Genomic DNA, 55,142 nt, shown 5'->3' on the forward strand with positions numbered 1-55,142 from the left:
CTGGGCCGAATTAAACGTCGAATCAGTCGAACCAGTCGCTGATTTCGACTCCGCTCAATCAGCTAGGTTTCCTCCCTGGCAGACAGTTGAGGGTTGAGCAGAGTCGAAACCCGTCTACGAAATAATTGTGCCTGCCCACTTATCAATGTCTTAAAACCCTATAAACACCGTGTCTTAAGACAACACCCAATCCATCATTTCATCGTTGATTTCTATTGTCATAGCCTCAAATTAGTCATTGAGGTAAAGGGAGATAGCCATTTCGTTGAAATGGCTCAAGCCTATGACGAGAGGAGAACTCTAATATCAGAAAGCTATGGTTTACAAGTTCTCCGGTTTACCAACCAGCAGGTTCTCCATGACTTTGAGGCAGTTTATATGGAAATCGAAGCTTTGAGTGATGTCCAAGCCTGAGTATCGTCGTCCATCACCGCTGCCTCAACTCGAAAAGTTAATGCCCTCAATCGGAGGCAGTAGATATGGCCTTAGTCAACTTTCAAGAAGCTCAAACTTACCTTGAATTCTTACCACTCCTGCACGACTTGCCCAAACAGCCCTTTTTCATCGTTTACGATCAGGTGCTGACCGGGGGAGTGGTGAAAAAGTCCACAGCGATCATCAATACCTGTTGGTCGCTCTTCAACTCATCCACGCTATCCGGGCCGCCGCGCCCGCTCAACTGGTTAGGGGCTAGGTATGGGTCCTGAACCAGCCTAGGGACTTTTCTCTTGCCGCCGCACCTTGACATAAACGTCGCTCGATTGCCCAGAGCGTCAAGGTTTCAAGCGGTCAGGTTGTATGCCGCAAGGTAGCTGACGGAGCTTCACTAAATAAGCATCTATATTCGTGGGCAAAGTGCCCCAGACTATAAAACCCCCAGGCATGGGCAATATTAGCGACAGTTGCATGCTCAGGATCGGCAGCCAACAGGGCTTGGCGCACCCCGTTGAGGCGCTGCTGCTTGAGGTAGGCCATCGGCCCCATGCCAAAAATATCTTGAAAGCCGTAGATGAGCGATCGCCGACTGGCATGTACCGCGATACTCAACTCAGCCAAAGTCATCGGGCGATGGAGGTTGGCGATCATGTAGTCTTGCGCCTGGGCAACGATTTCGGCTCGCCGTAGGGGCCTTGGGGCTTGCTGGGGTTGACTCAGCGCATTACACAACAGGGGCAGCAAATCTCCTTGAATCAATCGCAGCAGATCCGGAGACTGCAGTATCTGGGGATGATGATCCATCAAGAAAATTACTTGCCTGAGATAACTGCTGTAGGCGTCTATATGGGTAGGCCATGCGGTGACAATATTTTGTCGGAAGAAAGCATCGTCAAGCTCATGATGTCCCAATTGGTTAGCGAACAATTGCAACAGCGATTTATTCACTTCCACCAACACCACCGACAAACCGGCAGCCGAGCTGACCAGGTTGGCCTCTCGCTGGGGGTCAAACCCGAAGAGACAGTTCGTGTTTAACGGTGTCCCATGGGCAAAGTGAGAAGAGTCCTGTTGGTGAAGCACCAGCCCAAACGCCAATGAGTCTCGCGGTTTCTCCCCAACAATTTCGACCGTGCAGTTAGTGACTAGCCGCCCAATCGAGAGCCCCTCTAGTTGCAGCCTAGAGACCACACCTTGAAAAGGTTTGGGGTGCAATTGCCGAAATTGTGCTCCCCATTTGCGAAACATTGAGCTACAGAGGTCAGCATCTCGGAAGCACTGGGTTTGCAGGGGGGGACTTGGTGTAATTGAAGACATTGCACGCCGACCAAAGAATAATGCGAAAGCGACTAACTTTCTGTGCGCTGATTAGAGCCCGCCAATTTCTCGATCGGACATCACAATATATTAAGACCTTACACCTTTAAAACTTGCACTTTTCACACAGTTGCCATCTTATTGCTGACGACAACCAAGCATAGCTTCAGAAAGTTGCACTTTCGGGATCTAAACACCTTATTTGTTAACACCCGGTTAATCCATTCCACCACCGCCAAAGCGTTTAAAAAAAGCATGCTGAACTGTCAAGCCTCATGGCTAGGGGCTTTACAGCGATTCATCAGTCATTAGGAAAAATAGTGCGCAGCGGTTGTTTGGCGTCAGAAAACAGCCTGAAATAAGACAACTCTTGTAGCGAAATATGGACGACAAGAATGCCTTGCCAAACAATATCTATGCTATGTTTCTAGGGCTCTTGTCCTACCAAATTGCGTTGTTACCTGCGTCTCAAAGTTCTATGTTGCATTCTCTACGTTGTCCGAATCAGCTTCGGACTTGGTTTAAAAAAACGATCGCGATCGCGATCACAGTCACGTTCCTCTTCGTGGGCAACGTGCCCTGGGGCCGCGCTGCGATCGCGGCCAGCTATTCATCCTATGGGCAGGCCAAAGCGGCCACGGCCTCAACCGATAAACCCAACATCGTTGTCATTTGGGGTGACGACATCGGCCAGAGCGATGTCAGCGCTTACACCAAAGGGCTTATGGGCTTCCGCACCCCCAACATCGATCGCGTGGCCGATGAGGGCATGCTATTTACCGACTACTACGCCGAACAAAGCTGCACCGCTGGCCGTTCGGCCTTTATCACCGGCCAAAGCGTTTTTCGTACGGGGTTGAGCAAAGTCGGCTTGCCAGGGGCAGACTTAGGCCTCAGAGCCGAAGATCCGACGATTGCGGAACTGTTGAAAGAGCAGGGCTACGCCACGGCGCAGTTTGGCAAAAATCACCTGGGTGATAAAGATGAGTTTTTGCCGACCAACCATGGTTTTGATGAGTTTTACGGCAACCTCTATCACCTGAATGCGGAAGAAGAGCCGGAACTGCCGGATTATCCCGACCCCGAAGAATTTCCCAACTTTGCCAAAAACTTTGGCCCCCGGGGTGTGATTCATAGCTTTGCCGATGGCCGCATCGAAGATACTGGCCCGCTGACCAAAAAGCGGATGGAAACCATTGATGACGACATCGCCGATCGCGCCGCTGCATATGTCAAACAGCAGGCCGCAACGGACGAGCCCTTCTTCTTGTGGACGAACTTTACCCACATGCACTTCCGCACCCACCCCAAACCTGAAAGTGTGGGGCAGTCGGGGCGTTGGCAGTCGCCTTACCACGACACCATGATCGATCATGACAAAAACGTGGGTCAGGTGTTGGATGCCCTTGACGAGGCGGGCATTACGGACAACACCATCGTCATTTACAGCACCGACAACGGACCGCACATGAATACCTGGCCCGATGCCGCCATGACCCCCTTTCGGGGCGAAAAGGATACGGGTTGGGAAGGCGCTTTCCGCGTGCCCTTTATGGTGCGTTGGCCGGGGCACATTGAAGCCGGCAGCGTGTCTAACGACTTTATGTCACACCTGGACTGGCTACCGACCTTTTTGGCCGCCGCCGGTGCTCCGGATGTGAAAGAGCAATTGCTGACCGGCTATAAAGCTAACGGCAAGCGGTTTAAGGTGCATTTAGACGGCTATAACTGGCTGCCCTACCTCACGGGGGAAACCACCGAAGCGCCTCGTGATGAGTATTTCTATTTCTCGGATGACGGTGACCTGTTGGCAATGCGCTATGACAACTGGAAGGTGCATTTTGCGCAGCAACGGGAAGCGGGCACTCTAGCGCTGTGGGGTGAGCCGTTTGTCGCCACGCGCATCCCCTGGTTGTACAACCTCCGCACGGATCCTTATGAGAAGGCCACCATTACCTCCAATACCTATTGGGATTGGTATGTGGATCATGTGTACCTATTGCTGCCAGCACAGAAGTTTGTGGGTCAGTTTTTGGCCACGTTCAAAGACTATCCACCGCGTCAAAAGGCGGCCAGCTTCACGATTGACGATGCCCTAGAGCAGCTACAGAAGTCGCCTAGTAGCTAGCGCATCCAGCCGGTGGTCGGCGATCGCACTCGCGTTAATTAAGCGGTGCGATCGCCAACTATTTCATGCCGCGAGTCATGGCGATAAATCTAGGTTTCAAGAGCCCCTTAATCAAGGCAGCGGAAACCTCTGGCCGTCGCTCTAAAGTGGAGCATTTAACCACAGACTAATGACTGAAATCATCGCTGTGTTAGCAAATCTGGCGACGTTGATCTTTGTGATCAGCAGCATGTTGGCGCTGGGATTGAGCCTGACGGTCAAGCTGATTCTGGCTCCCCTCGCCAATGTCAACCTGGTGGCGCGAGCCCTGGGCGTCAATTTTGTGCTGGTGCCGCTGGTGGCTTTTGGGTTGAAAACGGTCATACCGCTAGAGCCGTCTTTGGGTATTGGTTTAATGTTGCTGGCCACGGCTGCTGGCGCGCCCTTTTTGCCGAAACTGGCGCAGGCAGCCAAGGCCGATGTCGCCTTTAGCGTGGGGCTGATGGTGCTGCTGATGGTCGTTACCGTCGTGTATGTGCCAGTGGTGTTGCCGCTATTGCTGCCAGGAGTTTCGGTCAATCCTCTGGAGATTGCCCGATCACTCATTATTTTGATGTTGTTGCCGTTGGCAATCGGCCTCGTGATCAAAGCTCGCTATGCCGAGATCGCCAGCTCTCTGCAACCCCATATGGCTCAAGCTTCGACAGTCAGCTTGCTCGCGGTGTTGGTGTTAATGCTGGTGCTGAACTTTGACACCATGGTTGGGGCGATCGGTAGCGGGGCCATGATTGTCGCCATTCTATTTATCTTGATTTCACTGGCCCTCGGCTACTGGTTGGGGCCCACGGCAGGCACTCGACCGGTGCTGGGGCTGGGCACTGCACAGCGCAATATTGCGGCCGCCATGGTGGTGGCTACGGGCAACTTTGGCGACGATCCCAATGTCTTGACCATGATTTTAGTCGGGGCGGTGTTAATGCTCGTGATTCTGATGCCGCTGGCCGGGGAGCTGGGCCGACGTGCTTAGAAGCAACAGATTGCTGGCGATCGCGCCTAAATAAATATTGTTTTTCCGAGTTCATTTAGACCCTTGAGTTCCAGGCATGTCGGTTGCTGTGATGTCAGCCCAAAACCCTTCGGCGCATTGATCTTAAAGACCGTCTGGGCAGTTAACTCAAGAACTCCAAGGATAAAATATGGTTGATATGTCTGACTTACCCCCGCAACCAACCCCTTACTCAGTACCGAGTAAAATTACGGCGCTGTCGATATTGGGGCTCGGCGTTTTTTCGAGTGCCGCGATCGCGACAGAGCCCACCGCTAAGGTTCACTGGTCGCTATCTGATGGCCCAGAGTTGGCAGCACAGCACACTTCACAGTCTGTTTTCCATCCGGCAACTGGGGCCACGGAGCGCTTCGAAAAAGCGACATTGCCAGAATTCGCCCGTCCGATTCCCCATCAACCGGGTATTGCGCAGAACTCACCCATCAGAACCGTTGCGGCTGATGTCGATGCTCCGGTAGCAAGCGTCAAGCTACGGGTTCCTGTGGGAACAATGTCTTCGATTAATCAGCCAGTTAGCCTCGCCAGCCTGAACCAAGCGCCGCCTAGCATGTCGGCCAATCTAGTGACTGATGCCGCCTCGATGCCAAATTATCGTCCGGTGTCAGAGTCAGTTGGCCTGGGTGGCGAAGGTGACTTTGACCAGCGGGCCATGGGGCTAGCCGGGATTGAACAGCTAGAGCCCATGGCTAGCCCGCTGACTGACGAGACTTTGCCATCCCCAGACGCCAACCCAGTAGAAGCGCCGGTGAGTCTCAATGGTGATGTCGACGAATTTGGGGATAACAGCCCATGGCGCTTTGAAATCAGACCGTTTGTGGAGTTGCCCTTTAGAGTGCAGGGCGATTTTGGCTTTGATACCGAAATCGATTTTGACGGCAATGATGGGGACAACGATGATGGAGACGACAGTGGTGGCATCGATTTGTCGTTCGATTCTGGCTTTGAGCTGGAAGACTTGTTTGCGCTCGGGGGGGAAGCCGAGGTCTGGTACAACAATTTCGGAGTGCTGTTAGGGGGCTACTACGCCGACTTGGGGTCACGGGTGCTAGTGGGGGTCAGTGCCGAAGACCGGGCGATCGCCACTTCGGTCCGTCTGAGAACTTCTTATGTGAGAGCCCAGGCTGCCTTGGCTTGGCGCATTGGTCGGTTTGCCTTAGCCCCTGAGCCAGCCGACTCCCAACCGCAGGATGAAGTCTTTCCAGCCGTGAATGTTGATCTAATCGGGGGCGCAGAATACATCGACTTTGACATTGAGGCTGATTTCAACAACCTACCGGACGTCACGCTAGGGCCAGATTGGCTCGCCCCCGCTGTACGCTTGCGAGCCGAATGGCTCTTTAACAGCCGTACGAAACTCATTACCGCTGGCGAAATTGGTGGCTTTGGTGTGGGGAACAGTCCTGATTTGCTCTATAAAATCTCGGTGGGCTTGGATTGGCGCATCTTTCCCAATTTCTCCATTCGTCCGGCCTATCGTCTGACTGACTACAACTGGCAGCGAGAAGGACGCTTCGCCGACAGTGAACTAGATTTGCGAACTCAGGGCTTGTTTCTAGGGCTGTCCTACGTTTTTGATTAGGCTCATTTCTTGGTTCGATGGCTTGGACGCAGAATTGTGGCCGCGCGATCGCCACATCATTCCACATCTATTTTTTTGACCTATTAGGAGACCAACCATGATGAAACGACGAGCGGCCCGCAACGGTGGCCTCCTGCAAGGGGGCAACGTGGGCGCTACACCTCAACCTCCAGTGGCGGACTTAGCCGGGAACGATCGCCGCGCCGCCTTGCAAAATTTGCAGCAGTCGGCGGCTCAACGTATTGGCACCCGCTTCAAGATGCGGGAACGGTTGTTTAGCTTTGGCGATGACTTTTTCATCACGAATGAGCGCAACGAAAAAGTCGTTAAAGTCGATGGCAAACTCCTGCGGGTGCGGCAAACTCTAATCTTTGAAGACATGCAGGGCCGTGAGCTTTACACCATCAAAGCCAAGTTGATCGATATTCGCGAAACGATGGTGATTAAGCGGCCCAATGGCGATCGCGCGGCGGTCGTTCACAACGCCCTCATTACGCCCCTCCGCGATCGCTGGCAAATCAACATCCCCGGTGGCGAGGATTTGATCGCCCAGGGCAATATCCTGCAACACGAATACTCGATTCGGAAAAAAGGCGAGCGGCGGCCAATCGCCGTGATTTCCAAAAAATGGTTTCGGATCCGAGACACCTATGGCGTCGAGCTAGAGAGCGCCTTTGATGCCCCGTTGGTGTTGGCCATTACGGTCACGATTGACCTGATGGCCCATGCCTAAAGCCACCGCCTCATCATTTGTTACTGACTTTCAACGGAAGCTTGCGACATGAATATTGGACCGTTACAACTGGCCGCGATCGCCTTTGATAACCCCACCTTCAAAGGCGAGATCTTGGCAGAACTGGATGCCGTGCGCGGGCGGGGCGTCATTCGCCTGATTGACTTGCTCTTTATCTATCGGGACGCCACGGGCGATGTCACCGTCATGACCGACACCGACGTCGAGGCCGCCGACCTGGCTGACTATGGCGAGGTGCTCAGTCCGCTACTGGGCCTGGGCGATAGTCGCGCCGCTGAGATGAACGGCACCTCGGTGGATCATGGGTATGGCCTCTCGTTAGATGAGATTCGCGGCGTGGTGGCGCAAATGCCGCCGGACTCCGCCTTGGCGCTCGTGCTGTTTGAACATCGCTGGGCGGGGGGGTTAGCCGCTGCTGTCCGCGAGGCCGGGGGACAGCTGCTGGCCCAGGGCATTCTCACCCGCGAGGCCGTGCTCATGGTGGGAAGTGAACTGGCGGCGATCGCCGAAGCCGAGCAGGTCATCGCCACCACCGAAGCCCTGAAAGGCGCGGCTGTGCTCGACGCCCTGGCCTTTACCGAAGCAGCAGCCGAAGCCGAAGCGTTGATGGCCGACGAGTTGGCGACCTCGGCCATGGCGGCGGAAACGCTCCGCACGTTGATCGCGGCAGGCGTGGTGGACGACACCGAAATCGAAACAGCCATCCTGGCCCTGGTCGCCGGGGGGCTACTCGCGCCAGACCTGGTTGCCGATGCTCTAGATCAGGCCGATAGCATCATGGCCGCGATTGAAGAAACGATCGCCGCCCAAGCGAGGGCCGAGACTTAGGGAGCGTCATCCATGCAGTGCAGACATCTTGCCGGCGCGGCTTTTCCGCGCCCGCACTCTCCAACTCCCGGAACGACCGTCAGCGTGCCAAATGGCCTGTTCGTATCTTGTTAAGGATTGAAAGTATGAGTAAAAGCCGTCACCAGATTGCTCCCGCTATCACGGCGGATGCCAGGTCGACCCGGGTACTCAGCCGCTGGAGTCGGCCCAAGCAGCCCTCACGACCGGTCATCATTGTGGGGGTAGCCGCGATGCTCGTGGCCATGATGGCGACTACCGCCTTGGCCGAGATCGCGGATGTTCCGATGTTGGTGCAAGACGGCGTCACCCCACTACGGCCTAACATGTGGGTGATCGCGGAAGAAGTCGCCCAAGAAAATTTTGCCGAGCAGTTTGGCAGCTTCAATCTCTTTATTATTTTCTTTGTGACCTTGGGGCCGCTCAAAGTGATTCCGACCTTTCTCCAGGTGACTTGCCAGGCCGACCGAACCCTCAAGCGACAACTGGCCTGGCGCAGCACCGCCATGGCCAGCTTTATGGCGTTGGTCGTCGTCCTGATCGGGCAAAACCTGCTGCGGATTTGGCAAATTCAATTACCGGCGTTGATGATTGCCGGGGGCATTTTGCTCTCCCTGGTGGCCCTCCGGCTGATTTTGGCCCAATACGCCGTGGGCGAATCGGCTACGACCGCCTACGATACGCCGGGGCTGCATTTAGCCATGACGCCGCTGGCCTTTCCGGCCATTTTGCCCCCCTTCGGCATCGCAATCGCCCTGATGTTGATGGTGCTCTCCACCAATCTGGGGTTCAGCCCGACCACCCTGATTCTGCTGTTGCTGTTAGTAATGGCCCTGAATTTGGTCTCCATGCTCGCCGCGGTTCCCATCATTAAATTCGTGCGGCCGGTGACGCTCAGAATCCTGGGATTTTCCTTGGGGGTCATGCAGTTTGCCTTGGGCATTCAATTTATTCTGTTTGCCTTGGAGCTTGAGATCCTGGTGCTGAAACTGTTGCTCCGGGGGCAATAGAGTTACGACGCTCAAATCACCGGCAATATTCGTGTCTTTTGAGAACAGAGAGATCATGACCGACCCGACTGCTCCTGGTACTGCCAGCATCATGCCCAGAATTGCCCAGGTCATTAAGTTAACCCGTTTAATTAGCGTCTTGGCCGTGTTGTCTTCCTTACTCGGTTCACTCGTGATGTTTTGGATTGGCACAACCAACACCCTCCAGGCCGTCTTATTGGTGCTAGGCATGGAAGAGCCAGTTCTAGAAGGGAGCCGGATTGATCCGACGGAACTCGCGACGATTGAACTTTTAGAATGCCTGGATGATTTCCTGGTGGGGTTGGCGTTTTTATACTTTGCCTACGGCATCTACTCCCTATTTATTCAACTCGGATACAAAACGCCCGATGAGCCTTCCTGGCTGCGGGTCAGTAGTATCGGTACGCTCAAAAAAACCTTGCTGGAACTGTTGGTGGTGCTGTTGACGGTGATTTTTGTAAAAGGTCTGCTAGAGCGCCTGTCATTCCGGAGCCTGGAATGGACTTATTTGGTCATTCCCCTCTCAATTTTGGCGATCGCTGCTAGCACGCGTCTGCTGCGATTTGACAGCGAGGAATCGGTCTCAGCTACGGAGGAGGAAGCGAGATGACAAGTACAGCTTCCCCCATCTCCTTTGAAGAACGCCTGGATACCTCGCCCATTACCCGCACCATGTGGTGGCTCTGGCTGCTGTCAGCGGGACTGATCGCCCTGGATGGCTTTGACTTTTTTATCATTGGGGTGGCGATTCCGCTCCTGCGGCAGGATTTTGGACTGGAGGCGGCGGCGATTGGGGCGGTGGCGACGGCAGCGATCGCGGGGTCCCTCGTCGGTTCCCTCACGTTGGGGCCAATCACCGACCGGGTAGGACGACAGCTGATGCTGATCGTCGACGTGGCGATTTTTGTCATTGCCACCACTGGCACCGCTCTGGCCTGGGATGCCACGTCGCTGATTGCCTTCCGCTTTTTGGTCGGCGTCGGTATCGGGGCTGATTACCCCATCAGCGTGTCTTACATCACGGAGAATGTGCCCGCTCGGTTTCGCGGTCGCATGGTGATTGGGGCCTTTACATTTCAGGCCGTCGGCGCGCTCCTCGGTGCCTTGACCGGGGTCGTTACCCTGTCGATCTTTAAAGTGCTCTATCCCGATACCGACCAGTTCGCCATTCAATATGCCTGGCGATGGATGCTCGGGGTGGGGGTCTTGCTGGCGGTGGCGGTGGCGATCGTCCGGCTCAGTTTCAGTCTCGAAAGCCCCCGCTATTACATCAGTCGAGGCGAATATACCGAAGCCGCCACCGCCGCCACGCAACTGCTCGAAGCCCCCATCTCGATCACCCCAGAGCTAGAACCCCCCATCGCCACGGAGCGTCCCACCTTTGGCGAATTATTGAATGCCCAGCATCGTCGCAGTACGCTGTTGGCCTCGGTACCCTGGTTTTTGCAAGACATTGCCACCTACGGGGTGGGCATCTTTACCCCCGCCATCATCGGTCTGTTGGCCTTTGCGAGCGAGCCCGATTTCCTCAGGCGAGAAATCGACTCGGCGACCGGATCGGCAATCGTTGATCTGTTCCTGATTCTGGGATTCATCGGGGCACTGCTCCTGGTTGAAAAACTGGGCCGCATTCGGCTCCAAATCATTGGCTTTGTGGGCATGGCGGTGGGGTTAGGGATTCTCGCCTCCTCGAGTCTGCTCCCGCCAGGCAGTCGGGGCGAAATTGGGCTAGTGCTCAGCGGCTTTCTGATATTCAACTTATTGATGAATGCGGGGCCGAATGCCACCACCTTTTTGCTGTCGGGGGAGGTGTTTCCCACGTCGCTCCGCGCAACGGGGGCGGGGTTTGCCGCTGCTTTTGCGAAGGCGGGGGCGGTACTTGGGACTTTCGGGTTACCGATTTTGCGGCAATCTTTGGGGGTGCCGTGGCTATTAATTGCACTTTCGGGATGTTGTTTGGTCGCGGCGTTGCTTACCTTTGTCTTACGGATTGAAACCACCGGGCGATCGCTGGAAACCGTCCAAGCGTTAGCGGCAGCACTGGAAACCGGTACCGGATCGACGTAGAACGCAAGAACATTTGTAATTTATGGACAAGACGACCAGATGGCGTGGTTAATACATATTGAGGAGTTTTTCTTTGTCCTAGCCGAGGTGGGCCAGGTCTTGCTAGAGGCGATCGCCATTCTCTGCATATTTATTGGCATTTTGACCACGGCTCAATTGGTCATCAAGCTCCTGCGGCGTCGCCAAGGTGTCCCGTTTCCCTTCCTGCAAGTGCGCCTCAGATTTGGCCTCTGGCTGGCGATGGCATTGGAATTTCAGCTCGGGGCCGATGTTCTCACGACCACCATTTCTCCGGGGCGTGAAGAACTGACTCGGCTCGCCGTGATTGCGGTGATTCGGACCTTTTTAAACTACTTCCTGAATAAAGAAATGGAGACCCAAGTAGAACTGCGAGAGCAGGCTCGAAAGCATAATTATCAAAGTTTGTTAGCGAATGGGCCTGAGAGTGAATGACCATGCAAAATCCATACCCTCCCAATCCCCAGCCGGAACTGGCTCGCGAGCGTAATCGCATTGCCGCCGATCGCTCGCTGCTGTCATTTATTCGCAGTAGCGTCACTCTGATCAGCATTGGCGTAGGGATCAATCAAGTTTCCAGCATTTTTGTGCCGATTGTGTCGTACCTCGGCTATTGGATCTACCTGCTAAGCGTTTTGATGGTGGGGGTCGGCGTCATTACCCTCGTCTTTGCGGCCCACGATTATCGAGGCGAGCTCAAACGTCTGCAACAGCCAGAGTACTATTTCACGCCGCGCTGGTCGCTTGGGGGCGTTACCGGGTGGATTATTCTGGTGGCTGGTTTATTGACGCTTCTACGGCTATTGCGAACGCCCGTGTATTGACTTGCCGCCTGAGGCATACGGTTACGGTTAATCACTCCCCCCAGTGTACTGTCCGACTAATGAGCCATGCGATCAGTCTGCCTGATCAGTCTGCCTACAAAAGCAAGGTGATGACCACCAATCCCAAGATCCCACTCAGGATTACCCCCAGGACAACAAAGTGATTCAGCCGCGACACCGACTGCAGAACATAGTCTTCGCGCTCCAGCGATTTAACTTCCAAGCGGTGCTGAACCAATGCCAATGCCAGCAGCGCCGTGCCCAGTGCAATGAACGCAAGGCTGATGGTATGAGTCAGCGCTTCTCGCTGCAATGGATCCGTGTCCGGCAGCTGTTGGCGTACCCCTTGATAAACGCGATCAATGGCGACCCCAAAGCCAATCAGCGTGAGCGATTGGCCGATCCAGGCATTCATGGTGCGTTCTGCCGCCGCACGGTTTCGTTCTTTGGCCAACTCGTTGTTGGTGCCAAACAGCTTGGGGGGTTGATCAGAGCTCACGGGGCTAGTCTCTCCTACTGGTGACGATGCCGATACTTGGGTGTATTCTCCGCGCTTCGTTCAGTGTTCGTTTATTGTTTAACAAAAATATTGCTGTTATGAGTGATGTAAATTCTACCCCTCACGTGCCGAACCCGGGGACTGAACTCGCCAAGGAGCGGAATCGCGCGGCTGAAGAGCGGACGCTAATGGCTTGGATTCGCACCGCTCTGGCGCTGATTGGTTTCGGCTTTGGTATTGACAGTATCGTCGCGGCGATTCAACAGGCTTTAGGCGACGCCGTGAACCCAGCACGCCTGACGCGCCTCTTGGGACTCGCCTTTGTCGCCTTAGGCACCTTCGCCATGCTTTATGCCGCGATCGATCATCGTCACCAGCTACAGCGCATTCAACGCAATGACTTAGTGTACGTATCGCGGCGATCGCCCGCTTTGATCGTCGCCTATGCCCTAGCCGTGATTGGCGGTTTAGCCTTTCTCAGTGTGCTGCTCAGTCCGTTACTGCGCTGAAATCAGCACTGCTGACAGGCCACTACTGGCTCTGATTTCTTGGCTTCTGACCGAACATCATTCATTTTCTAGAGTCTTCTTGCGATCACTATGACTGAACCTAACCAAACTCCGGCTTCGCATGAGCCCACGCCATCCCAGCCGCCCAGCAACAATGAACTCGCCATGCAGCGCACCGAAATGGCTCAGCAGCGTACGGGCCTGGCAGAACAACGTACCGAAATGGCCGAAAAGCGCACCGGCCTGTCGATTCAGCGCACCGACTTAGCCAGCGAGCGGAACGACCTCGCCGAGATTCGTACGGCCTTGGCCCGAGAACGGACACGCGCCGCCGCAGAACGCACTCTGATGGCGTGGATTCGCACGGCCCTGTCCATGATCAGCTTTGGCTTTGGCATCGATCGCTTGTTCAAATATCTGGATCAAACCGCAACCAGCAGCGGCATCAACGTGCTGACGGAAGAGCGGATCCTCGGGCTAAGTTTAATGTCGTTGGGGTTATTTACCCTGGTGGCAGCGATCATTAACCACTGGCGCATTCTCAAAAATATTGAAACCGAAGAGTTTGAATACATGCCAGGGTGGTCACAGGGGTTGGTGGTGGCGGTGGTGCTGCTGTTTTTGGGATTGGCCGCCTTTATTCCATTGGTCATCAGCGGGGTGACGTTAGGCGAAGTGTTTACCCTCGATAGTCAGGTGTTGCAGACCTTAGCTGCCTTAACGATTTTCCTGCTCATGCTGACCTTAGGCGTCCAAACAGAACTGTCGGACATGGTCCAACTGTGGCGGCAACCGCAATTGCTCGTTCGGGCTCTCTTCGCGGCGTTGATCTTGTTTCCCATCGGGGCTAGCGTGATCGGCTACGTCTTATTGCAGGGCACGGCGGCGGCATTACCCGTGGGCCTGGGATTGGTGGTGTTGGCCTCTGCGCCGGGAGCCCCGCTGTTAACCACACGGGCTAGTATGGCCGGGGGCAATGTGGCGATCGCCACCAGCTTGCAGGCAACCTTAGCGGCCCTAGCGGTGGTGATGACACCGCTGACATTGCTCATCTTCACGGCTATGTTTGCCAACGTTGAGGCCAGTAGCGACTTCCTCATCATTGCCAAACAGGTGTTAACCGTGCAGTTTTTACCGTTGGGCTTGGGGCTCGCGGTGCGTCGCTTCGGGGGCACGGCCGCCGCCAATATTGGGGACCTGCTCACCACCGTAGCCAACACGCTATTTATCGTGCTGGTGGTGTTCTTGCTCGGTCTTAGCTGGGTCTTACTGCCGACGGTGCCGTGGCGCGGGTTTGCCGTGATTCCCCCGGTGGTGCTGTGGGGATTGGCCTGTGGCCATCTGCTCGGCGGGCCAGACCTGGGAAATCGTTCGTCCATCGCGACTGGGGTGATTGCTCGTAACGCGGGGCTAGCGATATTTTTGCTGGCGGCCAATGGTGCCCCCCAATCGATTCCCACCATCATTGCCTATATGGTGGTCGGGGCCATCACTGCCCTGCCTTACAACATCTGGATTAAACGCCAGCAGGCCGCAGCGGCGGTAGTTACCACGGCCTAATGACAACTGCATGGAGAACTCTGGTGGCTTTTATGGTTAGACAACTGCTGGGTCGCTGCGTAGCGATTTCACAATCTGGGGCTCTGTGGGCGATCGCGGCGAGTTGCCTCCTCCTCGTTGGGGGCGAGTTTTTCGTTGGGTTGGGGGCGATCGTGATCGCCTCCCCGGCCCCCTGTCCCAGTGACATGGTGTACATCCCCAGCGGCACCTTCACCATGGGGTCTGACAACCCTGACTTTGTGGAAGAAAAAATCGCTGAGGATGTTACCGTCAGCAGCTTTTGCATCGAGCCCCACGAAGTCACCAATGCCCAGTTCGCCCAGTTTGTGGAGGCGACTGGCTACGTCACCGTCGCCGAGCGCCCCTTGTCGCCAGAGCAGTTCCCTGACTTGTCGGCAGCCGAACGGGCACCGGGTTCCCTGGTGTTTACCCCACCCGAAGCGGGGATTCAGCAGGTCGCCTACCTGAGCTGGTGGCGCTGGCTACCGGGGGCCAACTGGCGGCATCCCTTTGGCCCCAATAGCGACGTTGAGGGCAAAGACAATCATCCCGTCGTCCACATCGCTTACGAAGATGCCGTCGCCTATGCCGACTGGGCCGATCGCCAACTGCCCACCGAAGCGCAGTGGGAGTATGCGGCTCGCGGCGGCAACGACGAGTGGACTTACACCTGGGGCGAACAATACTCTGCTCAGCAGGCCAACACCTGGCAGGGCATGTTTCCCTTTTTCAATACCAAGGCAGATGGGCACCTGGGCACTGCGCCCATCATGTCTTATCCGCCCAATGACTATGGCCTCTACGACATGACTGGCAACGTGTGGGAACTCACCGCCACCTGGTTCACCCTAAACCATGACCTCATGGCCCATCAGCAAGACCCCAGTGGCCCCACTCAAGACGTGAGCTATGACCTCAAAAAGCCCATGGATGGAGCGATGCACGTCATCAAGGGAGGTTCTTATCTGTGTGCCAAAAACTACTGTAGTCGTTATCGTCCGGCGGCCCGCGAATCCCAGGCGTTGGATACCGGAACGACCCACGTCGGGTTCCGTCTAGTGCGCTCGGTCAATGACTCATCCGATTCAATCTAAATCGGCCATTGTCACATCGGCCCATCCTGACCTTGATCAGGGCGGCGGCGGCAGCTGACTGGAACTGAGGACTCTTAGAGGTGCCGTGAGCGTCAATTCCAAGAAAGCGATCGCCGCCCTCATGCCTGGGTCAACGTCAGTTCGACAGACTCGTTTTGCCCTCTCTCCAAACCTCTCTCCCAAAAGGAGAAAGGCTTCAAACCCTAGTGAATACGTGAGGAATTTTCTGGTGCAGAGTCGTTGGCGAGCATCGGTATCGTTTCATCGAACTCACGTTGGTCAATCAGCAAACCGCGATCGCGCCTGCGATGAACTCAGCAGCGCCAGGCATGAAGCCTAAACGTTGGCCTCTAAAGCTGCGATGTAATTGTCGATGTCGTGGTCTGAGAGTCGACGGGTGAGAAAGCGCCACGTCCATCGCGAGCCCAACTGTTGCAGTGCTGAAACATGTTCGTAGCCTTGCCACTGACGGGGCACCCGAGTCACGACATCCAAACCGTAGACAAAGCGATAGCTGTAGGGCACCCGCCGATCAAAAGACTCCACCAGCGCGTCATTGCCGACACGCGGCGAACCGTAGGTGTAGAGCTCAATGGCTTGCCCCGTCTCCGCTGCGAGATTGTACTGTATATCCAACGCGGCAATGGTAGCCAGCGCCCCGCCTAAGCTATGTCCCGTAAAAGTTAGCGGGGCTTGAGGGAAGGCTTTCAGAACCTTGATCAGTTCATCCCGCACGGCAAGATAGGCGGTCATAAAACCAAGGTGAAAGCGCACGTCGGTTTCGGCGGGATCACCATATGGGTAATATTGCTGCCGAAGCTGGAAGTTATTACTCCAGTCAGTGAGATTCTTTTCGCTGCCCCGGAAAACCACATAAACAGATTGATCCGTCGGGACGTAAATGACGGCGGCTTGGGTATCCGTTCGGATCGTCGCTAACGTATCGTTGGGATCCGCATTCTGCTTCTCAGCAATAGGGCTCGTGAGCGGCGTGACTTCGCCATTGGGAATGCTGTCAACCACAATCCCGTCCAGTTGTTCATAAATTTCTTTGCTGAGCCGGGCACACAGTAAGGCAACGTCGTTCTTTAACATGGGGGGCACCTCCAAAGACAAAGAGCAGCAATTTCAACATCCAAAGTGCTGAGCTTCTGGCCAGATCAGCACCTGCTAGCAGCCAGGGCTTGAGCGAGTTCGCCCCACCGTGAAGTGAACCGCCTCGCGAGATTGACCGACCACATGACATCGCAGACAGGACAACCTCAAGACCTAAAATTGCGATCGCCTTTTCCGCCACTTCATCGGGATCAAACGGTTTCGTCATCTACAAATCTACCCCTACCGCTTGCCCGTTTTGCTGTGAGCATGATGTCGGCCGACTTCGTCGGGATTACGTTGGGGTGAGGCCAAGCCTTGATGTGAATCTAAGATAAGGGTTATCCCAATTTTTCTCTAGGTCTTTTGCCATGGCTGCAATCCGTCGTCAACCCCATGCGATTCAGACACTGCCAGGGCTGAGTGCCGAGCATGCCACTCAGTTACAGCAAGCGGGATTCGTGACGACTGTCGATTTGCAACTGCTAGCGCGATCGCCCCAACAATTGCAGGCGATCGCGGCTCAACTCAAGCTTTCTCCACGCTACTTGCAAAAGTGGGCCGCCCTTGCCGACTTGGCCAGTTTACCAAGCGTGGGCTGCGACTACTGTGGACTGCTGTTACACAGCGGCGTCGCCTCGGTGGCGCAACTATCGCTACAGGCTCCGGGCCGCTTGCACAATCAAATTCGTAAACTACACACCATGACCATGCGCCGCTCCGACCTGTGCCCCACGCCGGATCAAGTCGTGCAGTGGGTGCGCGAAGCGAAACTGGTGCAGGGATAGTTTCGCTGAATGGAGGTACACAAAACCGCCCCTTCGATCGCGGCAAAGGGGCGGCATCAGGTTAGGCATGTCATACCGACCTAAACAGCGAGGGTGCAGGCTCCGCCGAGGCCGCAGCTCAGTTCTTCCTTCGTAACTTTGCCGTCATGGTCGAGATCGAGCGCATCGAAGACAGCATCGGTGCCCATCCATTCTTCGCGGGTGATAAGGCCGTCACCATCCAGGTCATAGGCTGCAAAAAGATCCTGCGTGGCATGGTTAGCCAGAGATTCGCCTTCGCCCAGCTGTACCAAGCGATCGGCGAGCAGCTGCTCCAGCGATTCCAGCGCTTTGCTAAAGCCCTTGATGCCTTCATCCAACTTCTCCGACGCCATCCGGTCATCCTGATGCATTTGGTCAAAGGTCGCTTTGTCCAGGGTGATCTTATCGATGTCCATGTCCGCTGCCTTCGCCGGGTCGAGCTTCCGTTCCAAAGTCTCTTCCTGGTCTTTCAGCTGGGCCAGCAGCTTGGGCGAAATCGTCAGCAAGTCGCACCCAGCCAGTTCGCAAATTTCGCCGATGTTGCGGAAGCTGGCCCCCATGACCTCGGTCTGATAGCCAAACTTCTTGTAGTAATTATAAATTTCAGTGACCGACAGCACGCCTGGATCTTCGGTGGGAGCATAGTCTTTGCCAGTTTCCTTTTTGTGCCAGTCGAGAATGCGACCCACAAAAGGAGAGATGAGGGTGACACCTGCTTCTGCACAAGCGATCGCCTGATGCAAGCCGAACAGCAGCGTCAAGTTGCAGTGAATGCCCTCTTTTTCCAAAATTTCAGCGGCTTTGATGCCTTCCCAGGTCGCGGCAATTTTGATCAGGATGCGATCGCGACTCATACCAGCGGCTTCGTATTGGGCAATCAGATCCCGCGCTGTGGCGAGCGTACCCTCCGTGTCGTAAGAGAGCCGGGCATCGACTTCGGTCGAGACCCGTCCGGGGATGATCGCCAAAATTTTGAGGCCAAACGCGACTGCCAAACGCTTAAACGCGAGGTTAGCAACTTCTTTATCCGAGGCGTCAGCTCCCGCCTCTTGCTTCGCGGTCAACAGGGTTTCATCCACGATGCCGTGATATTGCGGCATCTGGGCGGCTGCCGTGATAAGTGAAGGGTTGGTAGTCGCATCGCGGGGGGTAAACTGTTCAATCGCTTGAATATCCCCGGTGTCAGCCACCACGACGGTCAGCTCGCGGAGTTGCTCAAGTAAGCTCTGGGCCATGTCTTTTTCCTTTCATGAGTGAGAAGACGTCTGGATCATTATTCTATCCAGGCAATTGCCGAGCGACCGTCGATAGACCGGCGGAAAAATGCCAGCTGGGCCTACAACTTATTACCGATTTCACCACCGCCGTTGCGCCCCACAAACTTCCTAGATGGCAGGTTAAAGCCATCCCGTCGGGCCGACAAAAATCTTCTCACCGCGTCTAGAACGCCTTCCACACTAGGGGTTCACCCTTGCCCACTGACTGTCAGGCAGGTGACAACTGGCGACCATACCCCAGCCCTAGTCGTCTGAGCCCATGGATATTGACCCTGAGCACTCAGCGATCGCGATCGCGCCCCCAACAGTCTTCAGAATGTTGTTAGCTTTTACGATGATTGTTTGGCGACATTCCGCAAGAATACTCAACACTTCACAACGAAACTCCAAAAGATCCGTAGTTTCGGCCAGATAGGGCGGCGCTGACCAGGGCAACTTGGAATCAGGGGCAATGATCAACTGCACTCCACCAAATTGAGGTGAAGACCATGTCAGTGCGATGGAAACGACTTTTTTGGCAATCGATAATTTGGCTAGCGGCTGAAATCATTTTGACTTCCATCGGCTTCGATGACTTAGCAGACTACGGCGAGTACCACATCACATCCAAGCATGGAGCGATCGCTCAACTCGTCCAAAATATTCCCACGGCTTAAGCCACCGATGATACTCCAGGCAGCATGAGTTCCGCTTCGCGTTAAGCTGTTTTGCGTCAAATAGCCAGCCTTTGTGCTCGGCGTGCGTAGTCTGTCAGGGATCAGCCAGCTCTTGAGTTGCAGTTAACGCGCTATCCGCGAGGTGTGTTGAGTCAGCGATCGGGAAAACACTTAGCCCAGCCCCACGAACAACCGCCACAGACCAACAGCCCTGAAACAGTTGACTAGAACTTGCCGATCAAGCTAACCATGCTGGTTCGATAGCTAGTCTAATTACAAATCCAAAATAAGGGCGAACGAGGGGATTCGAACCCCCGAATGGCGGTACCACAAACCGCTGCCTTAACCCCTTGGCTACGCTCGCCATGCGTGTTTTTCAATATAACATTGCATCCCGTTTTGTTGACAAGCAAGGGCAGTAAATTCAGCCGTCGTGTAGGGATGACGGGTGCCGCACCACCAGAGCTGGCCGACCCACAAGATGCAGCAATGACTCTGCTAGCATAAACACTACTACGGAACCGTAGCGGCGATCGCACGTCTCAAAGGATATTGAGGCAACGGCTGGGAGTCGTTGTCGGCTGCGAGCGTCCAAGTTTTTGTATCTGGGTCAATAATGAAACTGTCTGTTCTTTTCGGGGCGGTCATCTTAGCCATCACCACGGCGGCGTTAGTGGTAACGAACCCTGGCCCGGAAGCCTATGCTGAGTACGTGGGTACACAAGCGCAGACCTACCTCACCGATGAAGTCTGCACCGATTTGCCCGCTGGTATTGGCGACTTGCTGGGCAATCAGTGTGGTGAAATGGTGCAGTCACTCATGCCACAGCTGGACAGCATAATTCGCGATCGCACCGAACGCTTAAATTTTGCGATCGGCAGCATTTATCGTACGTCTTTGGGCATTCCCGACATGCCCATGCTGCCAGAATATCGAGTTGAATCTCTGGCCATTCTCAATCGCTTTTTTACTTACTACTTTTCTCAAGCGGGGTAGCTTTGAGCTGAATCCCTGGCCGCAAAGAGGACATTCCCAATTTGCCCATGTATCTATTCAGTTCTGGTCGGGTATCTTACCGGCAATCGAGATGCACCACTCACAATTAGGCGGTACTCATCGCAACGGGCCTTAGTCAGATTGCTGTGAGCAGCCTTTGAGAAGGGTGCCGATGAATCCTAAGGCCACCAGACTCAGGGCCGTAGCGGGCTCAGGCACTCCGACGGGTGGCGTGGTTGGCTGAAAATCGAGCAGCAGTTCTCCAGACACTTCAGACTGCTGACGTTGATCCCGGTTGCCACCCGAAAAGACGACCCCTTCTGTCAGGACTCCCTGCACCGGGCAGAGGTCAGGGGGAATCGGATCGCCATTTGAAAACTCGCACTTGAATGCGTAGGGACTGCCTCGACTGGTATCGGCTAGTCGAATGCCAATGCCAAAGTAGCGCTGCCCAGCCGCCACAGCTTGATTAATGCCGTCAATCGCGGCTTGCGTCAGTACGACTTCAAAGTATTCTTCAACCAGGTTATCGAAATCGGTGGTGGTGGGATGAGCGACTAAAGTTGCTTCACCATAGCTCCCTTGCCCAGAGTCGTCTTGGCCTAAGTCGGCAAAAATATCAGGTCGTCCGAAGCCGCCAACTAACTGGTCAATCGGTGTGGTGATGTCAAAGAGTTGGATCGTTTCACTCGCCTCGGTCGAGTAATAGCGCTTGTTGAGAAGCCGCAACCGAGCACCGGTCACAGCGGCCGACAATGCCTCTAAGTCGAAGACAAAATAGGAGCGAAATTCAACGTCATTACGCCACCCGGTCAGGGTGTTACCCAAGGGAGGATGATCAGGCCGGGCGGCCAAAAAGTCAATGCCGTATTGATCGTATCGAGACTGCGTGCTGGCACCCAAAATCAAGGTAGCCGCTTCTGCTGCGGTCCCGACAGTAGCTGCGATCGCAAGCCCTAGCAACCCTGAAAAACATAGGCCAACAGCCTTCATATCTGCCTCAATGCTTGCAGTGCAATTGACTTAATCTCTGTGAAGCCATGATTCACCTCACGCACCTGGGTATTAGAGTTCGTCTTTGACTAATGACTGCTGAGGTTTACCAACGTTCCCGAGTTGACATACCCCAATACCCCTGTGCGCAGTCCATCAAGGCTCGGTTCAGCCTTTCAACTGATGGCGATCGCACTCTCACAAAGTTCGAACCGTCTGGCGAGTTCGAAAAGTCTAGATGTCCCTGGATGTATAGATATTCTTGAAAAAGTCCATACGTCTGGCTAACAAATGATGCACCCAAACATTGGTCAAGCTAATACTTGCGTATAAATCCCGACTATGCTCTTTCATCAATTTGACCGTTACTGTAAATTCTTGCAAGCCCATAGCCGTATCTTCATCCAGGCTAAAACTTTGCGGCAGTTTCTTGGTCACGCCCTCACAATCGAACCGTATAAATCACGGCTTACAGGCCATGATGGCAGTCCGGTGGGCGCTGAATCAACTGATGCACAGAGTCCCAATTGTTAGAGTAAGCGGCGCGATCGCAGCGTCGCCCAAATCGTGGATTGCACATTTCCCAAGGTATGGTCGCTGTCGAGTTCGATGAGCTGGACCCAGGGGCGGTGGGCGGCGTAGTCGCGGCTAGCTTGAATGCTGATCACATCGTCGTGCCGGCCATGGAATATCAATGTAGGTAGTGCCGTCTGTAACATTGCTTCATCGTACTGTTGGGCATCGGTGATGAAATCGTAGGCCAAATCCACCTGCTGTTGTTGGCCGTAGTGGTAGACCGCGAGCCGTCCGGTTTCGCGCCAGTGGGCAACGGTTTCAGCCCCTAAGCGCGGTAGCCATTGGGCGAGGAATTGAAAGGCGGGAGCCAGCAACACGAGTTGTTGGATTTGGGCCGAGACCTGGGGCTGTTCGGCAATCCAGCCGGCGGTGAGGCCGCCGAAACTAGAGCCAATGAGGCTGACCTGGGGACGATCGCCGATCCACGCGATCGCCTGCTCGATCTGGCGGCTCAGGGTGAGGTGAGTAAAATCCCCCTGGTTCAGATCCAGGATATGCAGCGTCTTGCCCACTTGCGCGAACTGTTGCCGCAGATACTGGGCCTTGGCCGATTGTGGCCCCGAGGCAAAACCATGTAGGTAAAGGTATTCCATGGGCGCAAACAGGTACCCTCCGATTCTCCGTGAGTGTGATGGGTCAGCCGGCGGTAGCGGCAGGGTTGGATCTCCTGACTCAGACGTAGGATAATACGCCTTTGGATGGTGACTGTTAATCACTAGCCATTCTGCATCTCGCAATTCGATTTTCTGGCAAATCCATGACGCAATCCTTTCGCATCACCCTCCTCCCTGGCGACGGCATCGGGCCTGAAATTATGGCCGTCGCCGTCGATGTTATGAATCAGGTGGGCAGTCAGCTTGATCTCAGTTTCGACTTTCAGGAAGCCCTCATGGGCGGGGTCGCGATTGATGAGACAGGCTCCCCCTTGCCAGACGCCACGCTGGCGACCTGTAAGCAAAGCGATGCGGTGTTACTAGCGGCGATCGGGGGCTACAAGTGGGATACCCTGCCGCGCCATCAACGCCCAGAAACTGGATTGTTGGGCCTCCGCGCGGGTCTGGAACTGTTTGCGAACTTGCGCCCCGCCACGATTTTGCCTCAACTCATTGACGCCTCCTCGCTGAAGCGGGAAGTCGTTGAAGGCGTGGACATTATGGTCGTGCGAGAGCTGACCGGCGGCATCTATTTCGGCGAGCCCAAGGGCATCTTTCAATCGGAAACGGGAGAAAAGCGGGGGGTCAGCACTATGGCCTACACCGAGAGCGAGATCGATCGCATCGGTCGTGTCGCCTTTGAAACCGCCCAAAAACGTCAGGGTCGTCTCTGTTCCGTCGACAAAGCGAATGTGTTGGAAGTGTCGCAGCTGTGGCGCGATTGCATCACCGCCCTCGCCGCCGACTATCCTGATGTGGAACTGTCACATTTATATGTAGACAATGCCGCCATGCAGTTGGTGCGCTGGCCGAAGCAGTTCGACACCATCGTGACGGGCAATCTTTTCGGAGATATTTTGTCCGATGCAGCGGCGATGCTGACGGGGAGCATCGGCATGTTGCCCTCCGCGAGCTTGGGAGCCGCTGGCCCTGGGGTGTTTGAGCCCGTCCACGGTTCCGCCCCCGACATCGCTGGGCAAGACCAGGCAAACCCCCTCGCGCAGGTGCTCAGCGCGGCGATGATGTTGCGCTATGGTCTCGATCAGCCGGAAGCCGCAGACAAGATTGAAGCGGCGGTGAGTACGGTGCTCGACCAGGGCTATCGCACCGGCGACATTATGGCCGAAGGCATGACGGCGGTTGGCTGCAAAGCCATGGGAGACGCTATCCTAAAGGCACTTGCTTAAGAAGTTTTGCAAAGCGATCGCCGACCGAGCGATCGCCGAGACTACTGCTATAGTTGACTGAACTTTTGTCCACACACTAAGGGTTCCTGAGCTGTGCATAGCTATCATCAGCCGCTCCCACCGGCCCCGCGCGCCCACTACCCCGACGACATTGCTGGGGCGGCGGCTATGTTTGATCCGGCCTTGCTCAAGGCGGCTCGACACATCTATCGCACCTACTATGAGGTGCATCCTGACGACATGCAGCGACCCATGGGTGTGGCCATCAATCGCAAGAGCCGTCGGGGCAAACTGATCTTTAGCGGTCCCCCGGTGCTACTGCCGAGCGAATGTTTTGTGCCCCTTGAGCAAATTGAGCCGGATATTCACTAGTGGCACAATTGGACTGACATGATTCAGCGCAGGGCGATAGGTCAGTTTTGATCGGTTTTATTTTTTCCCTCATTGTGTTTGCCTTCGGCGCGGCGATCGGCAGCTTTCTGAACGTTGTCATTTATCGCGTGCCGGCGGCTCTCTCCCTACTGCATCCGCCTTCTCGCTGTCCAGTTTGTTATCATCCCCTACGTCCGTATGACAATGTGCCCATCTTCGGGTGGCTCTGGCTCAAAGGGCGCTGCCGCTATTGTCATACGCCCATTGCCCCTCGCTATCCGCTGATTGAGGCTCTGGTCGGCGGCTTGTTTTTAGGCGCGTTTAGCTACTTTGGGCTGACTTGGGCCACGGTCGGAGCATGGATCTTTTTGAGCTGGCTGGTGTGCCTCACGTTTATTGATCTCGATACGCTGACCTTGCCCAATATCTTGACTCAGTCGGGGCTGGTGCTCGGGGTGATGGCCCAAACGCTCCTGATTTTCTCGCCGGAGCCCCTCAGCCTCAGCAGTGCCGCCAGTGGCTTAATGGGGGCGATTTTAGGGGCGGTGCTGGGCCTCTGGATCTTTGAAACCATTGGTTTTGTGGGCTCGCTGATGACGGGCAAAACGGTGATGGGCGGCGGTGACGGTAAGCTAGCCGCCATGTTGGGGGCGTGGCTCGGGTGGCAGGGCATGTTGCTGAGTAGTTTTATGGCTTGTGCCTTGGGCGCGTTTATTGGGGGAGCCGCGATCGCCCTGCGCTTCACCACGCGCCAAAATCCCATTCCCTTTGGCCCCTTTCTGGCGTTGGGCGCGTTGATCACCCTGTTTTGGGGCGATCGCCTGATCAACTGGTATCTACAACTGTTCTTTCCCCTCGCAAGCTGAGGCCAAGCTCTCTGGCGACCAATCCGACCGCAATTCGCGATCTGACGACCGATGCCGAAACTCATTGTTTATGCCTGCCCAGTGGGGCAGTTGGCCGAGCAGCTGGACGTTTATTTTGCGCAAAGTCGCGTTGCCTGCGGCCCCAATGCGGCCCATCAATATATGCCGCACTGCACGCTGACCGGCTTTTTTGAGGATACGACGAGTAGCATTCCGGCCTATGCTGATGGGCTAGCGCGATCGCGGCAACAGCATTGGCGATCGCAACCTCACCCCCCAATTGTGATAACGGGCCTCACGTTCCGGGAAAATTGGCACGGTTTAGAGCTGTCATCCGCTTGGCTCCAGCAGTGGATGGGTGATTTCGACCGCACGGTCACTGCCCCGACCGGATCAGCTCCCCTCCGGCTCAAAAGCTGGCTGCATCTCAGTTTGGCCTACGGCTTTGACCACACACACCACACCACGCTGCAAGAACTGGCGCAGACCTTGATCGATCCGCAGTCGCCAGTGGAGTGGGAGCTACGACTGTATGAGCGCCATGCCGATGGCACCTGGACGTGCCACCAACGCCTGAGCATTTGACTCAACACTTCCAAAACTTCGCTCCTGGGTCAGTCCTGAACGAAACGATGAGTTTGACGTTCGGCCTGAGCGGGGTCGAAAGCCATTACCCGGCAAGAACAGCTCAGTAACGGGGTTCGACAGGCTCACCCCAAACGGTTCGGACAATCATTTCCTAGGAGCATGTGCTAACGCCTCGGTCTCTGGCCAGCCGTCGGATCCTTGATCAGTCTTTTGCTTTTGCCTTGGCGGCTGCCGTCACTTCTAAATGCGGATAATGGAGGGCCAGCGCCGCCCGGAAACTCGCCAGGGTAACCGTCGCCCGCTGGCGAGATTGCAGGTCGAGTTCGATGGTCTGGGCCAGGGTGCAAATCTCGCCCCCCGTGAGGGGAAGCTGTTGCGCGATCGCCCGCCAGTCCAATTGATGGGTTTTGATCTTGGGCGCAAATGCCCGTTCCCAGAGTTGCTGACGCGCTTTAACATTAGGGCGCGGTAGGGTCAGCACGGCATCAAACTTTTGTCGCCAGTGGGGCAAAACCTGATGGGCGGCGGTGGTGACCACCAGGGTGAGGCCAAACTGTAGTCGCCACTGCCACCATTGATGCAGCCAAGGGGTTTCGACTTGTGATTGCCGCCCAAACCACAGCTCGCCCTGTTTCACTAGCAGCAAACTACAGGTTTCACTGGGGGAAGCCGTCAGGCTGTCGGGATAGTCTTCGGGGGTCAGTGTTTCTAGCTCGACGCTCGAGAGGGGCACCTGCATGTCACTCGCGATCGCCTGAGCCGCCGTGGTTTTGCCCGTGCCCGGTGCCCCCACCAGCAACACCATGAAGCCAGGAATCGCGGTCTCATGATGACGAGCGATCGCCTGACGTCCCAGATATTGCAATTGGCGGATCACCGCTTTAGGCAACACCAAATCATTCCACGTGGGCGCGATCGCGGGGATGGGAACTGCCGACTCATCAACACTCATCGGCTGGTCAGGGATCACCGCCAGCGGCACAAATGCGGTCGAGGGGGATTGACTCGCGGTGACCGCTGACGGTTCTGGCCGGTCTGACACCGGGGCTAGTGCCGACGATGCCAGCAGAGCTTCCAGGGTGGCGGCGGTGGGATAGTCCGCCAGTAGAAAGTTGGCTAAGGCATCACTGACCCGCACCTGCTGGCTCAGCAGCGTGCCGTCTTCATCGCCGATCCACTCCAGCAAGCCGCGATTGACCAGAGAATGGCTGGCCGTGAGGCGGGTGCGGGCTTGCTGCCAGTCTTGGTCGTTGCGACACAGCAACCGCAGGCAGAGATCGACCGTGGGCAAGTCGGCGAGGGCACCTTCTTCTTCTTGCAGATAATCGTATAGGCGACCATAGCGACGATTAATTTCGGGGGCGATCGCCATCAGTACCAGATTTTTCTCGACTTCTGAGAGTTGCAGGCGATCGCGCAGTGACGGTAAGGCCAGGACGATGCTGGCTTGTTGCGCCGCCTGCACCCGCAGCTGCAACTGTTGACTGTAGCTGGCCTGGTTGGGCGCAGCTTGGGGGTGTCGTTTGGGCGGCGGGCCTTCGCGGTCATCAATGCCGCGATTCACAGTGATAATCCCTTTCCACCAGTGGCTAGTGATCTGATCGACGGTGGCGCTCGACACGTGATGCACCGCTTTGTCATCCTGGCGTTTGCGGGCTACCGCCATCATCAACATGCGATCGAGCCAGCGCAACTCGGTTTTCAGGTAAGCCCAGTTATTCTCAAACGGCTGCACCCCATTACTGCTCATGCTGTCATCATCCGCAAAAACTCCAGTGGCAGGCCATCAGCATCGGCAATAAAGGCCACCTCATACACGCGATCGCCGATCATTTGCTGCTGCGGCGGTAGCAACACCTGGAGGGGCGCGACCTCGGTCGCCAGTTGGTGAGAGGCGTGCTCAAATTGCTTTGACAGCGATTCTAGCCAATTTGGCAGACTCGCGACGGTTTCTGTTAAGTCAAACGACAAATGGTAATACCCGGTGTAGTGTTCGTCGTGAAAACAGTCGGGCGCAGGCTGCGGTTCAGGAATTTGCAATAATTCAATGCGGCCCTGTAATCCCGTCATCCAGCAGGCCAGGGTAATGCCAGCGGTAAATTGGGTTTCCATCTCAAACCCCAGCAGCGAATAAAAGGCGATCGCGCGATGAATGTTAGCGGTACGGATGGAAGCGTGATGCATAAAGAAACTAATAATTGGCCTAGCCAAGACTGATCAGAGGCTGCAGCGCTGCTACCTGCTCCAGAACGTTAGCAGGGGATGGCGTACGCCTACTCTGTGATCCCTCTCCCAAAGAACGAGGAACATCCCGCTGGATGGGTGGATTGGTCGCGAGACTTGTGCCACTGTTTAATAGCCTATTCAAACAGGCGGAAGTAAGGATAGCGCACGGGCACACCGGGCTCTTTCTCTAAGTTGAAATTAATGACATTCCAACAGGGATCTTCGTCCGAAGGGGAACTAAATTCCACGGGCAAGCCATACAGCCGTGGGGTCGTCCCTTCACTATGACCCCGCCAAGGCGCACTTCGCTCTAAATAGGCCTTGACCAACTCTTGATAGCGCTGGGCAATAATCACTCGCGTGGCTCGATAGCCTTGGGTGTACAGTCGATCTAGCGCTTCGTGAATTTCAAATCGAATGCCGTCGGGGTGAGTATGCTGGCGATACCATTCACCCTCCCATTGCCGCCAATGACGACCCGACTGTAAGTGCACTAATTCTTTATCGTCGGGGTTAGCCTCAAAGGCCCCGTGCCGCTGACACAAATAAGTATCCGTCAAAGTCAGCGCCGGAATCTTTTGCCGACAGTGAGGACATTTGATCTCAGGGCCAAAGATCGGATATTGCAGGGCTGGGTTAACCATGTAGCAAGCGGCTGAAGGAGGCAGTCCAACGGAATCCAGTAGCCGTATTATAGCGGTGGAAATGATGCTTCCACCGTGCAGTCTCTATAAAGCTTTGGTCAATGACAGATTTTTTAGCTCCGATTTTATCTGCGCCAGGAAAATTGTGGCCCGTGCCAGATATTTCGCCAGCGGCGTTTGTGGCCCCTGGCGCAGCCATTATTGGCCAAGTCACCCTCGCTCCGGGCAGTAGTGTGTGGTACGGCGCAGTGCTGCGCGGCGATGTTGAAACGATCACCGTGGGGGCAGCCACCAATATTCAAGATGGGGCGGTGCTGCATGGGGATCCGGGCCAGCCGACCGTGCTAGAGGCCCATGTCACGGTGGGGCATCGCGCCGTGATTCACAGCGCCCACATCGAAGCGGGGTGTCTGATCGGCATTGGGGCCATTGTGCTGAATGGGGTGCGCGTGGGGGCGGGCAGCATTGTCGGGGCGGGGGCTTTGGTGACGAAGGATGTGCCGCCGCGATCGCTCGTCGTCGGCGTGCCCGCCAAGGTGATTCGCCCAGTCTCTGAGGCTGAAGCCGCTGACCTCATTCAACATGCGGAAAAATATCACCAACTGGCCCTCGCCCACGCGGGCAAGGCAGAAAATCTGGGGTTTGCATAAGTCCCAAGGATTGTGAGTCGAAGTTCAATTATGATATAGAGAGATTATGAGAAAAGTGTGACATCACATTAAGTCACTTATTTTTTAGGAGGTTTGGCGATGGATTGGAGAATTGTGGTCGTGTTGGCACCCGTGGGTTTGGCTGCAAGCTGGGCAATCTTTAACATTGGCAAAGCTGCCCTGGGTCAGCTCCAGACTTTCTTGAATAATCGCGAGGCTTAAAGCCTGACTGGGTCACCTGCGGGGACTTCATAGTTTTTGGGATTAAGTGCAGGCTCTTCGGATGAATGAGGAGCCTGCATTTTGGCATTTTCAGACATTGTTGAACATCCGGCTGATTTGGCCACGACTGGCTTTTAAGGAATCTGCAACTCACTAAAGTACCCGATCAATCCGGTTTCGACTCCGCTCAACCTAACGGTATCGAGAATGAAGCGGAGTCGAAACTCAGTCCATGGGGCTCTTAGTTGCGCGTCAGTCTCGAGGCATGGCAGGGTCAGTCTTCTACTGGCGCTGACAGGGATTGGGCCGGCTGCCCCGGTGACGACGCAGTGAGGACGGCTGCACAGCTTACACTGAGAGACGGTGAGGTTCGGAATTGTGCTATGGGGTCGATCGCCCAAACGGTGGAATCTATTTTGGGGGCGGCTCAGGTCACCCCGTGGGAGTCGGTGGCGGAGCCGTGGTTAAGGGCGGTCAGGAGTGCGATCGCCTCGGAGACTCAGCCTGAATGTATCGCTTTTCCCACAACGCCCGCCGAGATGGCCGCAGTCGTGGCTTGTGCACACCAAAATCGGTGGCGCATCCTGCCCTGTGGGCACGGCAGCAAGTTGGCCTGGGGCAACCGAGTGACTGGGGCCGATCTGGTGATCAGCACTCAGCACTTAAATCAAGTGATTGAACATGCCGCAGGTGATTTGACGGTCACCGCCCAAGCCGGGGTCAGTTTCGCGAACTTACAGGCGCAACTGCTGGCAACTCGACAATTTCTCGCGATCGATCCGGCGTATCCTGACGCCGCTACCCTGGGGGGCATGGTGGCGACGCGGGATACGGGGGCACTGCGGCAGCGCTATGGCGGCATCCGGGACCTGCTGATTGGCATCTCGTTTGTGCGGCATGACGGCAAAATCGCCAAGGCCGGGGGCCGCGTGGTGAAAAATGTGGCGGGTTACGACCTGATGAAGCTGATGACGGGGTCCTTTGGCACGCTGGGCATTTTGACGCAACTGACCCTGCGGACGTATCCACAATCAGAAACGTCGCAAACGGTGTTGTTGACGGGTCAGGCCCAGGCCATACAGTCCGCAACTGCGGCGATTTTGACTTCATCACTTACGCCTGTGGCGATGGATGTGGTTTCGACCCACTTATTGCCGTCGTCTCCGGCGGAGACGTTGGGGCTGGCGCTCCAGTTTCAGAGCATTGCGGCGGGAGTGGCGGAACAGGTCGAGCGCTTGCAGGCGATCGCTCAAGCGCACCAACTCCAAACTCAAATATTCACCGACACCGCCGATGCCCAATTTTGGCAGGGGCTGGGCGATACCCTGTTTGCCCCGTCGAACGATGCGGTGGCGATCGCCAAACTCGGCATCCTGCCAGCCCAAGCCGTGCCCCTGCTGAACTTTTTGGAACAGACCTTGGCGGCAGATTCCTGGAAAGCTCGCATTCATGCCAGCAGCGGCATCGGGACGCTACGCCTGAACGCCGCCGCAAATTCTGTCCAGGCACTGCAAACGGTGCGATCGCACTGTCAAGCCGCCCAGGGGTATCTCAACCTGCTGACGGCACCGACCGAGTGGCGCACCAGCCTGGATGCATGGGGACTGGCCCCCGCGACCAAACTCCTCATGCAGCGGTTACGTCAGAATTTTGACCCGACTCACCAGTTCAGTCCCGGTCGCATGGGTTAAGCGGCGACATTCGTTTACCGCACTTCAGTGACCGAGCGCGTCCAGCGCCGCATTCCCTTTCTATGCAGAAGCATTGCGGCAACATCCACTGACTTCAAAGTATTCATATAATGGCCTCGTTCTCATGCCCTGAGGAGGTCGCTCTAATGTCCCTTGGCCCCGTCGAAATGTTGCTGGTGAAATTTCCCGGCAACCAATTCACTGGTGAAATTGTGCCAGCTTTGCAAGAACTGGTGGACAATAATACCGTCCGCATTCTCGATCTACTGTTTATCAAAAAAGACGCGGATGGCAGTTTGACCATCATCGAAGTGGATGAAGTGGACGAAGATGAGGTGTACGACGCCGTTGACCCGCTGGTGCCAGAGGTCAACGGTTTCCTGTCAGAAAGCGACGCCATCACCCTGGCGCAATCTTTAGAAACGAATTCCTCGGCGGCCCTGCTACTGTTTGAAAATGTTTGGGCTACCCGCTTCCGGGATGCGATCGTCAACGCTAATGGACAAGTGCTGTTGAGTGAGCGCATTCCGCACAGCGTGATCGAAGCCCTGAGCGTCGAGCAACCAGAACCGATCGCTTAGGTTGGCCGTTTAGATTTAGTTAAGACCTCCATCAATTCATTAGGAGTTTTGTTATGCCCCGTAGAGGAAGACGTGGTCCCACGGTCAATGTGCAACGTCAAGGACCTGGCTTAGTCCGGACAATGGCCCGCACTGCTGTGATTTCCGGGACGGCGACTGCCACCTCCCGAGCGGTGGGCGGTGCGATGGACGGCCGCTCTCAGCAGGCTCAGCAACAGCAGGTCGCCAATAATGCCGCAATGCAATCGCAAGTGGAACTAGAGCAAATGCGGGCCGACATGGCGGCTATGCAGGCGCAGCAGGCGATGGCGGCAACGCCCATGCCAGCGGCGGCAGCACCGGCGGCGACCAGTGATGACCTGCTGGGTCAACTCCAAAAGCTGGCCGACCTGAAAGCCGCAGGAGTTCTCACGGATGAAGAGTTTCAGCTCGCTAAGGCAAAATTGTTAGCAGGCTAAGGTGTGAGCGGCGCTTGCTGTCTGGTGATCGCGAGACAGCAAGCGCTGATCCGTTGGCTGAAAAAGGGAACGGGGCTGGGCAAATGATCACGATTGAAAGATGATCCCCCGCGATCGCGAAAGCAACACGGTACGCTGGAAACTACTGACACACAGCATGCGATCGCCCCTATGCAAACGGCTGATTCTCCCAATTCTTCCCCCGCTCACTCGGCTCAGCAGCCCAGTCCACTTTCATCAGATCAAGGCTTTGACCCGCAGCATCCGCCCGAGCAGGGGCTGATTGATGCCTGTGTACACTGTGGCTTTTGTCTGACGACCTGCCCCAGTTATCGCGTCATCGGCAAAGAAATGGACTCGCCTCGGGGTCGCATTTATCTGATGGATGCAATTAATCAGGGAGAGGTGCCATTTTCAGAAACGGCAGTGGAACATTTCGACTCTTGCTTGGGCTGTCTGGCCTGTACAACGTCCTGTCCGTCGGGCGTGCAATACGACCAGTTGATTGCCGCAGTGCGGCCCCAGGTCAAGCGGAATCATCCGCGATCGCTCCCCGCTAACCTCTTTCGCGCCCTGATTTTCCAGCTCTTTCCCTATCCCGATCGCATTCGCCTGCTGCTGACGCCGCTCGGCCTTTACCAAAAACTCGGCCTGTCGAAACTGGTGCAGGGGTCAGGGCTATTGCAGCGGCTATCGCCCCATCTCGCTGCGATGGAGTCGCTGTTGCCGACGGTCACCGCCAAGTCGTTTCAAGACAATTTGCCGGAGGTGATTCCGGCCCAGGGTGAGCAGCGCTATCGGGTGGGCATGATTTTGGGCTGTGTGCAGCGGGTCTTTTTCTCCGATGTGAATGAGGCCACCGCGCGGGTGCTCTCGGCGAACGGTTGCGAAATCGTCATTCCCCGGAGTCAGGGCTGCTGTTCGGCGCTGCCCGCCCACCAGGGCGAAGAGGAGCAGGCCCAAGCCCTGGCGCGACAGATGATCGACGCTTTCGAGGGCACTGACGTTGACTATGTGGTGATCAACGCGGCGGGCTGCGGCCACACCCTCAAAGAGTACGGTCACATCTTGCAGGACGATGACGAGTATCGAGATCGCGCGATCGCCTTTTCCGCCAGCGTCCGCGATGTCCATGAGTTTTTGGCGGAAGTGGGCCTGACGGCAGAACTCCACCCCATCACCGATGGCCCCCTGCCGCTGGTGTATCAAGATGCCTGCCACCTGCTGCATGGTCAAAAAATCAGTGTGCAGCCCCGGCAAGTGCTCAAGCAAATTCCCCACGTGCAAATCCGGGAACCGGTGGATGCAGCGCTATGCTGCGGCAGTGCGGGGGTTTACAACATGCTGCAACCGGCTGTGGCGGCAGAACTGGGGCAGATGAAGGCGCAAAGTCTGGTTAATACCGGGGCGCAACTGATCGCCTCGCCCAATCCGGGGTGCTCGCTGCAAATTCTGAAGCATCTGGAAGATCAAGGACACCATCTCCCACTCATGCACCCCATCGAGCTGCTGGATCGGTCGATTCGCGGTGAAAAGCTGGCAATTTAGCAGGCAATTATTAAACTTTTCGACGCAGCGATCGCCCGCAGCAAAAGCAGGGTGTTACAATCAATGCTGACCTAGGGCACGTAGCTCAGTTGGATAGAGCATCAGATTCCGGTTCTGAGGGTCGGGGGTTCGAATCCCTTCGTGCTCGTTGACAAAATATTAGTAACATTGGCGGTTTCTCAGCGAAACGGTTCCATTGAGTGTCCCGCATTCTCAGGTTATGCGTCGTAAATTTTTCCCCGGTAGTTGATGTCGTAGATAAAAATCTCGCCTGTTCCTTTGCGGATTTGGAAAATGACGCGAATCTTGCCCACCCGGATACGAGAAAACCCAGTGAGGGTGCCTTTCAGCTTTTTGATATCAAGTTCTTCGGGGGGATAAACTTGCTGGGTTTCTAAGCAGGTCTTGAGAATGCCGATTTTAGCGATGATGGCTTGGCGGCTATTGTCATCGACTTTTTTGAGAAACTTCTCGGCTGATTTACTGAGCTTGATCTGCATCATCAAACCAGTCAGTAATGTCAACGAAGTCTGAATCGGGATGGCGCTCTGGAGAAAAGGAGGTTTCGATTTCCGTTTGCTCTTCGTCATCGACATACGGAATGAGCAGTTCGAAGAATTTGAACCATTCTTCGCGCATCACTTCACGAACGCTTTCTTTGATCAGTGACTTCAAAGCGTTGGCGTCTAGTGAGACAGTGGGTTCCATCGTTAATCTCTGCTTCCTGATGACCAAGCCGGTGCGTTCTCTCAGTATATGAGACTGAAGCTAGAACGCTGGCATGTCGAATGCGCAAACTCTGCTGGTTCTGGCTAAGGCGAAGTCTCTCTGTTAGCAAGTCGTACGGTACAACAGTATTTGTTGATTTGTTGACGAGGGGAGAATCGCGGCAGGATCTATCCGCGCAGCCCGATTACCATTGTGATTGACTATGGCTCCTGTTGTCGGTGTTAACTATGATTGATTCAAATTCAACTGAACTTACCCGAAAGCGCCTTCTCTACCTTGGGTTGCCAATTCCTCACCAATATTCATGATTGGCTGTAGCAATGCTTGGTTTCCTTGAACTCAAACCAGCCTACGACGATTTGCGATCTCACTAGCCGATATTTTCCATCGGCTCTGAAAATACGACTTCAATCAGGCATTAATGCTTTCGATGTTATTTTTAAAAAACAAAAGCAACAACAATAATAGAAATCACAGCAAAACAAAACCATGAATGAAACAGAAAAAATAGAGAAAACGTTAAATTCGTTTTTAAGGAATGAAGCAACAAATGTCTTGTTTATAAGGGGTGAATGGGGGATAGGAAAAACCTATTTTTGGGAAAGCTATATCAGAGAAAAGCTAGATCAAAAGAAAGTTGAAAGCTTGGCTTATTCTTACGCCTCTTTGTTTGGAGTATCTAATATAAGTCAGCTAAGGGAAAAGATTCAGAGTTCTGCAAAAGTCATAGATGATGGTGGATCATCCATAAAGAAAATAGAAGAATTTGCAAACGGACAGAACCAAGTATTTGAGCTCCTATACGGAAATAAAGCAAGACAACTAGAATCCAAATTTGCAATCATCCCAAGAATATTAAGTGGTGCGAGATGGGGAACTCTTCAACTAGGATTTATATCAGAATTTTACAGGCAATATAGAGAAAGTCTTATCTTTGAATACCTTATTTGTATCGACGATTTTGAACGGAAGCAAGATGATTTAGAAGTTAGTCAAGTGATGGGGCTAATTAATGAATTAAGTATTCAGAGAAGGTGCAAATTCGTTGTCATTCTGAATGAAGAAAAATTAGAAAATGAGAATGCTAGTGACTTCAAAAAGTATAGAGAAAAAGTTGCTGATATTGAAGTTGTATATTCACCGAGTACACTAGAGAATATCCTGAAGGTTTTTTCTGGAAAAGAGCTTTATTTTGAGAAAATACTAGAAATTTTCAAGTATCTAGGCTCTGTAAATATCAGAATCTTTAAGCGATTCAAGTGGGCGATAGAGCACATTCAGGAATACACGAATAATTGTGAAGATGCTGTGAAGGTAGAGATAGCAGCCCATCTAGCGCTTTATTCCTGGGCTTTCCTTGAGTCTGACCAAGATCTATCGCTGCTATTCGTGAAACAAAGTCTAAACCTGTATGGTTACATGATAGCCAATATGCATAAAGACAAAGATGACTCTAGATTCACGGAATACGAAAAGCGTTGGTTGAATGAAGTCGTTTCCAATCTGCCGATAAGCGAAGCCAAGTATGATGACAATATAATTAATCTTATCCAATATGGATATTTGCTGGATGAGGGCGAATTTATCAAAAACATATCGGAAGAAAACGAAAAAGAAAAGAAATACCAATATAGGCAGCGTATTGAGAATGTGTTCAACATGTATCAATACTCCCTACGTGATAATCAGAAAGAAATAGTGCAAGCATCTCATAATCTTTTGGCTATAGGACTAGAGATCATGGGGTTTAGCGACTTTTCTAAAATAATGGAATTGCTAGATGTTTTAGAAGAGGTCACAGAATCGTATATTGAAGAATATTGTCAGATCAACTCAGATGTCATTAGAAGCATAGCTTCTGAAGCTTATTTCACTCGAAGCAATATTAAGAACAAGCTTCTTGCAGAGAAGGTAGAGAATGTTCGAGTTGCAATGCGTGAAGACATTGACCTCGACAGCGTTTTGACTCACATTACAGAGAAACAAAGCCATCGCATGGAACAAATAGATTTTCTCTGTTCTCTGAGTCCATCCGATATTTATGATTGGATAAACCGGATAAATGCGCAGTCTTTAGATAAAGATTCAAGTATTGCGGCAAAACTACAAGAGTTTTTGTTCTACTTTCGTGGCACCAAAGGTCAGGATAATGATGTCAATGTAAAATACAGGCTTATTCTTGAAAACTTTGAATCTGCGCTTAAATTCTTGGCGAAAGATTGCAATATTAATAGAGTAAGGGTTCAAATTTTGTATGGGATTGATTTAAGAAATCAGATTGATTAGTGATGAAATACATCTGCAACTCTTTTGCTAGTGCGATCGCTCATCGCCGTAGGTTGGGTTGACGCCAGGAAACCCAACAAACATCTCCTTCACTCACACTCCTCCGCCAACTCAATCACCCGATTCGCCCCCCAATGCTCCGAATACCATCCCTGCGAAACACAACAGCGTCAACGCAATGGAGGTTGAGAGCGATGGGGATGGGGATGGGGATGGGGATGGGGCGAACGCTTCTAACCCTACCCTTACGCTGGAACTCGATAGAGCGATCCTCTTAAACTTTACGCCGCCAAAAGCGGGACTCCCAGCGCTTGCAAATCAACCGTTTCTACGTTTTGGCGGAGCGATCGCGATGAAAGTTTAGAGCAAGAGGAGCGCGATCGCCCTTGCCGCCAACTAGCGTCACGGTGACGCGAGGAGAGAGGCGATCGCTGCGACATGACGATGTACCGGGAGCAAAGCAAAGCAAAGCCCGTTGGCGTATGTGAAAGAGATTGATAGGCGGGCTCCGAATCGCCGTCGCCTTTTAGGCTTGCGTTTCCTGCGTTTGCTCTCGAACCAAGGCACTCCAGTTATCGTCAGTCATGGCGGCGGCTAAATCCGCTGGCGGATTTTCGCTGGGGTTGTGAGCCTTCGAGGGCGCAGCGGGCACCTCTTCTGCCATGGCGCGACGCAGCTTTTGCTTTTTCGCTTCGTAGGCTTCGCGCTCCGCCGCCGACATCGTTTGAGAGGCCGCTTCGCTAACGGTGCTCGCCCAGGTACCGTCCACATTGCCGGGCGGCGGGCTAGGCAGGGCGGCAATCCAGTCTGCTTGCAGGGCCGCCATAGCGTCGCGTTTAGGAAATTTGAAGGTCTGCACGGTTACCCAGGCACACACGGCGTCTCCTTTTTGGGCAAGATGGCTCCGCAGCAAGAGGGAAACATTGCGTGAATAGCCGATAAATTGGGTTTGGCGATCGCGATCAAGGACGGCATAAACGCCAGCCACTTTGGCATTTTGGGCGAGGTCGCACCAGGCTAGCACCGGCATGGGGCGATCGCTCTCAGTCTCTAGGTCAGGGGTCGCGGCGGTCGCGGCGGCGTGTTCGTCGCCAGCGCTGTATAAGAAGTCGTGGAGTCCCTGATGAGCGGTGGGGATGTTCTGATGCTCGATCGCGTTGGTATTTTCGGCAGACAAGAGCTTGGGTGGATTGACGACAGAATTTCATTATCGTCGGCGATTAGCGGGTTTGGAGCTCAATGCAACATAGCTTTAGCCAGCCGTTTGCTAACCCTCTGCCTGATCGGTGGGCAACGCTACGAGTAAACTCACTGCTGCAGAGCTCAATCTACAGAGCGTGTTCAGCGTTACCAATCGCGGTGACCGAATATTGCAAGATAGCCCCGCTAGCTGATTAGCCTTCGTATCCACTAGGCTGTATGCACGCTTTTCTAAACTTTGAGCAGGATATTGCCGTTTATGGGCTCAGCCACGTCATCCATCGCCACCCTCACTGACCAACTGAACGATTACTACGCCCAGGTCAAACAGTTAATTTTGGCGCGACAGCATCCCGTCAGTGGCTTGCTGCCCGCGAGCACCGCCATCACCACCCACGGCGACTACACCGACGCCTGGGTACGCGACAACGTGTATAGCATCTTGGCGGTGTGGGGCTTGGCACTGGCCTATCGCAAGATTGACGAGAACCAGGGCCGCACCTACGAGCTCCAGCAAAGCGTGACGAAACTCATGCGGGGATTGCTGTTTGCCATGATGCAGCAGGCCGCCAAAGTCGAGAAATTCAAAGATGCTCAAGAGCCTTTGGAATCGCTACACGCCAAATATGACACGGCAACGGGCAGCACAGTGGTAGGCGATGACGAATGGGGCCATCTGCAAATTGACGCCACCTCAGTGTTTTTGCTCATGCTGGCGCAGATGACAGCCTCGGGCTTGCAAATCATCTTCACGTTGGATGAGGTGAACTTCATTCAAAACTTGGTGTACTACGTGGCGCGGGCCTATCGCACCCCCGACTATGGCATTTGGGAGCGGGGCAATAAGCTGAACCACGGCAAGCCGGAACTCAACGCCAGCTCGGTGGGCATGGCGAAGGCGGCGCTAGAGGCGATGGATGGCCTGAACCTGTTTGGTGTGCAAGGGGGGCAGGCGTCGGTGGTGCATGTGCTACCGGATGAAATGTCGCGGGCGCGGCTCACGTTGGAATCGCTGTTGCCGCGCGAATCGGGCTCGAAGGAAGTAGATGCGGCGGTGCTGAGCATCATTGGCTATCCGGCGTTTGCGATTGAAGACGCGGACTTGGTCGATCGCACCCGCACCAAGATTATCGACAAGTTGCAGGGCCACTACGGCTGCAAGCGGTTTCTGCGGGATGGTCACCAGACGGTGATTGAAGACACCACCCGATTGCACTATGAATCGGCAGAGCTGCAGCAGTTCGAGCACATCGAGTGCGAGTGGCCGCTATTTTTCACCTATCTCTATTTGGATGGCCTATTCCGCAATGATCGGGAAACGGTGCGCTTTTATCGGCAACGGTTAGAGGCGATCGCCGTCCCCACAGACGGGCTGCACCTGTTGCCCGAGCTATATTACGTACCGGAGGAGGCGATCGCGGCGGAACGGGCAAAGCCCGGCAGTCAGACCCGGTTGCCGAACGAAAATGTGCCCCTGATCTGGGCGCAGAGTCTATATTTACTGGGCCAGCTCCTCGAAAATCAATTGATCACCCCCGGCGATATTGATCCCTTGGGGCGACATTCCCAAGTGGGGCGCAAGCGTCAATCCATCGTCCAAATCGCCCTCATTGCGGAAAACGAAGCGCTGCAAGAAACCCTGGCGGACTACGGCATTGAGACACAAGTGCCGGAACAGGTCGAGCCCGTCAAAATTTATCCCTCGGGGGAGCTATCGGCCATTTATGCCCAGATTGGCATGAACGCAAAGCTGGGCCTCTCCGGTCGGCCCATTCGCCGACTGCGGGGGCTGACGACGGCTCAAGTGTTTCGCATTCGTGGTGAAACGGCGGTCTTTTTGCCATCGTTTCTCGATCCGCAAAAGTTCTACATCACGCTGGACTATCACTTTTTAGTGGCCCAGATTCGCAGTGAACTGTCCTACATTCATTACCACTGGAAGGCGATCGGGCGGCCCACGATCACCCTCTTGCTGACCCACGACATGCTGGAACTGGGGCATCGGCCCATTCACGAGTCGCCCTTGCTCCAGCTCATGCAAGAGCTGAAAACGGGACGCTGTGGGGGCGTGCCGGTGGTGTTGGGGCCGCTCAATCAGCTCTTGCTCACGGCGGGCTCGGAGCGGGTGGATGATGTGGGGGTTTATGCCTTCAGTCCCCCCACCCTGCGCGATCGCGTGCACCGTTCGGCCTACCTGGCCATGGTGCCCGAAGACACAGCCCCGCTGGATGTGTGGCACCTGTTCCGCATTGAGCGGGAAATCGACGCCGGGCACCTGGTGAAAAATTTGCAGCGATCGACCAACCTGTATGAACAGGTGGAACTGCTGGCTCGCCTCCAATCCCTAGAGGGTCTCGACTTTGACACGGGCATTGGTGAGGATGGCTCGATGACCGTAGCTGACCTGCTGGAAGAGGTTTATGTGAAAGCGGGTCGCCAGGAAATTTGGGTAATTGTCCGCCGCACGGCGGGCCTCCTGAAGAAAATGGACGTGAACCTGTCGGATGCCGTAACGGAACTGCTGGTGCGCCAAAAGTATGTGACAGTGGGCAAAGCTTACTCTGATGATTCCTTGATTCGCGACCCCATGCCGCACTCAGACATCATGGAGAAAATCATCGCGTTTTGTCGGGAAGATGAGCGCGATCGCGCCCTCACCCAAGAAATCATCGTCTACCTCAGCGTCCTCATCAAATCGGAACGCGAGCTGTTTGAAGGGTTGCTGACGCTGCGGGTGGGCTACCTGATTCTCTTGCTGACCAGCGAAATGGCCCGCGAACACTACATTCCCCGCGACGAAGCCTACGATCGCCTCACCGCCCTCAGCCCTTACGAAATCAAAATGCGGCTGCGTCAGGTGTTGGCTGGCTACAGCGGCATCAACAGTACCCTATTCCAGCAAGAATCACTGCACATCAAAACCTCGTCACCTGTCACCTGGAGCGTGGTGCCTGAGCAGTTTGAAACTAGCAGCGCGATGCCAGTCGAAGACTGGTGGCGTAAGCGGCAAATCGATGGCGAACTGACGCGCCTGCCCGAGGAGTTTTACCTCAAAGTGTGGGAACTACTGCATCACTGCCGGGGCGTAATTATTGGCAACAAGCTCGATCGCCGCAACCGCATCGATAGCGAGTCCGTGATTTCAGAAATGACCCCAGGGGAAGCCAACTTTGCCCGCCGCCTCGATCACCTCCTGACCAAAATCCATGCGCCGGAATATCGCCACCTCACCATCGAGTCGTTGCGAGAACTGGCGGCGATTTTTGAAGGCAATCCCGATCTGCAGTTTGATGATTACATCGCTCTGGATGTGCTGATCGGCCACGCCGTACGGATTGCCTGGGTAGAAGATCGGCCCGATCGCGCCGGACAATACGATGCCCAAAAAGAAGCGGCGTGGTCGGCGTTTTATGGGCGATCGCCCAAAGACTGCGCCCTTTATACCGCCAAGGCCCTACAGTTCTTAGTCGAAATCGCCGAAGCCGAAGCCGCCGAAGCCGCTGCCCGCGAGGCCGCCGAGGCTGAAGCCGAAACCGCCGAAATCACCTAATTGGCAGGCACAAATTCACGTTGACCTGGCACCTTAAGGGGACGGGTCCCTGTCGGATTAACCGATACATTCGGGATCAGACCAAGGGACCCGTCCCCTGATTGCGACCGGGAGCCTTCACAAACCCGTATCCATTAAGCGGAGGCACCCGGTCCCTGTCGGACAACCCGATATTCGGCTGCGAAAACCCAGGGACCGGGTGCCTGGAGTGATCAGTTCAGACTATGGCTCATCGCGAGTCTACGAGATTCTGTCGCTACAACCAGAACAATCAGAGGGGTTTTCCCTCCTCTAGAACGCCACTCTCAATAATCAAAAATGGGCTGCCGTGTTTACGGCAGCCCATTTGATAGTTCTGGTGTCGGCATCAATGCCGCATCAACCTACTTGTTAGGCTGCGGAGTCATGCGCAGGTAGGGCTTGATTTCGGTGACGCCCTTGGGGAACTTCTGCTTCGCGTCAGCGGTGGAAATCTTGGGCGAAACAACGACATCTTCACCGTCTTTCCAGTTCACCGGAGTTGCCACGCTGTAGTTGTCAGTCAACTGCAAGGAATCGATCACGCGCAAGATTTCTAGGAAGTTGCGGCCCGTGCTGGGGGGATAGGTGATGGTCAACCGCAGCTTGCGGTTCGGGTCAATGACGAACACGGTGCGCACCGTGACTTTAGCATCGGCATTGGGGTGAATCATGCCGTACAGGTTAGATACCTTGTTATCGGCATCCGCAATGATGGGATAGTTAACGGCGGTGCCTTGGGTTTCGTCGATGTCACCAATCCAACCCTTGTGAGAATCAACGTCGTCCACGCTCAGGGCAATCACTTTCGCATTGCGCTGAGCAAACTCACCTTTGAGCTTGGCGACTTCACCCAATTCAGTGGTGCAAACGGGGGTGTAGTCGGCGGGGTGGGAAAAAAAGACCACCCAGCTATCGCCAGCCCAGTCATAAAACGTGATTTCACCCTCGGAAGATTGTTGGGTGAAATTAGGTACGGTATCGCCTAATTGCAGCGTCATAGGTAACTCTCTCTGAATCTGAAAGGTCAATGTGGTGTGGCTCACTTTAGCCACGATTGCTATCTTGCCATAAACCCCGGTATTCCGGTCGGAGTTTAGAGGATTAATTTAAGAAATGAAAATCTCGCGTCTGAGATGATCGCTGTAATCGTTGTCTCGCCCTGCTTTGATGGCAATGGCGAAATTAGCATTTAGCAACAATGAGCGTGCAATCTGGATTTCTGCGACCCCCCAGGCCCAATCCTGGGGGAGCCGGTGCTTAATTTTCCAAATTTTGGAGAACTAAGGAGCTTGCAAGTCGTTTGCAATCTTGCCAAATAGTTTCGTCAGCAGTGTCGGCGTTGGAGCGATCGCGCTAAATCTCGCGAACGTTCGGCAGGGTTTTGACGGCGGCTCCGGCGGCCGCATCCAGCAGCCACCACAGTTCGCCCTCGGGGCGAATGGTGCGCGAGGGAAACGCTAGATCATCAGCATCGGCAGAAAAGACGGCCTTTAAGGCGGGTTGCTTGTTGCTGCCAGAAACGAGGAACAGAACACAGCGGCTCTGGTTCACAACGGGTGCAGTGAGGGTAATGCGGGGCTCGCCATCTTTATTACCGACAGTGACGAGGCGATCGCTCACCGTCACCGCCTCAGTGTGGGGAAACAGCGATAGCGTATGCCCGTCGTCGCCCATGCCCAGCAACACAATATCGAAGGTAGGCTGATAGCCCAACACGTCTTTCAGCAGCGTTTCATAGGCGCTGGCCGCATCCTCCGGCTGCTCAAAATGCGTCGGCATAATGTGAATCTGCGTCGGGGGAATGGGCACTAAATCAAGCCAGACCGCTTTAGCCATGCCCGCGTTGCTGTCGGGATGATCGACGGGCACGTACCGCTCATCACCCCAAAAGATATGGAGGTTGGCCCAGGGCAGATCTAACTTCGCCAGCCCTTCGTAGAGGGGCTTGGGGGTGCTGCCCCCCGCCAACGCGATCGCACATTTACCCCGCTCCGCAACGGCAGTTTTAATGCATTCCTGCACTAACTCCAGCGATCGGGCAACCAAGGCAGGGCGATCGGGATAAATTTCAATCTGTGCAGGGGTCATAAAATTCAGAAAAATCGACGTGGGCGCTTTCGATTGCAGCGTAAACGATTTTCTCTAGAGGACGAGATTGCTTAAGCTTTACTTCTAGAGTGCGTAGGATTCGTTCAAGGTTGAGCTTGTGATTTCTGTTGTCTTGCCCTGCATCAATGAATTGCGACACGGCTACCTGCCCAAAATTATTGCTAACTTGCAAGCCCAGCAGGGCGACAAGGAACTCATTGCCGTCGTGAGTCCCAGTACCGATGACACGCTGGCGGTGTTGCAAGCGGCTCCCCAAATTCGAGTAATCGAGGCCGCCGCCAAGAATCGCGCCCAACGGCTGAATGTGGGCATCCAAGCCAGTCGGGGCGAGGTCATCTTGTTGCACCATCCGGCGACCCTGCTGCCGCCCGAAACGGCTCTCAGGCAAATCGACACCACCTTTCAAGACCCAGCGGTAATGTGGAGCGGCTTTCGCCATCAGTTTGATTTAAGTCACTGGTTGCTGAACTACACCTCTTGGTATTCCTCAACGGTGCGTCCGCGCTGGGGGCAGATTTTGTATTTGGATCATTGTGTGGCAGTACGGCGATCGCGACTCGACGACATCGGCGGGGTGCCCGATCTCGACATTTTTGAAGACACGGTGCTGAGTCAGCGCCTCCGGGCCTATGGCCCACCCAAAATCTTGCCGGGTACGGTGATCACCTCAGCGCGGCGGTATCGCGATCGCGGCGTCTATCGCCAAGCCATCATGAACCAAACGCTAAAGGTGATGTATCACCTCCAGCTCGACCCGCAATGGCTGAACCGCTTGTATGAGCGCAAAGCACAAATCAACGTTACTTATACCGATCAGGAGACAGAGGTATCGAACCACCCACCCCGCGCGCCCCGTTAAAGGTGGGCGATCGCGGCCTGGTAGCGCTGCGCCAGAATGTCGATGCCCGTAATGGCCGTGCCCACCACCACTGCCGATGCGCCGAGCTTCAACGCTTGTTGAGCAGCGGTGGGTGACGCGATGCCCCCCTCGCAAATGCAGGGCACAGAGCACTGGTCGATGAGGTTGCTCAACAATTCAAAACCCGGTGGCTCGCACTGCTGGGTATCGGCGGTATAGCCGTAGAGAGTCGTGCCCAAAATATCGACACCCGCCGCCACCGCTGCCTGGGCCGAGGCCAATGTATCAATATCCGCCATGACGGGCTTCTGGAGTTGATCGTGGATGTGCTGCACCAAGTCGGCCAACGTTTCGCCACCGGGACGAGGCCGTTTCGTCGCGTCGATCGCAATCACATCAGCTCCGGCCTCAGCCACGGCCTGAGCATGGTGCAACTGCGGCGTAATGTACACCTCCGAATCGGGGATGACCTGCTTCCACAACCCGATGATGGGCACCGACACGCGATCGCGTACCGCCGCAATGTGAGCGGGACTGTCGATGCGCACCGCGATCGCCCCCTGATTCACCGCTGCCGCCGCCATCGCCCCAATCACCACCGGATCATGCAAGGGCGAGTCGGCCGGAGCCTGACACGACACAATCAGCCCCCCCCGCAGTTGATCGAGAACCGTATCAAAAGTCATCGCGCCCCCTTTATGCTCGTGACCCGCACGCCAACAACACCGTCCATGCTACGCCGAATCGCGCCCCCGCTCCTCTACTCCCTCGGCTCGCCGCTCTCCCGGCTCCCCAATCCCCCGAGTTTGTCACCCCCGCACCTTTACAAACGTCCCTTTCTTGCTCAGCATGGAAAGGATTATCCGCATGTTAGGAGTTTGGGATCTGTGGAACGCACGTTTATTATGATCAAGCCCGATGGAGTGCAGCGTAGCCTCATCGGTGAAGTGATTGCTCGCTTTGAGCGCAAGGGCTTTACGCTGGTCGGCATGAAGCTGATGGCGGTGTCTCGGGAACTAGCCGAGAAGCACTACGATGTCCACAAAGACAAGCCCTTCTTCGGTGGCTTGGTAGAATTCATTACTTCTAGCCCCGTGGTGGCGATGGTGTGGGAAGGCGAAAATGTGGTGGCTTCTGGGCGCACCCTGATCGGCGCGACGAACCCCATTTCTTCGGCTCCGGGCACCATTCGCGGCGACTTTGGCATCACCATTGGCCGCAACCTGATTCACGGTTCCGACGCGGTAGAAACTGCCCAGCGGGAGATCGCGCTCTGGTTCACTGAGCCTGAACTCGCTAGCTGGACTCCGGCGACCAAGGGCTGGCTCTACGAAGATTAATCGCCCAGATCTCAACTAGGGGACGGTTCCCTGTCGGCTCAACCGCTTCGGGGAAGACATCGGCCAGGGAACCGTCCCCTGGTCTCATCAAGACTTAAACTGTTGGGCGTAGAACTGGGCGTAGCGTTGACCGTAGCTGAGTAGTTCGTCGTGGGAGCCGGATTCCACGATGGTGCCTTTTTCGAGAAAGATGATGCGATCGGCTTCGCGCACAGTGCTGAGGCGGTGGGCAATGACGAAGACGGTGCGGTTATGCATGGCCCGATCGAGGGCTTCTTGCACTAAAGCTTCGGATTCGGAGTCGAGGGCGGAGGTGGCTTCGTCCAGGATGAGGATGCGCGGGTCAAAGTAGAGGGCGCGGGCGATCGCAATGCGCTGCCGCTGTCCCCCAGACAGATTCACCCCCCGCTCACCGACCCAGGTGTGATAGCCCTGCGAGAATTGGGTAATGAAATTGTGGGCATTCGCGAGCTTTGCCGAGGCCTCAATGCGATCGAAGTCGGGCTCAATTTCGCCATAGGCAATGTTGTGGGCAATATTGCCAGAAAACAAGGTGATGTCTTGGGGCACGATGCCAATTTGTCGCCGCAGGCTATCCACCGTGACGGTGCGCAGGTCGGTGCCGTCAATGAGGACTTGCCCATCCACCGGGTCAAAAAAGCGCATCAGCAGGTTGATCAGCGTCGTCTTCCCCGCGCCCGAAGAACCCACCAGGGCAATCACTTCGCCCGGATGCACGCGTAAATCTAAATGCTGCAAGACTGGTTTGCTGGGGTCATAGGCAAAGGACACATCGTTATATTGCACCTTGCCCGTGACCGCCGGTAGCGGTTGCGCATGCGGGTCTTCGACCAAGGACGGCACCACGTCCATCAGTTCAAAGACTCGCTCCACCGAGGCTTCTGTCTGCTTGAACTCGTTGTAGTGTTGGGTCACCAGATCGATGGGATGGAGGAGAAGGGCGATCGCGGCCAAAAAGCTCACCAGGGCTTGCGGCGTCAGGTTGCCTTGGGCAATCTGCCAGCCGCCGAGGAAAAACAGGAACATAATCCCGATCGCTTCTAAAAAACCGACCACGGGATATTGCAAGGCTTTCAGCCGTTCGGCCCGATAGCGCAGATTGCGATTATGGACCGCCTCTTGGTTGAAGCGCTGCTGCTCAAAGTTTTGGGCGGCAAAGGCTTGCACCAGTCGCATACTGCCAAAGACTTCCGTAAGCAAAGCCGACAGACTCGAAATTTGGGTCTGGCTCTTGCGCGATAGCTTCAACAGACGATTGCCAAATTCACCAATCAGCCATGCCATCAATGGCGCGATGATCAGACCCGCCAGGGTGAGCTGCCAGTTCAAATACAGCATGTAGATGGGGATGGCGATGAGTTGCAGCACGCAAGAGACGAACTGCTGCGACATTTTGTGGATGACTTCGCCAATGCGATCGATGTCTTCCGTGAGGCGATAGCTCAAATCGCCCGTTTTGTTACGTTCGTAATAGTCCAGACCCAGGCGGTGCAGGTGGGCGTAGACCGCTTGGCGCAGATCCAACGCGACATCGAGCGAAGCGCGGATCATGATGATGTTTTCCCAATATTGGAAAACGCTGCGCACCAGAAAAAGGATGGCCCCCAGACCGAGCCAATAAGCCATTTGCGGCACATTGCCCTGACCAATATAAAGGGCGACCTGACCGGCCAGGTAAGGCAACCCGAGCGTCGATAAGACGTAGCCCAAAATGCACACAAACCCCAGCGCAAACCGCGCCCGATGAGGCCGAATAAAGGGCAGCAGGTGCCAATAGCTAGAGCGCTGGCGGGAAGACGGGGCGGTCACGGGGTAATGGTTCCTCTTTCAGCGGTGGGGGTCGGCGGCGTCACTTCAATCGGATCGGCGTTGAGATTATCCAAAATGAGTTGAGCAATGCGTTTAGAGGCACCGGGGGTGCCGAGGCGATCGCGACCATTATCCACGCAGGCGGCCAGGTAATCGGCGTTATTCAAAGTTTTTTGTAGGCAGTGGGCAGCTTCCACCAGCGTTTCCGGCGTCGCTGGCCCAGTGCCGATAGTTTGGGCCGACATGCCCAACAGCCGGTCTTGAGCTTCCGCAAAGGCATAATTGAACTGCGGCCCCTCCCCCGGAATTTGGATCACGGGTTTGCCCAGAGCCACGGCTTGATCCACGGCGAGTCCGGCCATGCCAATCACCAACGTGGTATGGCAGACGATGTCGTTAAAGGCGTCGTCATAGCAGCGAATGGCGGCGATCGCCCCGTCGTCGAGCTCATAGGTCAACTGGCCCGCGTCGTATTGCCAGCCCAGATCAGCCGCGATCGCCCCCAACTCTCGCATCAGCGCAGGCACCAGCGCCGCCCGGAACTGCACCGTGTTGCCCATCAGTCGCGTGGACTCCACCACAAACTGCATCATCAGTTTGAAGTTACGCACGGCCTCCGGCATCCGTGACCCCGGCAACAGCGCCACCATCGGCACCGCTGGCATGAGTTGGAGATCTTTGCCCTGGGGGATGAGCCAGTCCAGAGAGGGAATGCCGCCGTAGTGAACTTTTTCGAATCCCTGTTTTTGCAAATCTTTGGCGGTGTAAGGATCACGGGTGATGACGGCCCGACAGCGGGGCGATCGAATCGCAAACCGCATGACAAAATCCGTTTGCAAATGCCCCTCGTATAGGGCGGATAGGCAAGAAATAAAGGAAATAAAGGGGCGGCCTGTCAGATACGCGCAGGTTTGCCCGACCGAGTCGCCCGTGGCATGCACCAGGTCAAACGCTGGCCCGTGGCGACGAATGGCTTTGATTTGGCGCAGACTTAGACTCAGCAGCCCCGCTTGAATATCTTTCAGCAATAACCAGCGGTTGACGTAGGTAAACCCACCGGAGGGCAATACTTGCGTTGGCCCCAAAATGGGCACGCCTAGCCGACGATAGGCATTACCTTCGCCCACGATGGGAATGGCCGCTATGTCAATTTCCGGTGCCAGCTTGCGCAAGGTGCGGATAACGTGAGCCGAGTGATTATCTTCCCCGTGGCCGTTACTAATAAATAAAACTCGCTGAGGCATGGAGACCCGCAGTTCAGTAGAACGCAGATGCCAGTTTAACATTCTGCTTAAGCCCTGTTTAACGAAATCTAGGCTGAAAGTCGAGGTGCGGTGAGCCTGATCTGACATCGCGAATTGCCCCAATTTAGCGTGATCCCAGAGGGACGGTTCCCCCTGAGGGAACTGCCAGCGGCGGTCAGGCGTCTACTGATTTCAGACCTGTGGCCCAGCGTTGAGTGAATGAGCACCGCAACGAATGAGGGCGAGATCGCCACCGACGGCCTTGCCAACGTTACGTCGCCCGGTTCTTCATGGCGCTTTGATGCTGAAATGCCAACGGTCTGGGGTATTCTTAAGCAGACTTAAAGTGACGCTCACATGGTGAATCAACTACCCATACATTGCTCCGCCTGCTGGCGGCCTAACTTGAAACTGCGTTGGCTCGTCATGGTAATGGTGACAGTCACCCTGTTTGCCGGGGTCGAGTTATGGGTGGGTTGGCTGAGCCACAGTTTGACCTTACGGGCCGACTCGGGCCATATGCTGACGGATGGCCTGGCGATGGCGATCGCCCTGGCGGCAGCGTGGATGGCCCAGCGATCGCGCCCCATCGCTACGGGCAATCAGCGGGTAGAAATCCTGGCAGCGCTAATTAACAGCTTGGCTTTACTGGCAATGGCGGCGTGGATTGGTCGCGAAGCTTGGACGCATTGGCATGGGGAACCGACCGAAATCCTGACCCTGCCCATGTTGATCACTTCGCTACTGGGTCTGCTCATCAATGGGCTAAATCTGTACTGGCTCCATGGCGATTTACGTCAGGACTTGAATGTGCGCGGCGTCTTCTTGCATATCCTGGCGGATTTGGTGGGGTCAGTGGGAGCCATTTTGGCCGCGATCGCGGTGACGTTTCTCAATTGGGTATGGGCCGACATGCTGATTGGGACTGCCGTGGCGCTCGTGATTGCCGTGAGTGCCCTACCCTTACTGTGGCAGAGTGTGGCCCGCCTGCGGGCAGTACCGCCTGACCAGGCCAATACGGTGGCCGCCCTCGAAGCATTGGGCTGGCTCGAAACGGGACAAACTGACTTGTCTCAGTTGATTGCCAAATAAGAAAGATTTCAGAGATCTTTAAGAATTTCCGGGTTTTCACTGATTTCCCAGCATTCCTTGACATGGTGGTAGTACATCAATTCAAGGGAGGGGCAACCCATGGAATCAACCTCTTTACCAGAACTCTTAGGGCCAGAGGCCAAGAAAGCCACCGGTTGGCTCATTGCCCTCAGCATTGTGATGATTCTGACGGGCATTGTGGCGATCGCCATGCCGGGCATTTCATCCGTCACCTTTACGCTGATTTTAGGCTGGCTACTGCTGTTTAACGGCATTGTGCGCATCGTCAACTCGTTCCGCTCGAAACCCATTCGCGGCTTTTGGCTGAGTTTGATTGTCGGTATCCTTTACGCGATTTCCGGCGTCATTGTAATTTCCAACCCGATTGGCGCGGTGTTGACCCTGACTTGGCTCTTTGGCTTCCTGCTGATCTTTGAAGGCATCGTGACCATCATTTCTGCCTTCGTCAACAAAACCGGGCGCAGCCTCGCCTGGCTCTTGGGATTAGACGGTGTAATTACGCTGATTCTGGGGATTCTGGTGCTCAGTCAGTGGCCCCAGAGTGCGATCTGGCTCATTGGCCTCTACATCGGCATCAGCATCCTCATGAGTGGGCTATCGCTATTGGTCGTGGCCTTATCGACCCGGCGGGCCATCCAACAAACCTCAGTTGAAGCCTAATGTCTCAGGGCCGTCGCTCTCCATTCGTCTGCTCTCAATAACGTGTTGCCCGATCAAGCAACCGCCGTAGACATCACAGGTGCCTACGGCGTTTTTTGATGGTCGCAATCGCTCCCCCCATCCCAAGCGGCTTGCCACCCCGTCAATGACCTCAGCAGAACCACTACCAAAGAGGCCAATGGTCTCTGACAGGCAGGATGAAAAGCGGACGATCGAGCCAGGGAGGGGACAGCTCAGCTTTTCGCGCGGGGAATCATCTTGACTTTGGTGGCGAGTCCCAGGCGGTGCAACAGTCGAATCGTCTGCCAGGTAACGTCAATTTCCCACCAATGCCAGCCGGTTTGGGCCGATCGCGGAAAGGTGTGATGGTTGTTGTGCCAGCCTTCCCCGTAGGTCACCAGGGACACCCACCAGAGGTTGCGGGCATTATCGTCAGCGTCAAAATTGCGATAGCCCCAGCAGTGGGTGGCGGAATTGACGAACCAAGTGGAGTGCCACAGCAGTACCGCGCGCACAAAAATGCCGTAAACCACAAACGACCAGCCACCGAGGGCGTAGAGGACGATCGCAAGCGGGACTTGCAAAAGCAGGAAATAACGGTCTAACCAGCGGTAATAGGCTTGTTTCGCCAAATCTGGCGCATATTTGGCATACTGCGCAAACTCAAAGGACTCCGGCTGGGGTTGGAGAATCCACATCATATGGCTCCACCAAAAGCCACGCTTGGCAGAATAGGGATCCTGTTGCGGGTCTTCAGTAAAAGCGTGATGCTTGCGGTGACCGCCGACCCAAAAAATCGGTCCCCCTTGGGCGGCCATCGCCCCCACCGTCGCGAACCCATATTCCAACCAATGGGGCACGCGAAAGCTGCGGTGACTGAGCAAGCGATGATAACCCAAACAAATGCCAATGCTGCCAAACAGCCAGTGCAGCAGCAACATGACGCCGAGGGCTGACCAGGAAAAATATATCGGGGCAAGGATGAGGGCGATCGCGTGGCACACCCCAAAAAAGAGCACAACTCCCCAATCTAAAGTATTACGGGCACGGGGGGGAGTTGATAAACGTGTTGAATTCATTGCACCAACCAAACAGGATGTTTCATCGAACGTGACTGACTGCTATGGTAAAGCAAGTGTCACTTGCACAAAAGTCAGCTTAGCGAGTTTTGAACGGTGTGACAAGGGCTAAATGTTGTCTTAATCTTTGTTGAATGCAAGTGAGGCTTGCAGACTGGTGATATGGCAAAATCCTCTCGTGAAAGTCTAATTCAAGCCGCTTTGGAACTCTTTTTAGAGCAGGGGGTTCATCAAACGACGACCCGCCAAATCGCCGATCGCGCGGGGGTCAATGAGGTGACCTTGTTTCGGAACTTTGGCAATAAATATGGCTTGTTGCAGGCTGTGCTGAATGCCGCCCCGACGTTTCGTGACTTGGGCGAAGGCTTGATGGAGCAAACGATTGCGACGAGCGATCGCCACCAAACGTTGAAAACCTACGCGGGGGAATGCTTGGCAGCCCTGGAGCAAGCCCCCGCGTTTGTGCGATCGCTGATTGGCGAAGCGGGGCAGTTTCCCGACGAAAATCGGCAAGCCCTCGGCCACCGCCTACAGGAAGCCAGCCAGTATGTGGCGCGATACTTAGAGCACACCATGCCCGCCCGCAACTTTGCCGCTGGTCAGCTATCGGGCTATCTGGGGGCGCTGCTCGTGGGGTACGTCGTCATCGAAGCCACCAGTGACGATCATGGACTCTGGACCAGCCGCGAAAATTTTTTGGATGGGTTGGTCGGGTTGCTGTTGGGGGAGACTTTAGCCTTTGAGTCTGATGCCGTGACAGACCCGCCCCCGGAGCCCGTACAAGATTTACCCGCGCCCTGTGTACATCAAATCTTGACTCAGGCCAAAGCCGCGAGTTCACAAGATTACGCCCTCGCCTATCTGCTGTTAGCCGCCGGGTTAGATCCGGCTGAGGTGGTGTCGGTGACGCGATCGCAGCACCTGAGCGCGAAGACTCAGCACACGCTTCAGGTAAGCGATCGTCAGGTGCCAATTAACCAGTGGATTGGGGGGAAACGCTATGGCACCTACACCAGCAATCCGCTGACCAAATGGCTCAAAAGTCGTAAAGATGAGAGCCCCTGGCTGTTCATTCAAGCGGATGATGACCCCGTTGGGCTCTCCGTAGAAGATATCGCCCAAAAATGGGCTGATTGGGCTCAAGCGCTGACCCTTTTTCCCCACTCTCATCCACGGCAGGCAAAACCCACCTGGTGTGTGGAAATGCTAACGCGGGGAATGAGTGTGGAAAATCTGAGCCTGTTGTCGGGCTTGTCGTCCGCACAGTTGCAGCCCTATGTGCAGCGGGCGCGAGAAAAAGCGGCCTTGGAGGAAGCTCGACAGCTTGACCAAAAGTAGTGACGGCTATGAGCGCGATCGCCGCTGCCCCTGCTTCGAGCGTTTGCCAGCAGCATGAGCCCGCTCGACCCACGGCACGAGAGCGGCTAAATCTTCCCAAATCGACGGCGGAATTTCGGAGTAGGACATCGTGATCGGTTGGCCCTTGCCGTCGTAGGTAAAGGGCGGCATGTGCCAAGCTTCAAAGTCGTCACGATTCCCGTCATCCACCTTGAAATACACCGTTTCCTCGGCGATGAGGGCAAACATCACGTCTTCGATGTAGAGTCCATAGCCGCCAAACATCGCGCGGGCGGTGACGGGGGCGACATGGTTGAGGTGTTGCACCACAGCAGCGCGGACTTGCTGTTTGGCGGCTTTGGCATCAGCATCAGCAGAAGGCAGCATGGTTCGATCAGCGGCAGGTTGAGTCCATTCTAAAAGCCCTCGGGCACCGGCACGACGAGTCATCGAGGGCGCATCTCCAGTCGGTGACGGATGGGGATGACGGTTCGCTAAAATGGTTGCCGCAGCGGTATAGTCGGGACGGCGATCGGCGCACAATTTGGTTATGACGATGGGCACATTACAGGACGTTCAAACAGCACAGGGGGCCACGTTTCAAGAGGGGCTCTCGGTGCCGACCACCTTTGGTAACGATGAAGCGGCATTGTCGGCGGCGCAGTCTGGGGTGGCCGTGTGCGATCGCTCTCACTGGGGCCGCATTCGAGTATCTGACGATGATTGCTTGCGCTTCCTTCACAACCAAACGACCAACCAGATGCAGCAACTACAGCCCGGTCAAGGGTGCGACACGGTATTTGTGACCTCCACCGGCCGTACCCTTGACCTCGTGACCGCCTATGTCGATGCCGACTCAGTGTTGCTGCTGACCTCACCGGGGCAGGCGACGCCCCTCATGCAGTGGATGGATCGATACATTTTCTTTGCCGACAAAGTCAAACTAACCGATGAAACGGCCACGACCGTGGCGTTTACGTTAATCGGGACTGAGAGTACATCACTCTTAGCCCAGCTGGGCCTACCAGATTTGGCATCTGCCCCTCCTGGCAGTCATCAAGTCGCCACGATCGCGGACGTCGAGGTGCAAGTGTCCAGCGGTAGCGGTCTGGCCCTACCGGGCTTTACCCTGATGGCCGCCGCAGAAGCGGGTGGCACTCTGTGGTCAGCGCTGACGACCGCTGGAGCGGTGCCGATGGGCGATCGCGGCTGGCAAACTTTGCGCGTGGAGCAGGGGCGACCACTCCCCGGCACCGAACTCACGGATGATTACAACCCCTTAGAAGCGGCGCTTTGGCAAGCCGTCTCCTTCGATAAGGGGTGCTACATCGGGCAGGAGACCATTGCGCGGCTGCAAACTTATCAAGGGGTGAAACAACAGCTCTGGGGGCTCCGGCTCTCCGCAGCGGTAGAGCCGCATACCCCGATTGTGGTCGATGACAAGAAGGTGGGCGTGGTGACGAGCTGTGTGCCCACGGCGGCGGGGGCGATCGCGTTGGGCTACATTCGCACTAAAGCTGGGGGCTTGGGTCTCCCGGTGACGGTGGGCGATCAGCCCGCCACCGTGGTGGATCTCCCCTTTGCCAGTCGCGGTTATTTGGCGACGCAGTGACGGTGCGACTCTCCCCCCGCTTCCCAAAATAGGCCGGGTAGTTTCACACCATCGCAAGAAATTCTACAAGACCTGTTTTTCATTCTCTGTAGGGGCGTACGGCCATAAGCCCCACCTCATTTCAAGGTTTGAGGATATCTTCTGGCGGCAATGGAACCACCCTGCCTCCTTGCTCAAAACGGGTGAGGGAAAGTCGGAACAGTAAGGTTTTCAGGACTTCTGTAGTCTCGGTAGCCCGACGCACAAGAGAGCGGCCACAAGGGGTGAGGATAGCCCCACTGTCAAAGCTCCTCTGTTCAACTTGGCTACTAAGTACACATAAATCCCTCCTGGGCTAGTGACCATCCCTGAAAGATGGCCTCAAATTTCCTGAGCCC

The 55,142-nt window shown here is 55.2% G+C and carries 59 protein-coding genes and 2 tRNA genes; 38 read left to right on the forward strand and 23 right to left on the reverse strand.

Annotated elements, in window-relative coordinates; genetic code table 11:
* Positions 1 to 93: 93 nt before the first annotated feature.
* Together JUK32_RS22905 and JUK32_RS22910 are read left to right on the forward strand one after the other, a co-directional pair.
* Complete coding sequence (locus JUK32_RS22905) at positions 94 to 414, forward strand: endonuclease domain-containing protein (protein WP_204141193.1); 321 nt, start codon at positions 94 to 96, stop codon at positions 412 to 414.
* Positions 415 to 479: 65 nt separating this feature from the next.
* Positions 480 to 707 carry a hypothetical protein gene (locus tag JUK32_RS22910; RefSeq protein WP_204141194.1) on the forward strand — a complete coding sequence of 76 codons (228 nt, stop codon included), beginning with the start codon at positions 480 to 482 and terminating at the stop codon, positions 705 to 707.
* An 82-nt stretch (positions 708 to 789) separates the two neighbouring features.
* Here the strand turns inward: JUK32_RS22910 and JUK32_RS22915 are convergent, their stop codons facing one another.
* On the reverse strand, positions 790 to 1,683 hold the full coding sequence (locus tag JUK32_RS22915; RefSeq protein ID WP_204141195.1) for a helix-turn-helix domain-containing protein: 894 nt from the start codon (positions 1,681 to 1,683) through the stop codon (positions 790 to 792).
* Between the two features lie 547 nt (positions 1,684 to 2,230).
* On the opposite strand from JUK32_RS22915, the gene JUK32_RS22920 reads away from it, so the two are divergent.
* The 10 genes from JUK32_RS22920 (at position 2,231) to JUK32_RS22965 (ending at position 12,044) form a co-directional block, all read left to right on the forward strand.
* The gene (locus JUK32_RS22920; protein WP_204141196.1) at positions 2,231 to 3,880 is read left to right on the forward strand and encodes an arylsulfatase; all 1,650 of its coding nucleotides are present in this window, start codon (positions 2,231 to 2,233) and stop codon (positions 3,878 to 3,880) included.
* A gap of 169 nt (positions 3,881 to 4,049) precedes the next feature.
* A complete protein-coding gene (locus JUK32_RS22925; RefSeq protein WP_204141197.1) occupies positions 4,050 to 4,886 on the forward strand; it encodes a bile acid:sodium symporter family protein in 837 nt (278 codons plus the stop codon).
* A gap of 169 nt (positions 4,887 to 5,055) precedes the next feature.
* Positions 5,056 to 6,504, forward strand: coding sequence for an outer membrane protein (locus JUK32_RS22930; protein ID WP_204141198.1), 1,449 nt, complete (start codon positions 5,056 to 5,058; stop codon positions 6,502 to 6,504).
* Positions 6,505 to 6,601: 97 nt separating this feature from the next.
* Complete coding sequence (locus tag JUK32_RS22935; protein WP_204141199.1) at positions 6,602 to 7,237, forward strand: LURP-one-related/scramblase family protein; 636 nt, start codon at positions 6,602 to 6,604, stop codon at positions 7,235 to 7,237.
* A gap of 48 nt (positions 7,238 to 7,285) precedes the next feature.
* Positions 7,286 to 8,086 carry a hypothetical protein gene (locus JUK32_RS22940; protein WP_204141200.1) on the forward strand — a complete coding sequence of 267 codons (801 nt, stop codon included), beginning with the start codon at positions 7,286 to 7,288 and terminating at the stop codon, positions 8,084 to 8,086.
* 125 nt (positions 8,087 to 8,211) lie between these two features.
* Complete coding sequence (locus JUK32_RS22945; RefSeq protein WP_204141201.1) at positions 8,212 to 9,114, forward strand: MarC family protein; 903 nt, start codon at positions 8,212 to 8,214, stop codon at positions 9,112 to 9,114.
* Between the two features lie 55 nt (positions 9,115 to 9,169).
* Positions 9,170 to 9,745 (forward strand): YqhA family protein, encoded by a 576-nt coding sequence (locus JUK32_RS22950; RefSeq protein ID WP_204141202.1) that lies wholly within the window; start codon positions 9,170 to 9,172, stop codon positions 9,743 to 9,745.
* Entirely contained in the window at positions 9,742 to 11,202 is a 1,461-nt protein-coding gene (locus JUK32_RS22955) for an MFS transporter (RefSeq protein WP_204141203.1), read from the forward strand. Before JUK32_RS22950 ends, JUK32_RS22955 begins: the two co-directional genes overlap by 4 nt.
* A gap of 39 nt (positions 11,203 to 11,241) precedes the next feature.
* Positions 11,242 to 11,655, forward strand: coding sequence for a DUF1622 domain-containing protein (locus JUK32_RS22960; protein ID WP_204141204.1), 414 nt, complete (start codon positions 11,242 to 11,244; stop codon positions 11,653 to 11,655).
* A gap of 2 nt (positions 11,656 to 11,657) precedes the next feature.
* A complete protein-coding gene (locus JUK32_RS22965; RefSeq protein WP_204141205.1) occupies positions 11,658 to 12,044 on the forward strand; it encodes a YidH family protein in 387 nt (128 codons plus the stop codon).
* A 94-nt stretch (positions 12,045 to 12,138) separates the two neighbouring features.
* Here JUK32_RS22965 and JUK32_RS22970 read toward each other — a convergent pair whose 3' ends face one another.
* Positions 12,139 to 12,543: a DUF202 domain-containing protein gene (locus JUK32_RS22970; RefSeq protein WP_204141206.1), complete on the reverse strand. Its 405-nt coding sequence runs from the start codon at positions 12,541 to 12,543 to the stop codon at positions 12,139 to 12,141.
* Positions 12,544 to 12,641: 98 nt separating this feature from the next.
* On the opposite strand from JUK32_RS22970, the gene JUK32_RS22975 reads away from it, so the two are divergent.
* The 3 genes from JUK32_RS22975 to JUK32_RS22985 all read left to right on the forward strand — a co-directional run bounded on the left by JUK32_RS22975 (position 12,642) and on the right by JUK32_RS22985 (position 15,706).
* Entirely contained in the window at positions 12,642 to 13,052 is a 411-nt protein-coding gene (locus tag JUK32_RS22975; protein ID WP_204141207.1) for a YidH family protein, read from the forward strand.
* Positions 13,053 to 13,142: 90 nt separating this feature from the next.
* Positions 13,143 to 14,612 carry a DUF202 domain-containing protein gene (locus tag JUK32_RS22980; RefSeq protein WP_204141208.1) on the forward strand — a complete coding sequence of 490 codons (1,470 nt, stop codon included), beginning with the start codon at positions 13,143 to 13,145 and terminating at the stop codon, positions 14,610 to 14,612.
* Between the two features lie 185 nt (positions 14,613 to 14,797).
* On the forward strand, positions 14,798 to 15,706 hold the full coding sequence (locus JUK32_RS22985) for a formylglycine-generating enzyme family protein (RefSeq protein WP_204141246.1): 909 nt from the start codon (positions 14,798 to 14,800) through the stop codon (positions 15,704 to 15,706).
* A gap of 336 nt (positions 15,707 to 16,042) precedes the next feature.
* On the opposite strand, the gene JUK32_RS22990 is transcribed toward JUK32_RS22985, so the two are convergent.
* Positions 16,043 to 16,801 carry an Mbeg1-like protein gene (locus tag JUK32_RS22990; RefSeq protein WP_204141209.1) on the reverse strand — a complete coding sequence of 253 codons (759 nt, stop codon included), beginning with the start codon at positions 16,799 to 16,801 and terminating at the stop codon, positions 16,043 to 16,045.
* Between the two features lie 371 nt (positions 16,802 to 17,172).
* Between JUK32_RS22990 and JUK32_RS22995 the strand changes: the two genes are divergently transcribed.
* The gene (locus tag JUK32_RS22995; RefSeq protein ID WP_204141210.1) at positions 17,173 to 17,589 is read left to right on the forward strand and encodes a DUF4332 domain-containing protein; all 417 of its coding nucleotides are present in this window, start codon (positions 17,173 to 17,175) and stop codon (positions 17,587 to 17,589) included.
* 80 nt (positions 17,590 to 17,669) lie between these two features.
* On the opposite strand, the gene JUK32_RS23000 is transcribed toward JUK32_RS22995, so the two are convergent.
* Together JUK32_RS23000 and JUK32_RS23005 are read right to left on the reverse strand one after the other, a co-directional pair.
* Positions 17,670 to 18,845, reverse strand: coding sequence for a transaldolase (locus JUK32_RS23000; RefSeq protein ID WP_204141211.1), 1,176 nt, complete (start codon positions 18,843 to 18,845; stop codon positions 17,670 to 17,672).
* A 285-nt stretch (positions 18,846 to 19,130) separates the two neighbouring features.
* Positions 19,131 to 19,352 (reverse strand): hypothetical protein, encoded by a 222-nt coding sequence (locus tag JUK32_RS23005; RefSeq protein ID WP_204141212.1) that lies wholly within the window; start codon positions 19,350 to 19,352, stop codon positions 19,131 to 19,133.
* 23 nt (positions 19,353 to 19,375) lie between these two features.
* Between JUK32_RS23005 and JUK32_RS23010 the strand changes: the two genes are divergently transcribed.
* Entirely contained in the window at positions 19,376 to 19,543 is a 168-nt protein-coding gene (locus JUK32_RS23010; RefSeq protein WP_204141213.1) for a hypothetical protein, read from the forward strand.
* 291 nt (positions 19,544 to 19,834) lie between these two features.
* Here the strand turns inward: JUK32_RS23010 and JUK32_RS23015 are convergent.
* Positions 19,835 to 19,907 (reverse strand) — tRNA-His (locus JUK32_RS23015).
* A 252-nt stretch (positions 19,908 to 20,159) separates the two neighbouring features.
* Here JUK32_RS23015 and JUK32_RS23020 point away from each other — a divergent pair.
* On the forward strand, positions 20,160 to 20,540 hold the full coding sequence (locus JUK32_RS23020) for a DUF4359 domain-containing protein (RefSeq protein ID WP_204141214.1): 381 nt from the start codon (positions 20,160 to 20,162) through the stop codon (positions 20,538 to 20,540).
* 132 nt (positions 20,541 to 20,672) lie between these two features.
* Here JUK32_RS23020 and JUK32_RS23025 read toward each other — a convergent pair whose 3' ends face one another.
* The 3 genes from JUK32_RS23025 to JUK32_RS23035 form a co-directional block, all read right to left on the reverse strand.
* Entirely contained in the window at positions 20,673 to 21,533 is an 861-nt protein-coding gene (locus JUK32_RS23025) for a hypothetical protein (RefSeq protein ID WP_204141215.1), read from the reverse strand.
* A 234-nt stretch (positions 21,534 to 21,767) separates the two neighbouring features.
* Positions 21,768 to 21,971 carry a hypothetical protein gene (locus JUK32_RS23030; RefSeq protein ID WP_204141216.1) on the reverse strand — a complete coding sequence of 68 codons (204 nt, stop codon included), beginning with the start codon at positions 21,969 to 21,971 and terminating at the stop codon, positions 21,768 to 21,770.
* A gap of 92 nt (positions 21,972 to 22,063) precedes the next feature.
* Positions 22,064 to 22,702: a YqiA/YcfP family alpha/beta fold hydrolase gene (locus tag JUK32_RS23035; RefSeq protein ID WP_204141217.1), complete on the reverse strand. Its 639-nt coding sequence runs from the start codon at positions 22,700 to 22,702 to the stop codon at positions 22,064 to 22,066.
* 164 nt (positions 22,703 to 22,866) lie between these two features.
* On the opposite strand from JUK32_RS23035, the gene leuB reads away from it, so the two are divergent.
* The 4 genes from leuB to JUK32_RS23055 all read left to right on the forward strand — a co-directional run bounded on the left by leuB (position 22,867) and on the right by JUK32_RS23055 (position 25,772).
* Positions 22,867 to 23,949: a 3-isopropylmalate dehydrogenase gene (gene leuB, locus JUK32_RS23040; RefSeq protein WP_204141218.1), complete on the forward strand. Its 1,083-nt coding sequence runs from the start codon at positions 22,867 to 22,869 to the stop codon at positions 23,947 to 23,949.
* Positions 23,950 to 24,042: 93 nt separating this feature from the next.
* On the forward strand, positions 24,043 to 24,321 hold the full coding sequence (locus JUK32_RS23045) for a hypothetical protein (RefSeq protein ID WP_309224612.1): 279 nt from the start codon (positions 24,043 to 24,045) through the stop codon (positions 24,319 to 24,321).
* Positions 24,322 to 24,368: 47 nt separating this feature from the next.
* The gene (locus JUK32_RS23050; protein ID WP_204141219.1) at positions 24,369 to 25,187 is read left to right on the forward strand and encodes an A24 family peptidase; all 819 of its coding nucleotides are present in this window, start codon (positions 24,369 to 24,371) and stop codon (positions 25,185 to 25,187) included.
* Between the two features lie 51 nt (positions 25,188 to 25,238).
* Positions 25,239 to 25,772, forward strand: a complete 534-nt coding sequence (locus JUK32_RS23055; protein ID WP_204141220.1) for a hypothetical protein — start codon at positions 25,239 to 25,241, stop codon at positions 25,770 to 25,772.
* A gap of 205 nt (positions 25,773 to 25,977) precedes the next feature.
* Here the strand turns inward: JUK32_RS23055 and JUK32_RS23060 are convergent, their stop codons facing one another.
* From JUK32_RS23060 to JUK32_RS23070, 3 genes are all read right to left on the reverse strand, one after another.
* Complete coding sequence (locus JUK32_RS23060) at positions 25,978 to 27,525, reverse strand: AAA family ATPase (RefSeq protein WP_204141221.1); 1,548 nt, start codon at positions 27,523 to 27,525, stop codon at positions 25,978 to 25,980.
* Positions 27,522 to 27,959, reverse strand: a complete 438-nt coding sequence (locus JUK32_RS23065) for a VOC family protein (RefSeq protein WP_204141222.1) — start codon at positions 27,957 to 27,959, stop codon at positions 27,522 to 27,524. The genes JUK32_RS23060 and JUK32_RS23065 overlap by 4 nt, the downstream gene beginning before the upstream one ends.
* Before the next feature lie 176 nt (positions 27,960 to 28,135).
* Entirely contained in the window at positions 28,136 to 28,645 is a 510-nt protein-coding gene (locus JUK32_RS23070; protein WP_204141223.1) for a TIGR02652 family protein, read from the reverse strand.
* A 101-nt stretch (positions 28,646 to 28,746) separates the two neighbouring features.
* On the opposite strand from JUK32_RS23070, the gene JUK32_RS23075 reads away from it, so the two are divergent.
* From JUK32_RS23075 to JUK32_RS23105, 7 genes are all read left to right on the forward strand, one after another.
* Positions 28,747 to 29,295: a gamma carbonic anhydrase family protein gene (locus JUK32_RS23075; protein WP_204141224.1), complete on the forward strand. Its 549-nt coding sequence runs from the start codon at positions 28,747 to 28,749 to the stop codon at positions 29,293 to 29,295.
* Positions 29,296 to 29,394: 99 nt separating this feature from the next.
* A complete protein-coding gene (locus JUK32_RS23080; RefSeq protein WP_204141225.1) occupies positions 29,395 to 29,517 on the forward strand; it encodes a photosystem II protein Y in 123 nt (40 codons plus the stop codon).
* Between the two features lie 383 nt (positions 29,518 to 29,900).
* On the forward strand, positions 29,901 to 31,208 hold the full coding sequence (locus tag JUK32_RS23085; protein WP_204141226.1) for an FAD-binding oxidoreductase: 1,308 nt from the start codon (positions 29,901 to 29,903) through the stop codon (positions 31,206 to 31,208).
* A 146-nt stretch (positions 31,209 to 31,354) separates the two neighbouring features.
* The gene (locus JUK32_RS23090) at positions 31,355 to 31,789 is read left to right on the forward strand and encodes a DUF6325 family protein (RefSeq protein WP_204141227.1); all 435 of its coding nucleotides are present in this window, start codon (positions 31,355 to 31,357) and stop codon (positions 31,787 to 31,789) included.
* A 53-nt stretch (positions 31,790 to 31,842) separates the two neighbouring features.
* Positions 31,843 to 32,247, forward strand: coding sequence for an SHOCT domain-containing protein (locus JUK32_RS23095; protein WP_204141228.1), 405 nt, complete (start codon positions 31,843 to 31,845; stop codon positions 32,245 to 32,247).
* Between the two features lie 171 nt (positions 32,248 to 32,418).
* A complete protein-coding gene (locus tag JUK32_RS23100) occupies positions 32,419 to 33,795 on the forward strand; it encodes a (Fe-S)-binding protein (protein WP_204141247.1) in 1,377 nt (458 codons plus the stop codon).
* A gap of 74 nt (positions 33,796 to 33,869) precedes the next feature.
* A tRNA-Arg gene (locus tag JUK32_RS23105) sits at positions 33,870 to 33,943 on the forward strand.
* Between the two features lie 70 nt (positions 33,944 to 34,013).
* On the opposite strand, the gene JUK32_RS23110 is transcribed toward JUK32_RS23105, so the two are convergent.
* Complete coding sequence (locus tag JUK32_RS23110) at positions 34,014 to 34,295, reverse strand: type II toxin-antitoxin system RelE/ParE family toxin (protein ID WP_204141248.1); 282 nt, start codon at positions 34,293 to 34,295, stop codon at positions 34,014 to 34,016.
* Positions 34,276 to 34,503, reverse strand: a complete 228-nt coding sequence (locus JUK32_RS23115; protein WP_204141229.1) for a hypothetical protein — start codon at positions 34,501 to 34,503, stop codon at positions 34,276 to 34,278. Before JUK32_RS23115 ends, JUK32_RS23110 begins: the two co-directional genes overlap by 20 nt.
* 510 nt (positions 34,504 to 35,013) lie before the next feature.
* Here JUK32_RS23115 and JUK32_RS23120 point away from each other — a divergent pair.
* On the forward strand, positions 35,014 to 36,810 hold the full coding sequence (locus tag JUK32_RS23120; RefSeq protein WP_204141230.1) for a P-loop NTPase fold protein: 1,797 nt from the start codon (positions 35,014 to 35,016) through the stop codon (positions 36,808 to 36,810).
* Positions 36,811 to 37,091: 281 nt separating this feature from the next.
* Here JUK32_RS23120 and JUK32_RS23125 read toward each other — a convergent pair whose 3' ends face one another.
* Positions 37,092 to 37,250 (reverse strand): hypothetical protein, encoded by a 159-nt coding sequence (locus tag JUK32_RS23125; protein WP_204141231.1) that lies wholly within the window; start codon positions 37,248 to 37,250, stop codon positions 37,092 to 37,094.
* Positions 37,251 to 37,336: 86 nt separating this feature from the next.
* Positions 37,337 to 37,987, reverse strand: a complete 651-nt coding sequence (locus JUK32_RS23130; protein WP_204141232.1) for a GIY-YIG nuclease family protein — start codon at positions 37,985 to 37,987, stop codon at positions 37,337 to 37,339.
* A 282-nt stretch (positions 37,988 to 38,269) separates the two neighbouring features.
* Here JUK32_RS23130 and JUK32_RS23135 point away from each other — a divergent pair, with 282 nt between their 5' ends.
* A complete protein-coding gene (locus JUK32_RS23135) occupies positions 38,270 to 41,560 on the forward strand; it encodes a glycoside hydrolase family 15 protein (protein WP_204141233.1) in 3,291 nt (1,096 codons plus the stop codon).
* A gap of 383 nt (positions 41,561 to 41,943) precedes the next feature.
* Here JUK32_RS23135 and JUK32_RS23140 read toward each other — a convergent pair whose 3' ends face one another.
* Both JUK32_RS23140 and pgl read right to left on the reverse strand, forming a co-directional pair.
* Positions 41,944 to 42,579: a peroxiredoxin gene (locus tag JUK32_RS23140; protein ID WP_204141234.1), complete on the reverse strand. Its 636-nt coding sequence runs from the start codon at positions 42,577 to 42,579 to the stop codon at positions 41,944 to 41,946.
* Between the two features lie 355 nt (positions 42,580 to 42,934).
* A complete protein-coding gene (pgl, locus tag JUK32_RS23145; RefSeq protein WP_204141235.1) occupies positions 42,935 to 43,669 on the reverse strand; it encodes a 6-phosphogluconolactonase in 735 nt (244 codons plus the stop codon).
* Positions 43,670 to 43,787: 118 nt separating this feature from the next.
* On the opposite strand from pgl, the gene JUK32_RS23150 reads away from it, so the two are divergent.
* Complete coding sequence (locus JUK32_RS23150; protein WP_204141236.1) at positions 43,788 to 44,549, forward strand: glycosyltransferase; 762 nt, start codon at positions 43,788 to 43,790, stop codon at positions 44,547 to 44,549.
* Here JUK32_RS23150 and JUK32_RS23155 read toward each other — a convergent pair.
* Positions 44,546 to 45,235, reverse strand: coding sequence for an N-acetylmannosamine-6-phosphate 2-epimerase (locus JUK32_RS23155; RefSeq protein ID WP_204141237.1), 690 nt, complete (start codon positions 45,233 to 45,235; stop codon positions 44,546 to 44,548). The two genes, JUK32_RS23150 and JUK32_RS23155, sit on opposite strands and share 4 nt — an antisense overlap.
* A gap of 201 nt (positions 45,236 to 45,436) precedes the next feature.
* Between JUK32_RS23155 and ndk the strand changes: the two genes are divergently transcribed.
* Positions 45,437 to 45,889 carry a nucleoside-diphosphate kinase gene (gene ndk, locus JUK32_RS23160; protein ID WP_204141238.1) on the forward strand — a complete coding sequence of 151 codons (453 nt, stop codon included), beginning with the start codon at positions 45,437 to 45,439 and terminating at the stop codon, positions 45,887 to 45,889.
* Positions 45,890 to 45,976: 87 nt separating this feature from the next.
* Here ndk and JUK32_RS23165 read toward each other — a convergent pair whose 3' ends face one another.
* Positions 45,977 to 47,719, reverse strand: a complete 1,743-nt coding sequence (locus tag JUK32_RS23165) for an ABC transporter ATP-binding protein (protein ID WP_204141239.1) — start codon at positions 47,717 to 47,719, stop codon at positions 45,977 to 45,979.
* A complete protein-coding gene (locus JUK32_RS23170; protein ID WP_204141240.1) occupies positions 47,716 to 48,963 on the reverse strand; it encodes a lipid-A-disaccharide synthase-related protein in 1,248 nt (415 codons plus the stop codon). Before JUK32_RS23170 ends, JUK32_RS23165 begins: the two co-directional genes overlap by 4 nt.
* 219 nt (positions 48,964 to 49,182) lie before the next feature.
* Between JUK32_RS23170 and JUK32_RS28135 the strand changes: the two genes are divergently transcribed.
* The 3 genes from JUK32_RS28135 to JUK32_RS23180 all read left to right on the forward strand — a co-directional run bounded on the left by JUK32_RS28135 (position 49,183) and on the right by JUK32_RS23180 (position 50,736).
* Positions 49,183 to 49,308: a hypothetical protein gene (locus tag JUK32_RS28135; RefSeq protein ID WP_255538355.1), complete on the forward strand. Its 126-nt coding sequence runs from the start codon at positions 49,183 to 49,185 to the stop codon at positions 49,306 to 49,308.
* A gap of 12 nt (positions 49,309 to 49,320) precedes the next feature.
* Complete coding sequence (locus JUK32_RS23175; protein WP_375541600.1) at positions 49,321 to 50,055, forward strand: cation diffusion facilitator family transporter; 735 nt, start codon at positions 49,321 to 49,323, stop codon at positions 50,053 to 50,055.
* A 99-nt stretch (positions 50,056 to 50,154) separates the two neighbouring features.
* Positions 50,155 to 50,736, forward strand: a complete 582-nt coding sequence (locus tag JUK32_RS23180) for an HdeD family acid-resistance protein (protein WP_204141242.1) — start codon at positions 50,155 to 50,157, stop codon at positions 50,734 to 50,736.
* Positions 50,737 to 50,969: 233 nt separating this feature from the next.
* Here the strand turns inward: JUK32_RS23180 and JUK32_RS23185 are convergent, their stop codons facing one another.
* Positions 50,970 to 51,815, reverse strand: coding sequence for a fatty acid desaturase (locus tag JUK32_RS23185; protein ID WP_204141243.1), 846 nt, complete (start codon positions 51,813 to 51,815; stop codon positions 50,970 to 50,972).
* Positions 51,816 to 51,977: 162 nt separating this feature from the next.
* On the opposite strand from JUK32_RS23185, the gene JUK32_RS23190 reads away from it, so the two are divergent.
* Positions 51,978 to 53,153, forward strand: coding sequence for a TetR/AcrR family transcriptional regulator (locus JUK32_RS23190; RefSeq protein ID WP_204141244.1), 1,176 nt, complete (start codon positions 51,978 to 51,980; stop codon positions 53,151 to 53,153).
* Between the two features lie 6 nt (positions 53,154 to 53,159).
* Here JUK32_RS23190 and JUK32_RS23195 read toward each other — a convergent pair whose 3' ends face one another.
* A complete protein-coding gene (locus tag JUK32_RS23195) occupies positions 53,160 to 53,717 on the reverse strand; it encodes a TfoX/Sxy family protein (RefSeq protein WP_309224613.1) in 558 nt (185 codons plus the stop codon).
* Here JUK32_RS23195 and JUK32_RS23200 point away from each other — a divergent pair.
* Positions 53,710 to 54,765, forward strand: coding sequence for a folate-binding protein YgfZ (locus JUK32_RS23200; RefSeq protein ID WP_204141245.1), 1,056 nt, complete (start codon positions 53,710 to 53,712; stop codon positions 54,763 to 54,765). The two genes, JUK32_RS23195 and JUK32_RS23200, sit on opposite strands and share 8 nt — an antisense overlap.
* Positions 54,766 to 55,142 lie beyond the last annotated feature (377 nt).

It is taken from the genome of Halomicronema sp. CCY15110 (genome assembly GCF_016888165.1).
Taxonomy (GTDB): domain Bacteria; phylum Cyanobacteriota; class Cyanobacteriia; order Phormidesmidales; family Phormidesmidaceae; genus Halomicronema.

Coding starts and splice junctions, on each gene's coding strand:
- JUK32_RS22910 (WP_204141194.1), top strand. CDS start 480: ATGGCCTTAGTCAACTTTCAAGAAGCTCAAACTTACCTTGAATTCTTA.
- JUK32_RS22915 (WP_204141195.1), bottom strand. CDS start 1,683: ATGTTTCGCAAATGGGGAGCACAATTTCGGCAATTGCACCCCAAACCT.
- JUK32_RS22920 (WP_204141196.1), top strand. CDS start 2,231: ATGTTGCATTCTCTACGTTGTCCGAATCAGCTTCGGACTTGGTTTAAA.
- JUK32_RS22925 (WP_204141197.1), top strand. CDS start 4,050: ATGACTGAAATCATCGCTGTGTTAGCAAATCTGGCGACGTTGATCTTT.
- JUK32_RS22930 (WP_204141198.1), top strand. CDS start 5,056: ATGGTTGATATGTCTGACTTACCCCCGCAACCAACCCCTTACTCAGTA.
- JUK32_RS22935 (WP_204141199.1), top strand. CDS start 6,602: ATGATGAAACGACGAGCGGCCCGCAACGGTGGCCTCCTGCAAGGGGGC.
- JUK32_RS22940 (WP_204141200.1), top strand. CDS start 7,286: ATGAATATTGGACCGTTACAACTGGCCGCGATCGCCTTTGATAACCCC.
- JUK32_RS22945 (WP_204141201.1), top strand. CDS start 8,212: ATGAGTAAAAGCCGTCACCAGATTGCTCCCGCTATCACGGCGGATGCC.
- JUK32_RS22950 (WP_204141202.1), top strand. CDS start 9,170: ATGACCGACCCGACTGCTCCTGGTACTGCCAGCATCATGCCCAGAATT.
- JUK32_RS22955 (WP_204141203.1), top strand. CDS start 9,742: ATGACAAGTACAGCTTCCCCCATCTCCTTTGAAGAACGCCTGGATACC.
- JUK32_RS22960 (WP_204141204.1), top strand. CDS start 11,242: ATGGCGTGGTTAATACATATTGAGGAGTTTTTCTTTGTCCTAGCCGAG.
- JUK32_RS22965 (WP_204141205.1), top strand. CDS start 11,658: ATGCAAAATCCATACCCTCCCAATCCCCAGCCGGAACTGGCTCGCGAG.
- JUK32_RS22975 (WP_204141207.1), top strand. CDS start 12,642: ATGAGTGATGTAAATTCTACCCCTCACGTGCCGAACCCGGGGACTGAA.
- JUK32_RS22980 (WP_204141208.1), top strand. CDS start 13,143: ATGACTGAACCTAACCAAACTCCGGCTTCGCATGAGCCCACGCCATCC.
- JUK32_RS22985 (WP_204141246.1), top strand. CDS start 14,798: ATGGTGTACATCCCCAGCGGCACCTTCACCATGGGGTCTGACAACCCT.
- JUK32_RS22990 (WP_204141209.1), bottom strand. CDS start 16,801: ATGTTAAAGAACGACGTTGCCTTACTGTGTGCCCGGCTCAGCAAAGAA.
- JUK32_RS22995 (WP_204141210.1), top strand. CDS start 17,173: ATGGCTGCAATCCGTCGTCAACCCCATGCGATTCAGACACTGCCAGGG.
- JUK32_RS23000 (WP_204141211.1), bottom strand. CDS start 18,845: ATGGCCCAGAGCTTACTTGAGCAACTCCGCGAGCTGACCGTCGTGGTG.
- JUK32_RS23010 (WP_204141213.1), top strand. CDS start 19,376: ATGTCAGTGCGATGGAAACGACTTTTTTGGCAATCGATAATTTGGCTA.
- JUK32_RS23020 (WP_204141214.1), top strand. CDS start 20,160: ATGAAACTGTCTGTTCTTTTCGGGGCGGTCATCTTAGCCATCACCACG.
- JUK32_RS23025 (WP_204141215.1), bottom strand. CDS start 21,533: ATGAAGGCTGTTGGCCTATGTTTTTCAGGGTTGCTAGGGCTTGCGATC.
- JUK32_RS23035 (WP_204141217.1), bottom strand. CDS start 22,702: ATGGAATACCTTTACCTACATGGTTTTGCCTCGGGGCCACAATCGGCC.
- leuB (WP_204141218.1), top strand. CDS start 22,867: ATGACGCAATCCTTTCGCATCACCCTCCTCCCTGGCGACGGCATCGGG.
- JUK32_RS23055 (WP_204141220.1), top strand. CDS start 25,239: ATGCCGAAACTCATTGTTTATGCCTGCCCAGTGGGGCAGTTGGCCGAG.
- JUK32_RS23060 (WP_204141221.1), bottom strand. CDS start 27,525: ATGAGCAGTAATGGGGTGCAGCCGTTTGAGAATAACTGGGCTTACCTG.
- JUK32_RS23065 (WP_204141222.1), bottom strand. CDS start 27,959: ATGCATCACGCTTCCATCCGTACCGCTAACATTCATCGCGCGATCGCC.
- JUK32_RS23070 (WP_204141223.1), bottom strand. CDS start 28,645: ATGGTTAACCCAGCCCTGCAATATCCGATCTTTGGCCCTGAGATCAAA.
- JUK32_RS23075 (WP_204141224.1), top strand. CDS start 28,747: ATGACAGATTTTTTAGCTCCGATTTTATCTGCGCCAGGAAAATTGTGG.
- JUK32_RS23080 (WP_204141225.1), top strand. CDS start 29,395: ATGGATTGGAGAATTGTGGTCGTGTTGGCACCCGTGGGTTTGGCTGCA.
- JUK32_RS23085 (WP_204141226.1), top strand. CDS start 29,901: ATGGGGTCGATCGCCCAAACGGTGGAATCTATTTTGGGGGCGGCTCAG.
- JUK32_RS23090 (WP_204141227.1), top strand. CDS start 31,355: ATGTCCCTTGGCCCCGTCGAAATGTTGCTGGTGAAATTTCCCGGCAAC.
- JUK32_RS23095 (WP_204141228.1), top strand. CDS start 31,843: ATGCCCCGTAGAGGAAGACGTGGTCCCACGGTCAATGTGCAACGTCAA.
- JUK32_RS23100 (WP_204141247.1), top strand. CDS start 32,419: ATGCAAACGGCTGATTCTCCCAATTCTTCCCCCGCTCACTCGGCTCAG.
- JUK32_RS23110 (WP_204141248.1), bottom strand. CDS start 34,295: ATGCAGATCAAGCTCAGTAAATCAGCCGAGAAGTTTCTCAAAAAAGTC.
- JUK32_RS23115 (WP_204141229.1), bottom strand. CDS start 34,503: ATGGAACCCACTGTCTCACTAGACGCCAACGCTTTGAAGTCACTGATC.
- JUK32_RS23120 (WP_204141230.1), top strand. CDS start 35,014: ATGAATGAAACAGAAAAAATAGAGAAAACGTTAAATTCGTTTTTAAGG.
- JUK32_RS23125 (WP_204141231.1), bottom strand. CDS start 37,250: ATGTCGCAGCGATCGCCTCTCTCCTCGCGTCACCGTGACGCTAGTTGG.
- JUK32_RS23135 (WP_204141233.1), top strand. CDS start 38,270: ATGGGCTCAGCCACGTCATCCATCGCCACCCTCACTGACCAACTGAAC.
- JUK32_RS23140 (WP_204141234.1), bottom strand. CDS start 42,579: ATGACGCTGCAATTAGGCGATACCGTACCTAATTTCACCCAACAATCT.
- pgl (WP_204141235.1), bottom strand. CDS start 43,669: ATGACCCCTGCACAGATTGAAATTTATCCCGATCGCCCTGCCTTGGTT.
- JUK32_RS23155 (WP_204141237.1), bottom strand. CDS start 45,235: ATGACTTTTGATACGGTTCTCGATCAACTGCGGGGGGGGCTGATTGTG.
- JUK32_RS23170 (WP_204141240.1), bottom strand. CDS start 48,963: ATGCCTCAGCGAGTTTTATTTATTAGTAACGGCCACGGGGAAGATAAT.
- JUK32_RS28135 (WP_255538355.1), top strand. CDS start 49,183: ATGAGCACCGCAACGAATGAGGGCGAGATCGCCACCGACGGCCTTGCC.
- JUK32_RS23175 (WP_375541600.1), top strand. CDS start 49,321: ATGGTGAATCAACTACCCATACATTGCTCCGCCTGCTGGCGGCCTAAC.
- JUK32_RS23180 (WP_204141242.1), top strand. CDS start 50,155: ATGGAATCAACCTCTTTACCAGAACTCTTAGGGCCAGAGGCCAAGAAA.
- JUK32_RS23185 (WP_204141243.1), bottom strand. CDS start 51,815: ATGAATTCAACACGTTTATCAACTCCCCCCCGTGCCCGTAATACTTTA.
- JUK32_RS23190 (WP_204141244.1), top strand. CDS start 51,978: ATGGCAAAATCCTCTCGTGAAAGTCTAATTCAAGCCGCTTTGGAACTC.
- JUK32_RS23200 (WP_204141245.1), top strand. CDS start 53,710: ATGGGCACATTACAGGACGTTCAAACAGCACAGGGGGCCACGTTTCAA.